Source organism: Niveispirillum sp. FG148 (assembly GCF_057809655.1).
Genome location: NZ_JBMDKJ010000035.1, coordinates 1 through 57,671, shown reverse-complemented (window position 1 = coordinate 57,671; position 57,671 = coordinate 1). Strand labels below are relative to the sequence as shown.

The 57,671-nt window shown below is 65.3% G+C and carries 46 protein-coding genes and 2 tRNA genes (1 of these 48 running past the window's edge); 36 read left to right on the top strand and 12 right to left on the bottom strand.

Going from position 1 to position 57,671, the window contains the following annotated elements:
• Positions 1-292 carry the start of an alpha-2-macroglobulin family protein gene (locus tag ACODTW_RS24710; protein WP_488948799.1) on the bottom strand. It extends 4,607 nt beyond the left edge of the window, so only the first 292 of its 4,899 coding nucleotides appear in the window; its start codon is at positions 290-292; its stop codon lies off the left edge, out of view.
• Between the two features lie 119 nt (positions 293-411).
• Here ACODTW_RS24710 and ACODTW_RS24705 point away from each other — a divergent pair, with 119 nt between their 5' ends.
• Positions 412-1,845 (top strand): hypothetical protein, encoded by a 1,434-nt coding sequence (locus ACODTW_RS24705; RefSeq protein ID WP_488948798.1) that lies wholly within the window; start codon positions 412-414, stop codon positions 1,843-1,845.
• Between the two features lie 60 nt (positions 1,846-1,905).
• Here the strand turns inward: ACODTW_RS24705 and ACODTW_RS24700 are convergent, their stop codons facing one another.
• On the bottom strand, positions 1,906-2,841 hold the full coding sequence (locus ACODTW_RS24700; protein WP_488948797.1) for a peptidylprolyl isomerase: 936 nt from the start codon (positions 2,839-2,841) through the stop codon (positions 1,906-1,908).
• Positions 2,842-3,177: 336 nt separating this feature from the next.
• Between ACODTW_RS24700 and secA the strand changes: the two genes are divergently transcribed.
• From secA to ACODTW_RS24680, 4 genes are all read left to right on the top strand, one after another.
• Positions 3,178-5,931 (top strand): preprotein translocase subunit SecA, encoded by a 2,754-nt coding sequence (gene secA, locus ACODTW_RS24695; RefSeq protein WP_488948796.1) that lies wholly within the window; start codon positions 3,178-3,180, stop codon positions 5,929-5,931.
• A 157-nt stretch (positions 5,932-6,088) separates the two neighbouring features.
• Complete coding sequence (locus ACODTW_RS24690) at positions 6,089-6,724, top strand: MarC family protein (protein WP_488948795.1); 636 nt, start codon at positions 6,089-6,091, stop codon at positions 6,722-6,724.
• A gap of 105 nt (positions 6,725-6,829) precedes the next feature.
• On the top strand, positions 6,830-7,087 hold the full coding sequence (locus tag ACODTW_RS24685) for a hypothetical protein (RefSeq protein WP_488948794.1): 258 nt from the start codon (positions 6,830-6,832) through the stop codon (positions 7,085-7,087).
• A gap of 48 nt (positions 7,088-7,135) precedes the next feature.
• A complete protein-coding gene (locus tag ACODTW_RS24680; protein WP_488948793.1) occupies positions 7,136-8,548 on the top strand; it encodes a DegQ family serine endoprotease in 1,413 nt (470 codons plus the stop codon).
• A 22-nt stretch (positions 8,549-8,570) separates the two neighbouring features.
• On the opposite strand, the gene ACODTW_RS24675 is transcribed toward ACODTW_RS24680, so the two are convergent.
• Together ACODTW_RS24675 and ACODTW_RS24670 are read right to left on the bottom strand one after the other, a co-directional pair.
• On the bottom strand, positions 8,571-9,788 hold the full coding sequence (locus tag ACODTW_RS24675; protein WP_488948792.1) for an acyl-CoA dehydrogenase family protein: 1,218 nt from the start codon (positions 9,786-9,788) through the stop codon (positions 8,571-8,573).
• Between the two features lie 141 nt (positions 9,789-9,929).
• A complete protein-coding gene (locus tag ACODTW_RS24670; RefSeq protein ID WP_488948791.1) occupies positions 9,930-12,035 on the bottom strand; it encodes a 3-hydroxyacyl-CoA dehydrogenase NAD-binding domain-containing protein in 2,106 nt (701 codons plus the stop codon).
• Positions 12,036-12,293: 258 nt separating this feature from the next.
• Between ACODTW_RS24670 and ACODTW_RS24665 the strand changes: the two genes are divergently transcribed.
• A complete protein-coding gene (locus tag ACODTW_RS24665) occupies positions 12,294-12,971 on the top strand; it encodes a TetR/AcrR family transcriptional regulator (RefSeq protein ID WP_488948790.1) in 678 nt (225 codons plus the stop codon).
• On the opposite strand, the gene ACODTW_RS24660 is transcribed toward ACODTW_RS24665, so the two are convergent.
• The 4 genes from ACODTW_RS24660 to ACODTW_RS24645 form a co-directional block, all read right to left on the bottom strand.
• On the bottom strand, positions 12,925-13,617 hold the full coding sequence (locus ACODTW_RS24660) for a substrate-binding periplasmic protein (RefSeq protein WP_488948789.1): 693 nt from the start codon (positions 13,615-13,617) through the stop codon (positions 12,925-12,927). The genes ACODTW_RS24665 and ACODTW_RS24660 overlap by 47 nt on opposite strands.
• A gap of 195 nt (positions 13,618-13,812) precedes the next feature.
• Entirely contained in the window at positions 13,813-14,574 is a 762-nt protein-coding gene (locus ACODTW_RS24655) for a competence/damage-inducible protein A (RefSeq protein ID WP_488948788.1), read from the bottom strand.
• Between the two features lie 49 nt (positions 14,575-14,623).
• Complete coding sequence (gene proB, locus ACODTW_RS24650; protein ID WP_488948787.1) at positions 14,624-15,766, bottom strand: glutamate 5-kinase; 1,143 nt, start codon at positions 15,764-15,766, stop codon at positions 14,624-14,626.
• A gap of 79 nt (positions 15,767-15,845) precedes the next feature.
• Positions 15,846-16,751, bottom strand: coding sequence for a hydrogen peroxide-inducible genes activator (locus tag ACODTW_RS24645; protein WP_488948786.1), 906 nt, complete (start codon positions 16,749-16,751; stop codon positions 15,846-15,848).
• A 258-nt stretch (positions 16,752-17,009) separates the two neighbouring features.
• On the opposite strand from ACODTW_RS24645, the gene katG reads away from it, so the two are divergent.
• Together katG and ACODTW_RS24635 are read left to right on the top strand one after the other, a co-directional pair.
• Entirely contained in the window at positions 17,010-19,223 is a 2,214-nt protein-coding gene (gene katG / locus ACODTW_RS24640) for a catalase/peroxidase HPI (protein ID WP_488948785.1), read from the top strand.
• Positions 19,224-19,417: 194 nt separating this feature from the next.
• A complete protein-coding gene (locus ACODTW_RS24635; protein WP_488948784.1) occupies positions 19,418-20,599 on the top strand; it encodes a hypothetical protein in 1,182 nt (393 codons plus the stop codon).
• Positions 20,600-20,833: 234 nt separating this feature from the next.
• On the opposite strand, the gene ACODTW_RS24630 is transcribed toward ACODTW_RS24635, so the two are convergent.
• A tRNA-Ser gene (locus tag ACODTW_RS24630) sits at positions 20,834-20,923 on the bottom strand.
• Positions 20,924-21,267: 344 nt separating this feature from the next.
• On the opposite strand from ACODTW_RS24630, the gene rplU reads away from it, so the two are divergent.
• The 14 genes from rplU (at position 21,268) to ACODTW_RS24560 (ending at position 37,860) form a co-directional block, all read left to right on the top strand.
• Entirely contained in the window at positions 21,268-21,579 is a 312-nt protein-coding gene (gene rplU / locus ACODTW_RS24625; protein WP_416573164.1) for a 50S ribosomal protein L21, read from the top strand.
• A 35-nt stretch (positions 21,580-21,614) separates the two neighbouring features.
• Positions 21,615-21,899 (top strand): 50S ribosomal protein L27, encoded by a 285-nt coding sequence (gene rpmA, locus ACODTW_RS24620; protein WP_488948783.1) that lies wholly within the window; start codon positions 21,615-21,617, stop codon positions 21,897-21,899.
• A gap of 206 nt (positions 21,900-22,105) precedes the next feature.
• Positions 22,106-23,161 (top strand): GTPase ObgE, encoded by a 1,056-nt coding sequence (obgE, locus tag ACODTW_RS24615; protein WP_488948782.1) that lies wholly within the window; start codon positions 22,106-22,108, stop codon positions 23,159-23,161.
• A gap of 89 nt (positions 23,162-23,250) precedes the next feature.
• Positions 23,251-23,607, top strand: a complete 357-nt coding sequence (locus ACODTW_RS24610) for a hypothetical protein (protein WP_488948781.1) — start codon at positions 23,251-23,253, stop codon at positions 23,605-23,607.
• Positions 23,608-23,618: 11 nt separating this feature from the next.
• Positions 23,619-27,302: a CHAT domain-containing tetratricopeptide repeat protein gene (locus ACODTW_RS24605; RefSeq protein WP_488948780.1), complete on the top strand. Its 3,684-nt coding sequence runs from the start codon at positions 23,619-23,621 to the stop codon at positions 27,300-27,302.
• Positions 27,303-27,450: 148 nt separating this feature from the next.
• The gene (miaB, locus tag ACODTW_RS24600; protein ID WP_488948779.1) at positions 27,451-28,875 is read left to right on the top strand and encodes a tRNA (N6-isopentenyl adenosine(37)-C2)-methylthiotransferase MiaB; all 1,425 of its coding nucleotides are present in this window, start codon (positions 27,451-27,453) and stop codon (positions 28,873-28,875) included.
• Positions 28,872-29,858: a PhoH family protein gene (locus ACODTW_RS24595; RefSeq protein ID WP_488948778.1), complete on the top strand. Its 987-nt coding sequence runs from the start codon at positions 28,872-28,874 to the stop codon at positions 29,856-29,858. Before miaB ends, ACODTW_RS24595 begins: the two co-directional genes overlap by 4 nt.
• A 3-nt stretch (positions 29,859-29,861) precedes the next feature.
• Positions 29,862-30,551 (top strand): rRNA maturation RNase YbeY, encoded by a 690-nt coding sequence (ybeY, locus tag ACODTW_RS24590; protein ID WP_488948777.1) that lies wholly within the window; start codon positions 29,862-29,864, stop codon positions 30,549-30,551.
• Positions 30,552-30,564: 13 nt separating this feature from the next.
• Positions 30,565-31,497, top strand: coding sequence for a hemolysin family protein (locus tag ACODTW_RS24585; protein WP_488948776.1), 933 nt, complete (start codon positions 30,565-30,567; stop codon positions 31,495-31,497).
• A 75-nt stretch (positions 31,498-31,572) separates the two neighbouring features.
• Positions 31,573-33,180, top strand: a complete 1,608-nt coding sequence (gene lnt / locus ACODTW_RS24580) for an apolipoprotein N-acyltransferase (protein ID WP_488948775.1) — start codon at positions 31,573-31,575, stop codon at positions 33,178-33,180.
• A gap of 157 nt (positions 33,181-33,337) precedes the next feature.
• On the top strand, positions 33,338-33,787 hold the full coding sequence (locus ACODTW_RS24575) for a helix-turn-helix domain-containing protein (protein WP_488948774.1): 450 nt from the start codon (positions 33,338-33,340) through the stop codon (positions 33,785-33,787).
• A gap of 247 nt (positions 33,788-34,034) precedes the next feature.
• Entirely contained in the window at positions 34,035-35,204 is a 1,170-nt protein-coding gene (gene metK / locus ACODTW_RS24570) for a methionine adenosyltransferase (protein ID WP_488948773.1), read from the top strand.
• A gap of 104 nt (positions 35,205-35,308) precedes the next feature.
• On the top strand, positions 35,309-36,013 hold the full coding sequence (gene trmB, locus ACODTW_RS24565) for a tRNA (guanine(46)-N(7))-methyltransferase TrmB (RefSeq protein ID WP_488948772.1): 705 nt from the start codon (positions 35,309-35,311) through the stop codon (positions 36,011-36,013).
• 158 nt (positions 36,014-36,171) lie between these two features.
• The gene (locus ACODTW_RS24560) at positions 36,172-37,860 is read left to right on the top strand and encodes a methyl-accepting chemotaxis protein (RefSeq protein WP_488948771.1); all 1,689 of its coding nucleotides are present in this window, start codon (positions 36,172-36,174) and stop codon (positions 37,858-37,860) included.
• 58 nt (positions 37,861-37,918) lie between these two features.
• On the opposite strand, the gene ubiG is transcribed toward ACODTW_RS24560, so the two are convergent.
• Positions 37,919-38,692 carry a bifunctional 2-polyprenyl-6-hydroxyphenol methylase/3-demethylubiquinol 3-O-methyltransferase UbiG gene (ubiG, locus tag ACODTW_RS24555; RefSeq protein ID WP_488948770.1) on the bottom strand — a complete coding sequence of 258 codons (774 nt, stop codon included), beginning with the start codon at positions 38,690-38,692 and terminating at the stop codon, positions 37,919-37,921.
• A 214-nt stretch (positions 38,693-38,906) separates the two neighbouring features.
• Here ubiG and ACODTW_RS24550 point away from each other — a divergent pair, with 214 nt between their 5' ends.
• The 3 genes from ACODTW_RS24550 (at position 38,907) to ACODTW_RS24540 (ending at position 42,368) form a co-directional block, all read left to right on the top strand.
• Positions 38,907-40,142 carry an aspartate kinase gene (locus tag ACODTW_RS24550; protein ID WP_488948769.1) on the top strand — a complete coding sequence of 412 codons (1,236 nt, stop codon included), beginning with the start codon at positions 38,907-38,909 and terminating at the stop codon, positions 40,140-40,142.
• Between the two features lie 138 nt (positions 40,143-40,280).
• Positions 40,281-41,300, top strand: a complete 1,020-nt coding sequence (locus tag ACODTW_RS24545) for an NAD(P)H-dependent flavin oxidoreductase (protein ID WP_488948768.1) — start codon at positions 40,281-40,283, stop codon at positions 41,298-41,300.
• Between the two features lie 111 nt (positions 41,301-41,411).
• Positions 41,412-42,368: a hypothetical protein gene (locus ACODTW_RS24540; RefSeq protein ID WP_488948767.1), complete on the top strand. Its 957-nt coding sequence runs from the start codon at positions 41,412-41,414 to the stop codon at positions 42,366-42,368.
• A 10-nt stretch (positions 42,369-42,378) separates the two neighbouring features.
• Here ACODTW_RS24540 and ACODTW_RS24535 read toward each other — a convergent pair whose 3' ends face one another.
• A complete protein-coding gene (locus ACODTW_RS24535; RefSeq protein ID WP_488948766.1) occupies positions 42,379-42,852 on the bottom strand; it encodes a TlpA family protein disulfide reductase in 474 nt (157 codons plus the stop codon).
• Positions 42,853-43,074: 222 nt separating this feature from the next.
• On the opposite strand from ACODTW_RS24535, the gene argH reads away from it, so the two are divergent.
• The 4 genes from argH to ACODTW_RS24515 are packed head-to-tail and all read left to right on the top strand — an operon-like array spanning position 43,075 to position 48,711.
• A complete protein-coding gene (gene argH / locus ACODTW_RS24530; protein WP_488948765.1) occupies positions 43,075-44,493 on the top strand; it encodes an argininosuccinate lyase in 1,419 nt (472 codons plus the stop codon).
• Positions 44,494-44,519: 26 nt separating this feature from the next.
• Positions 44,520-44,681, top strand: coding sequence for a hypothetical protein (locus tag ACODTW_RS24525; RefSeq protein ID WP_488948764.1), 162 nt, complete (start codon positions 44,520-44,522; stop codon positions 44,679-44,681).
• Positions 44,681-45,964 carry a diaminopimelate decarboxylase gene (gene lysA / locus ACODTW_RS24520; RefSeq protein ID WP_488948763.1) on the top strand — a complete coding sequence of 428 codons (1,284 nt, stop codon included), beginning with the start codon at positions 44,681-44,683 and terminating at the stop codon, positions 45,962-45,964. The genes ACODTW_RS24525 and lysA overlap by 1 nt, the downstream gene beginning before the upstream one ends.
• A 53-nt stretch (positions 45,965-46,017) precedes the next feature.
• Positions 46,018-48,711, top strand: coding sequence for a TIGR02302 family protein (locus ACODTW_RS24515; protein WP_488948762.1), 2,694 nt, complete (start codon positions 46,018-46,020; stop codon positions 48,709-48,711).
• Between the two features lie 57 nt (positions 48,712-48,768).
• Here the strand turns inward: ACODTW_RS24515 and ACODTW_RS24510 are convergent, their stop codons facing one another.
• Positions 48,769-50,001, bottom strand: coding sequence for a peptidoglycan-binding protein (locus ACODTW_RS24510; protein ID WP_488948761.1), 1,233 nt, complete (start codon positions 49,999-50,001; stop codon positions 48,769-48,771).
• 189 nt (positions 50,002-50,190) lie between these two features.
• Between ACODTW_RS24510 and ACODTW_RS24505 the strand changes: the two genes are divergently transcribed.
• The 7 genes from ACODTW_RS24505 to ACODTW_RS24475 all read left to right on the top strand — a co-directional run bounded on the left by ACODTW_RS24505 (position 50,191) and on the right by ACODTW_RS24475 (position 57,393).
• A tRNA-Gln gene (locus ACODTW_RS24505) sits at positions 50,191-50,265 on the top strand.
• A 287-nt stretch (positions 50,266-50,552) separates the two neighbouring features.
• On the top strand, positions 50,553-51,839 hold the full coding sequence (locus ACODTW_RS24500) for an EAL domain-containing protein (RefSeq protein WP_488948760.1): 1,287 nt from the start codon (positions 50,553-50,555) through the stop codon (positions 51,837-51,839).
• Positions 51,840-51,994: 155 nt separating this feature from the next.
• The gene (locus ACODTW_RS24495; RefSeq protein WP_488948759.1) at positions 51,995-52,990 is read left to right on the top strand and encodes a hypothetical protein; all 996 of its coding nucleotides are present in this window, start codon (positions 51,995-51,997) and stop codon (positions 52,988-52,990) included.
• Between the two features lie 417 nt (positions 52,991-53,407).
• Positions 53,408-54,415, top strand: a complete 1,008-nt coding sequence (locus ACODTW_RS24490) for a sulfate ABC transporter substrate-binding protein (protein ID WP_488948758.1) — start codon at positions 53,408-53,410, stop codon at positions 54,413-54,415.
• Positions 54,416-54,610: 195 nt separating this feature from the next.
• Complete coding sequence (gene cysT, locus ACODTW_RS24485; protein WP_488948757.1) at positions 54,611-55,465, top strand: sulfate ABC transporter permease subunit CysT; 855 nt, start codon at positions 54,611-54,613, stop codon at positions 55,463-55,465.
• A gap of 1 nt (position 55,466) precedes the next feature.
• Positions 55,467-56,336: a sulfate ABC transporter permease subunit CysW gene (cysW, locus tag ACODTW_RS24480; RefSeq protein WP_488948756.1), complete on the top strand. Its 870-nt coding sequence runs from the start codon at positions 55,467-55,469 to the stop codon at positions 56,334-56,336.
• A 13-nt stretch (positions 56,337-56,349) separates the two neighbouring features.
• Positions 56,350-57,393, top strand: coding sequence for a sulfate/molybdate ABC transporter ATP-binding protein (locus ACODTW_RS24475; protein WP_488948755.1), 1,044 nt, complete (start codon positions 56,350-56,352; stop codon positions 57,391-57,393).
• The last annotated feature ends 278 nt before the right edge of the window (positions 57,394-57,671 follow it).

Sequence of the window (57,671 nt, the reverse complement as noted above, 5' to 3'; positions counted from 1 at the left end):
GCGCCAGTTCGTTGGTCTTGCCCTTCTGCCGCGGCAGGGGCCGGGAAAAGGCGAAACAGGCCTGCGGTTTGTCGCGTTCGGCCGCGACCTCCACCCCCGTCAGATCGAAGGGCCGCGACTCCGGCCCCGCCGCCGGCTTCGATGGATCGGCTGGCGTCGGCGGACGCGGGCCTTCCTGGGCAAGGGCAGCGGGCGCCAGAAGCATGCTCGTGGCGAGCAGCAGGGTGGTAATGCGCGGCATCTTGATCGGGATACGGGTGACGGGACGGGACAGGGGATGGTGATCCGGCACCAGAAATATGGCACCAGAACGGCCAGAGGACGCTGTTTTCCGGCCGTTTGCAACAGGGTCGTTGGCGGACAGGCTGGAAAGGCTCCCCGTGACAGGGCCCCCGCCCCCGTGATAGCGCCATGATAGACCATTCCGCCGTGAAGGCCGCCATGACCGAACCCGACGACAACGCCCCCGCCCCCCGTCGCCTGCCGGGCCTGGACTGGCCCCGGCTGGCCCTCTGGTTCGGCGGTTTCGCCCTGTTGGGACCGGCGCTGTGGAACGGCTATCCCATCGTGTTCTTCGACACGGGCGGATATATCAAGCGCGTGCTGGACTGGGATCTGGAACCCGGCCGCTCCTTCTTCTATGGCCTGTTCCTGTTCATCAGTTCGGCCGGCTGGTTCAGTTTCTGGGGGCCCGTGCTGGCGCAGTGTGCCGCCACGCTCTGGCTAATCCATGTGACGCTGCGCAGCCATGGTATCGGCATCCGCGACTGGCCGGCGGCGCAGGTGACAGGGATCGTCGCCCTGCTGCTGTCGGCGCTGACCGGCGTGTCCTGGTACAGCGCGCAATTGATGCCCGACATCCTGCTGCCGCTGCTGGTGTTGGCCTTCTGGCTGCTGTCCTTCCGCTGGGATCGGCTGTCGGCTGGGGAAAGGCTGGGCGTGGCGGCCATTGCCCTGCTGGCGCTGCTGTCGCACATGTCCAGCATGGCGCTGGCCATGGGGCTGGTGGTGGTGATTGCTGGGGCCCGGCTGCTGGACCGCTGGCGCGGCTGGGGCCTGTCGCCGCGGCTGGGACCCGCGGCCGGCCTGCTGGCCGCCAGTCTGGTGCTGATGCCCACCCTGCACATGGCCCTTATCGGCAAGCCGGGTTTCACGCCGGGCGGACCCGTCTTCATCTTCGGCCGGCTGGTGCAGGATGGCCTGGCGCAGCACTATCTGGCCGACCATTGCCCGGACCCGTCCATCAGGCTGTGCGATTACCGCGACCGTCTGCCCAATACGGCCGATGATTTCATCTGGCACAAGGACAGCCCGTTCACCGCCATCGGCGGCTGGGACGGGGCCAATGCGGAACTGTCACGTCTGGTGACGGGCATCATCACCGCCTATCCCGGCGCCTTCCTGTCCACGGCTTTAGTAGCCACGGCCGACCAGTTCACCATGGTGAAGACCGGCGACGGGCTGGATGAATGGCAGGAGGTGACGCGCTGGATCTTCCGCAGCTTCATGCCGGAAGCCCAGAACCTGGCCTTCATCAGCGCCCGACAGCAGCGCGAGCAGATTCGGCAGCCGCTGTTCGACACCCTGAATGCCGTGCATGTGCCTGTGGCGATGGCATCCTGCCTGGGGCTGCTGGCCGCCCTGGGCTGGGGCCTGCGGACCGGGCGGCGTGATCTGGCGGCACTCGCCCTGTTCACCCTGATCGCCCTGGCCGGCAATGCCTTCATCAACGGCGCCCTGTCCAACCCCCATGACCGTTACCAGAGCCGCCTGGTCTGGCTGGCGACCCTGGTCGTGCTGATGGCGCTGGCGGCGTGGCATCAGCAGCGCGCAACGCGGCGGTAAAGCAAAAAGGCCGCCGGGTTCCCCCGACGGCCTTTTCACAAGTCAACGCCAGCGCGCCGCTTACTTCTTCTGCGGCGCCGGGGCGGCCGACGGGGCCGGCATGGGGGAGCCGTCGATGTTGAACATCTCCACCTTGGCGGTCTTCTCCAGACCCTTCACCAGTTCCTCGGCGATCTCCTGCGCCACCGCCGGGCGGAGCTGCGGGGCAGCCTGGTCGAAGGTCGGCGGGGTCTGCTTGCGCTTGTCGGCGACCTTGATGACGTGGAAACCGAAATCGGTCTGCACCGGGGTCTGGCTGACCTCGCCCGGCTTCATGGCAAAGGCGGCGTCGGCGAAGGGCTTCACCATCTGGTCTTTCACGAAGTAGCCCAGGTCGCCACCCGTCTCCTTGGTGCCATCGGTGCCCTTCTCGGCCGCCAGCTTGGCGAAATCAGCACCACCCTTCAGCTGCTTGATGATGGAATCGGCCTCTTCCTTGGTCTTCACCAGGATGTGGCTGGCCTTCACCTCGTCCTGCGGCGGATGCTCCTTCGTCCACTTGTCGAAGGCGGCCTTCAGCTTGTCCTGGGTCAGCTTCTTGTCGATCTCACCCTTCAGCCAGGCCTGCTGCACGAAATTCTCTTCGGCCTGCTTCAGGCGCTTCTTCACCTCGGCGCTGTCCTGCAGCTTGGCCTTGTAACCGGCTTCGGTGACCAGCTGCGACTGCACCAGCTGTTCGACCAGCTGCGGATAGATCATCTGCAGGGGCATCTGCTGCACCTGCGGGTCCAGCTGCTGGAGCAGGCCCAGCACGTCGGAGCGCTTGAATTCCTTGCCGTTCACGCGGGCGACGACCGGATCGTCACCCAGGCTCGTGCCGCCGGCGGCGGGCTTGGCGGCCGGCTTGGCCGCGTCGGCCTTGGCGGCATCCTGCGCCAGGACGGGGTTCAGGGCAACGGCGGCGACCGACCCGAGGGCGGCGACAACCAGGGCGGCACGCATGGTCTTGAAAGACATCTGTAAGGGTTCCCTCGAAACAATCCGGTCGGCCGGCGGAACGTTTCGCCCCGGCCGCCCCGGCATAAAGCATGACAGCCCATCAGCAGGCAAGGCCCACGGGGTATGGGGCAGTTCCAATCGAAACAGTCAGAAAAAGGCCGTTTCATGGCCGCCAGACCGGTTTCTTGTGCCGATGCCGCATTGACCGGCGGGGCCTGCGGTCTTATCTGTGACGGGCACCGGGGCGGCTCGACCGCTCCGGGGCGGAGCCATCCCGGCGGCCAGCCCGGCCGTTACCGGGATTTCGTCGTGTCCGGTGTCCTTCGCGCCTGTTCCTTGAGGTGGAGTGCTTTCATGTTCGGTGCCATCGCCCGCAAGCTGTTCGGCAGCGCCAATGAGCGGGTGGTCAAGGGCCTGCGCAAGCAGGTGGAGGTCATCAACGCGCTGGAGCCGAAGCTGGCCGGCCTTTCCGATGCCGAGTTGCAGATGCGCACCGACTGGCTGCGCGACCGGCTGGAGAAGGGCGAGACGTTGAACGACATCCTGCCCGATGCGTTCGGCACGGTGCGCGAGGCATCAAAGCGTGTCATGGGCATGCGCCATTTCGATGTGCAGCTGATCGGCGGCATGGTGCTGCATAACGGCAAGATCGCCGAAATGCGCACGGGCGAAGGCAAGACGCTGGTCGCCACCCTGGCCGTGTACCTGAACGCGCTTCAGGGCAAGGGCGTGCATGTCGTCACCGTGAACGACTATCTGGCCCGCCGCGACGCCACCCACATGGGCCGGCTGTACGGCTTCCTGGGGCTGACCACGGGCGTCATCGTGCATGGGCTGGACGATGATGAACGCCGCGCCGCCTATGCCTGCGACATCACCTATGGCACGAACAACGAATTCGGGTTCGATTACCTGCGCGACAACATGAAGTACCGCCTGACCGACATGGTGCAGCGGCCCTTCAACTATGCCATCGTCGACGAGGTGGACAGCATCCTGGTCGACGAGGCGCGCACGCCGCTGATCATCTCCGGCCCCTCCACCGACGGTTCCGAGCTTTACATCGCCATCAACAAGGTTATGCCGCTGCTGGACGCCAGCGATTACGAGAAGGACGAAAAGGCCAAGGCCGTGTCCATGACCGAATCGGGCACGGAGAAGGTGGCCCAGATCCTGAAGCAGATGGATCTGCTGAAGACCGGCGACCTGTACGACATCCACAATATCTCCCTGGTCCACCATGTGAACCAGGCGCTGAAGGCGCACCAGCTGTTCACGGCCAACGTGGATTACATCGTCAAGGACGACAAGGTCGTCATCATTGACGAGTTCACGGGCCGCATGATGGAAGGCCGCCGCTATTCCGAGGGCCTGCATCAGGCCCTGGAAGCCAAGGAAGGTGTTTCCATCCAGCGTGAGAACCAGACGCTGGCCAGCATCACCTTCCAGAATTATTTCCGCCTCTATCCCAAGCTGTCCGGCATGACCGGTACGGCCATGACCGAGGCCGCCGAATTCTCGGAAATCTATGGCCTGGAGGTGGTGGACATTCCCACCAACCTGCCGGTCGCCCGCCAGGACAATGACGACGAGGTCTATCGCACGGCCGCGGAAAAGTACGATGCCATCATCAAGCTGGTGGAAGAGTGCCGGACGCGCCAGCAGCCGGTTCTGGTCGGTACCGTTTCGATCGAGAAATCGGAGACGCTGTCGACCCTGATGAAAAAGAAGGGCATCCCGCACCATGTGCTGAACGCCCGCTATCACGAACAGGAAGCCTATATCGTTTCGCAGGCGGGTCGTCCCGGTGCCGTAACGATTGCCACCAACATGGCCGGTCGCGGCACCGACATCCAGCTGGGTGGCAATCTGGAAATGCGCATCGAGCATGAGCTGGCCGACCTGCCCGAGGGCGAGGAGCGCAACCGCCGCATTGCCGAGATCAAGGCGGAGGTCGCAGCCGCCAAGGAGATCGTGCTGAAGGGCGGCGGTCTGTACGTGGTCGGCACGGAGCGCCATGAAAGCCGGCGAATCGATAATCAGCTGCGCGGCCGTTCGGGCCGCCAGGGCGATCCGGGTGCCTCCAAGTTCTTCCTGTCGCTGGATGACGACCTGATGCGCATCTTCGGCAGCCAGCGCCTGGATGGCATGCTGCAGAAGCTGGGGCTGGAACAGGGCGAAGCCATCATCCATCCCTGGATCAACAAGGCCCTGGAAAAGGCCCAGCAGCGTGTCGAAGCCCACAATTTCGACATCCGCAAGAACCTGCTGAAGTACGACAATGTCATGAATGACCAGCGCAAGGTCATTTATGAACAGCGCAAGGAGATCATGGAGGCCGAGGACGTCCAGGAGATGGTCGCCTCCATGCGGCACGAGGTGGTGACGGACATGGTGCGCCGCGCCATTCCCGAACATGCCTATGCCGAGCAGTGGGATCTGAACCTGCTGCACGAGGAATGCCTGCGCCTGCTGGGTGCTGACCTGCCCGTGCGCGAATGGGGCAAGGAAGAAGGCATCGCCGACGAGGAGATCACCGAGCGCCTGCTGAAATTCGCCGAGCAGAAGATGGCGGAGAAGGAAGCGGCCTATGGCGTCGAACTGATCCGCAATATCGAGAAGAGCCTGCTGCTGCAGATTCTGGATCAGGTCTGGAAGGACCATCTTCTGTCGCTGGACCATCTGCGCCAGGGCATCAATCTGCGCGCCTATGCCCAGCGCGACCCGCTGAACGAGTACAAGAAGGAAGCGTTCGAGCTGTTCTCCGGCCTTCTGGACAATCTGCGGGAGCAGGTGACCCAGATGCTGATGCTGATCCAGGTCCGCGTCAGCGAACCGGAAGTCCCGCCGCCCCCGCCCTTCCTGGGCGAGGAAACGCGCTTCGATCCGGCCATGGCCGGCGGCCTGCCTCCGGCTGACGCGGCCCTGCCCGAAGGCATGGTCCGCCGCGCCGCCGCCAGCATCCCCGCGTTCGGCACCGCCGGGCTGCCGGTAGCGGAGGAGATGGACCTGCGCGATGGCGAGACCTGGGCCAACACCCCGCGCAACGCCCCCTGCCCCTGCGGCAGCGGCAAGAAGTTCAAGCACTGCCACGGTGCCGCCGGCTGATCGGTTTCAGATATCGGCAAGACATGAAGGGCGGCCCATCTCGGCCGCCCTTTCTGTTCTGTTTGCGTCCTTCCATTCCGCCCTGCCATGCGGCTATGGTTTGCAGACCAATCCATAATGCCCGCCGCCCAAGGCCGGGCGCCAATCGGACATGACAATGGAAGCCTGGTCTGAATATTCGCGGTTCCTCATCGCGCTGTTCGCCATCCTCACCCCCTTTGCCGCCATCCCCATCTTCCTGGGCATGACGGAGGGTCGTGCCCCACGGGAACGCAACTCCATCGCCATGTCGGCCGTGATGACGGTGGCCACCGTGCTGATCAGTTCGGTGTTCCTAGGCGATGCCGTGCTGAAGGTGCTGGGCACCAGTCTGGCCAGCTTCCGTGTCGGTGGCGGCATCGTGCTGCTGCTGATCGCCCTGTCGCTGCTGAACGCCACCGTGTCGGCCGTGAAACAGACGCAGCAGGAAGCGGACGAAGCGGGGCAGCGTACGGCCATCGGTGTCGTGCCCCTGGGTCTGCCGCTGCTGGCCGGGCCCGGTTCCATCTCCGCCGTCATCATCGAGGCACAGCGTGGGGCCGGCTGGGAGCATTACGCCATCCTGGTCGGCTGTATCCTGGCCGTCTGCGCCTTTCTGCTGCTGACCCTGCGGCTGGCCGTGCCCATCGGGGCCAAGCTGGGCCAGACGGGCCTGAACATCATGAACCGCCTGACCGGCCTGCTGCTGGCCGCCGTGGCGGTGGAGATCATTGCCGCCGGTTTGCGGGCCCTGTTCCCGGGCTGGATGACCTGACGCCAGGGCCGGGCCCTGCCATGCGTGACATCCGTGCCTGTTGCGCTGTGGCCCGTTCGGCCTAGAGTGGCGGGAACGATTGATGACATCCTGGGAAGGCCCGCCATGACTCCCATCCGCACGACCGCCGCGATCCTGGCCCTTATGGCCCTGGCCGGCTGCGCCGCCACGCCGGCCCAGCGCGAATCGCGCAGCGGCCTGGATCCGCGCAAGGCCTGTATTGCGCAGTGCAACCGCGACGCCAATATCTGTACCGACCAGCATTCGGCCAGCAGCGGCAACACCTCCCAGATCGGGCGGTCCGATTACGGGATGGGCGCCACCTGCAAGGCCGAGCTGCAAAGCTGCCTCGCCCGCTGCTGATCGGCGGGGTGGTCGGCCCCCGCGTCGATCCATGGTTCGGGATAGAAGATGACGATCAAGGTTCTGCGTCCCCTGACGGTCCTGTCACTGGCCGCCCTGCTTGCCGCCCCCCTGCCAGCCGCCCTGGCCCAGGCCGTGCCGGCGTCGCGGGCGGAGATTTCGCTGTCCTTCGCACCGCTGGTGAAGCAGGCGGGGCCGGCCGTGGTGAATATCTACACCAAGCGGCGGGTGCAGCAGCGCATCTCCCCCCTTCTCCAGGACCCCCTGTTCCAGCGCTTCTTCGGCGAGGCGCTGTCCGGCATCCCGCGCGAACGGGTGGAAAGCAGCCTGGGGTCGGGCGTGATCCTGGGCGCGGACGGGCTGATCGTCACCAACGCCCATGTCATCAAGGACAGTGACGAGATCACGGTCGTCCTGTCCGACCGCCGCGAATTCGCGGCCAAGCTGGTGACCATCGACGAACAGGTCGATCTGGCCGTGCTGCGCATCGATCCGGGCAAGGAAAAGCTGCCCGTGCTGGACATGCATGACAGCGACAATCTGGAAGTCGGCGATCTGGTCCTGGCCATCGGCAACCCGTTCGGCGTGGGCCAGACGGTGACCAGTGGCATCGTGTCGGCCGTGGCACGCACGGCCGTGGGCATTTCCGACTATAATTTCTTCATCCAGACCGATGCCGCCATCAATCCCGGCAATTCCGGTGGCGCACTGATCGGCATGGACGGGCGGCTGGTCGGCATCAACACCGCCATCTACAGCCGGTCGGGCGGGTCCATCGGCATCGGATTTGCCATCCCGGCCAACATGGTGCGCACCGTGGTGGACGCCGTGCGCCATGGCGGCAAGCTGGTCCGGCCCTGGATCGGGGCCGGTGGTCAGCCCGTCACCAGCGACATCGCCGCCAGCCTGGGCCTGACGCGCCCGGCGGGCGTGCTGATCAACCAGGTGCGCAAGGGCGGGCCGGCCGAACAGGCGGGCCTGCGCGTGGGCGACGTGGTGACGTCCGTCAATGGCAAGGCGGTGGATGATCCCGATTCGATGCGCTACCGCGTCGCCACGCTGGCCGTGGGCGGCAATACCAATGTCACCGTCCTGCGCCAGGGCAAGGAGCAGACCCTGTCCCTGCGCCTGATCGGCCCACCGGAAGATCCGCCGCGTCAGGAAACGGTGCTGGCCGGCCGCACGCCGCTGTCAGGCGCCAAGGTCGCCAATCTGAACCCCGCCCTGGTGGAGGAACTGCGCTTCGACGGGGCCAGCGACGGCGTGGTGGTACTGGATGTGGGCCGCGGGTCCCCGGCGGCCTCACTGGGACTGCGACCGGGCGACGTGGTGCTGCGGGTGAATGACCGCGATATCCGCCGCGTCGGCGACCTGGATGCGGCCCTGGGCGGTCAGGTCCGCCGCTGGACCATTGCCGTCCAGCGTGGCGACCAGACCCTGACGACGACGGTGGGCGGGTAACCCCCGCCCACCAGTCATCTTATCACCCCCGGTACTTGCCCAGTTCCATGCGGCCCAACTGGTACCGGTGTACCTCGTCCGGACCGTCGGCCAGACGCAGGGTGCGGGCGTTGGCATAGGCCCAGGCCAGCGGGAAGTCGTCGCAGACGCCGCCGCCGCCATGGGCCTGGATGGCCATGTCGATGACCTTGCAGGCCACGTTGGGCGCCACGACCTTGATCATGGCGATCTCCGCCTTGGCGACCTTGTTGCCGACCGTGTCCATCATGTGCGCGGCCTTGAAGGTCAGCAGGCGGGCCTGATCGATCTCGATCCTGGCATCGGCCACACGTTCCAGCCAGACCGACTGGGCCGCGATGGGCTTGCCGAAGGCCACGCGGGTCATCAGCCGCTTGCACATCAGTTCCAGCGCGCGTTCGGCCGCCCCGATCAGGCGCATGCAATGGTGGATACGGCCCGGCCCCAGGCGGCCCTGCGCGATCTCGAAACCGCAGCCCTCGCCCTTCAGGATATTGGTGACGGGCACGCGCACATTCTCGAACCGCACCTCCGAATGGCCGTGCGGCGCATCGTCATAGCCGAAGACGGGCAGCGGCCGTACCACGGTGACACCCGGCGTTTCCACCGGCACCAGGATCATCGATTGCTGACGATGGCGGTCTGTCCCGTCCGGGTCGGTCTTGCCCATGACGATCATGATCTTGCAGCGCGTATCGCTGGCGCCGCTGGTCCACCATTTGCGGCCATTGATCACATACTCATCGCCGTCCCGGATGATGGAGGTGGCAATGTTGGTGGCGTCGGAGGAGGCGACATCCGGTTCCGTCATGGCGAAGGCGGACCGGATTTCGCCAGCCAGCAGCGGCTTCAGCCAGCGCTCCTTGTGTTCTTCCGTGCCATATCGAACCAGCACTTCCATGTTGCCGGTATCGGGGGCGGAGCAGTTGAACACTTCCGGCGCCCAATGGCTGCGGCCCATGATCTCGCACAGCGGCGCATATTCCAGGTTGGTCAGCCCGGCACCCAGTTCCGATTCCGGCAGGAACAGGTTCCACAGGCCCGCATCCTTGGCCTTCTGCTTCAGATCCTCCAGCAGCGGCAGCGGCTTCCAGCGCGTATCGCCGGAGGCCACCTGCGCCGACAGGGCCTTTTCGTTGGGGTAGATATAGGCGTCCATGAAGGCGGTCACGCGTTCATGCAGATCGCGGGCGCGCGGGGTCATTTCAAAAATGGCGGTCATGACGGGGGTGTCCTTGGGAGCGGGGGTATGGGAACCGGCTGATGTCAACCGTCATCCCCGCGAAGGCGGGGATCCATAACCCGATCTGTCGATTGGATTCCCGCCTGCGCGGGAATGACGGATAGGGGAGTGCTGGCGACCTCACCCAAACCCCTTCTTCCCCGCTGCCACCAGCTTTTCCAGCAGCGGAGCCGGCTCCCAATAGGCGCCGTCGGCATCACCCGCCGCCACGGCGTCAGCGTGATAGCGGCGGATATCGGCCAGAACATTGTCCAGCCCCGACAGTTCGGCGAACTTCATGGGGCCGCCGCGCCAGGCCGGGAAGCCGTATCCGTAGATATAGACGATGTCGATATCCCCGGCCCGGAGCGCCATCCCTTCTTCCAGAATGCGCGCCCCTTCATTCACCAGCGTGTAGATCAGGCGCTTGCCGATCTCGTCATTGCTGATGGTGCGTGGCGTGATGCCCTTTTCCGCACGATAGGCCTCCACCATCGCCGTCACTTCCGGATCGGGCAGCGGCGTGCGGTTGCCGGGTTCATAGCGATACCAGCCGCGGCCGTTCTTCTGTCCCTTGCGCGACGGATCGATGCGGTCGGACAGCGGCGTGCCATAGATCAGGCCGGCGGCCACGCGGCGGGCGCGGATGAAGCCCATCACGTCCAGCCCGGCCAGGTCACCCATGGCAAACGGACCCATGGCCAGGCCGAATTCCAGGGCGGCCTTGTCCACCTGCTCCACCGACGCGCCCTCGATCACCAGGCGCTGGGCCTCCGTCGCATAGTACTGCACCATGCGATTGCCGACGAAACCGTCGCAATTGCCGACCAGCACGGTCACCTTGCCGATCTGCTTGCCGATGCCCATGGCGGTGGCGATGACGTCAGGCGCCGTGTGCTTGCCGCGCACCACCTCCAGCAGCTTCATCACATTGGCCGGGCTGAAGAAATGCATGCCGATGACATCGGCCGGGCGGCTGGTGTTGGCGGCGATAGCGTCCAGATCCAGGGTGGAGGTGTTGGACGCCAGGATGGCGCCCGGCTTGGCCACCTCATCCAGGCGGCGGAAGACCTTGGCCTTCACGTCCGCATCCTCGAACACCGCCTCCACGATCAGGTCGACATCGGCCAGATCGGCATAATCGGTGGTGGGGCGGATCAGCGACAGGCGCTTGTCCATTTCCGCCTGGGCCAGCTTGCCCTTGGCCACCGTACCGGCATAGTTCTTGGCAATGACGCCGATGCCGCGGTCCAGTGCCGCCTGGTCCAGGTCCAGCAGGCGCACGGGGATGCCGGCATTGGCAAAGCACATGGCAATGCCGCCACCCATGGTGCCGCTGCCCAGCACGGCCACCTGCGCGATCTTGCGCGGGGCCGTGTCGGCCGGCAGGTCGGGGATCTTGGACGTGGCGCGTTCAGCAAAGAAGACATGGATCAGGGCCTTGGCCTGATCATACGCCATGCATTGCATGAACAGCTCGCGCTCGCGCTTCAGCCCTTCATCGAAGGGCAGGGTGAAGGCAGCCTCCACCGCGTCGACGCAGCGCTGCGGGGCGAACTGGCCGCGCGCCGATCTGGCCAGCGCCGCCCGCGCCTCCTCAAACACGGGCGTATCCCGGTCGGCGGCAAGGCTCTCCTCCCGGTCACGGGTACGCTTGTGCGGACCTTCGGGCAGGCGGGCGGCGAAATCCAGCGCCACGGCCAGCGGATCGGTCCCTTCACCGATATGGTCGATGATGCCCAGCGCCAGTGCCTTGGAGGCGGACAGGAAGGCGCCCGTGGTGATCATCTCGATGGCAGTCCTGGCGCCGACCAGCCGCGCCAGACGCTGTGTGCCACCACCGCCGGGCAGGATGCCCAGCTTCACTTCCGGCAGACCGATCTGGGCCTTGGGCACCGACACGCGGTAATGGCAGGACAGGGCCACTTCCAGCCCGCCGCCCAGCGCCGTGCCATGGATGGCGGCGATCACCGGCTTGGGCCCCGACTCGATCAGGGCGTTCAGGTCGTTCAGATCCGGCTCCCCCATGCCGCCGGTGATGAATTCAACGATATCGGCCCCGGCGATGAAGGTGCGCCCGGCCCCGACAATGACCAGCGCCGTCACGGCCGGATCGGCGAAGCCCTCTGTCAACCGGTCGATCAAGCCCTGGCGCACGGCCCGGGACAGGGCGTTCACCGGCGGCTTGTCAACGGTGACGATGCCGACCGCCCCCTGGCGGTCATAGCGGACGGGCAGCTCTGACATCTGGCATTCCCCCTGTTGCCGCGCCATTGGACACGGGCTTTGGCGATTGTCGTTGGGGCATGCTAGGTTCAAACGCTTGTTTAAGTCAACCCATGAGCGATGGACCGGCTTACGTAACGTCAGCCATGCGTTTTTGGGTCAAAACAGGGCTGTTGGCGTGGGCCGTCGGCACGGCTAATGTAGAAACAGCCGTTTGATACGGACCAACAACAATCCGGCCGTGGACAGGCCGGGGTTATCGCAACGGGGTGGAACAGGATGAAGGCCAACGTGGAACTGGCCGGGGCCGGGGAAACCGGTGCCAACGCGCGGCAGGACACCAAGGAGGTGATCCTGGACGCGGCTGAGAAGCTGTTCGCGGAGAAAAGCTACGCCGCCGTTTCGTTGCGGGAGCTGACTCAGGCGGCCGGCGTCAATCTGGCAGCGGTGAATTACCATTTCGGGTCGAAGGACGCGTTGCTGATCGCCGCCTTCCGGCGCGGGGCCATCGCGCTGAACCGGGAACGGGCCCGCCTGCTGCGCGAGGCGGAGGAACAGGCCGGCGGTGGCACTCCGTCGGTGCGGGAGATTGTGCGCGCCCTGGTGCTGCCGGCCATCCGCTATTCCTTCACCTCCACCCGCCTGGCGCTCTACAACCAGTTCGTGGCCTTTGCCCGTGGTGAAGGCCCGCCGGAAGCGCGCGAGATGCTGGACAAGGAAGTGGGGCACCTGCAGCGCTTTGCCCTGTCGCTGGCCCGTGCCCTGCCCCACCTGCCGCAGCAGGAAGTTTACTGGCGGCTGCACTTCATCATGGGCGTGCAGCATTCGCTTTATACTGACATGAAGCGGCTGGAAACGCTGTCGGGGGGCCTGTGCCAGCTGGACGACCTGGAAGCAGTCGCCAACCGCGTCATCGACTTCGTGGCTGCCGGTCTGGAAGCGCCCTATCGGGGATAGGCTCTCCGGCCGACCTGTCTGCGATATAGGGCTTTTCCAGCTTGCTCCGCCCCGCCTCCACCCTGTGCAGGGCCCGCTTCAGCCGGGCGACGGTGTCTTCAGGCAGAGGGCGGGTGCGGCTGGCATACATGATGATCGGCTCTGTCTTCACGGCCAGGAAGGTGCCGAACTGGCTGCGGTTCAGGCCGGCCTGACGGATATGCCATTCGATTGCCATGCGGCTGCCCAGGACCGCATCCAGGCGACCACCCAGCATCATTACCAGCCCCTGCGCCACGTCGCGCAGATCGACGCGCGGGCCGGGCGGCAGCCCGTCCATCAGACCCGGTATGCCGCCACCGCGCACGGACCCGATAACCCGATCCTCGAACTCCGCCTCGCTGTTCGGGACAAAGCCGATACGCGTCAGATAGCCCAGTTCCACCTTGGCCAAAGTTCCCAGGGAAACGGCGAACGGCTCCAGCGCCGGCTGGCGCAGGAAAGCCAGCAGGTCGAGCTGTCCTTCACGCAGGGCCATGGTCAGCCGGGCCGGCGGCCCCGGCTGCACCTCGATCGGCACACCGGACAGTTTGGACAAGTGCTCCAGCATGTCGACGGCAATGCCGCGCTGCGGACCCGCACGCAGCACCCAGGGGGGCGAATCCATGATACCGCAGATCAGGGGGCGGGGTTGGCCGGGAACATGGCGGATCGGCGCCAATCCGGCAGCCAACAGCATCCCCATGACGCCACGACGATATATTGCGCGCATTCAATCTGATCCAGCACCCGAACTGGCACCAAGATAATCACGCTTCTCCGGATCAGGCCATCCAGCATCGCCTATACAGGCGGTGTGGTTTCATTCCCCGTATCCATCGAACACGCTGGGCGTCCCGCCCAAGTACCGCAGCAGGACGACCACGGCCTCCACTGCCGCGTCCAGGGCCGCCGTGTCGGTGCCGCGCAGCACCAGGGCCGTGGCGATCTGGCCCTGGCGGAAGGTGGGGTAGGAGCCGATATCGATGCTGGCATGTTCGGCTGCCAGGGTCCGCAGGGCATCGGCGAAACTGCCTTCGGGAATGTTGGATGCCACCGTCTTGGTCCGCACCACGGGACCGCCGACCAGCCGGTCGCCGATGCCGGTCAGCATGGCCTGCATGATGACCGGCACGCCGGCCATGACGAAGACATTGCCGATCTGGAAGCCCGGCGCCGTCGACACGGGATTGTCGATCAGGATGGCCCCATCCGGCGTGTTGGCCATGCGCAGCCGCGCCTCGTTCAGCAGGCCGGTGCCGGCATAGTGCTTTTCCAGCCGGCGCACGGCCTCTGGATTGCGGATCAGGGGCACGCCAAAGGCCTTGGCGATGCATTCGGCCGTGATGTCATCATGGGTGGGGCCGATGCCGCCCGTGGTGAAGACATAGGTGTAACGGGCGCGGAGCGCGTTGACGGCCGCCACGATCTCCGCCTCCTCGTCCGGGACGACCCGCGTCTCGCGGAAACGGATGCCCAGCCCGCCCAGATGCTTGGCGATGAAGGCCAGGTTGGCATCCTGGGTGCGGCCCGACAGGATCTCGTTGCCGATGATCAGCAGGGCAGCCGTGGGGGTGTCGGTCATGAAGCGGACTCCGGTTCAGGCGGGAAGCGCCCGCACTATAGCCAAGCCATCAACCCAGGACGAGGTCGTCGCGATGCACCATCTCGTCGCGGCCGCGATAACCCAGCACATCCTCGATCTCGGCACTGCGCCGGCCGGCAATGGCACGGGCATCCTCGGCCCCATAGGCCGACAGGCCGCGCCCGACGGTGCGGCCATCCGGTCCCTGGATCAGCACCAGATCGCCGCGCTCAAATTCCCCGTCGACGCCCCGCACCCCCGCGGGCAGCAGCGATCCCCCCTTTTCCAGGGCCTTCACCGCACCCGCATCCAGCACCAGCGTGCCACGCGGCTTCAGCGACCCGGCGATCCAGCGCTTGCGCGCCGTGCGCGGTTCGGCATTGGGCACGAACCAAGTGGCCAGCGCCCCGCCTTCCGACACGGGCTTGACCAGGGCTGCCAGTGGGTTGGCGCGCTTGCCCATGGCAATGGCCATGCGGCAGCCGGCGGCCAGCGCGATGCGCCCGGCCACGATCTTGGTCACCATGCCGCCGCTGCTGTAGCCCGGCGGCGGTTCGCCGGCCATGCCCACGATCTCCGGCGTGATCTCATGCACCAGCGGGATATGTTTGGCGTCCGGGTCCTTGCGCGGGTCGGCGGTATAGAGACCATCAATGTCGGACAGCAGGACCAGCGTATCGGCGCTGATCATCTGGGCCACGCGGGCGGCCAGCCGGTCATTGTCGCCAAAGCGGATTTCGGCCGTCGCCACCGTATCATTCTCGTTGATGACGGGGACGGCGCCCAGCTTCAGCAAGGTTTCGATGGTGGCACGGCCGTTCAGATGGCGGCGGCGATCCTCTGTGTCGTCCAGGGTCAGCAGCACCTGGGCCACGGTGATGCCGTGGCGGGCCAGCGTCTCCTGATAGGCATGCGCCAGGCGGATCTGGCCCGTGGCCGCCGCTGCCTGCTTCTCCTCCAGCTTCAGCGACCGTCCGACCAGCCCCAGATGCTCGCGCCCACAGGCAACAGCGCCGGAGGTGACGATCACCACCTCCACCCCTTGCGCCCGCAGGGCGGCCACATCGTCGGCCACCGAATCCAGCCATTCGCGGCGGATCTGATGCGTGGCCGCATCGACCATCAGTGCCGACCCGATCTTGACGATCAGGCGCCGCGCCGATCCCAGATGCTGCGAACCCGCCTTACCCATGGCAACCATCCTGGCAAATGACCTGCTGCCTTATGCTTTTTGGAAAGCCGCATGGTCAATGCACGAAGGAATATTGCCGCTATGCGGGGATTGGTGCCGCCTCTGCCAGTTGACGCACCGTCGCGGCGATGTCCGTCAGTTGCTTGGTCAGCGGGCTGGTCCGGCGCCAGATCATGCCGATGGTGCGCGACGGTTCCGGCGCCCCAAAGCGGGCACAGGCGACGGCCGCCGACCGCGTTTCCACGGGCACGGCCATTTCCGGGATCAGGGTGACGCCGATGCCGGCCGCCACCATCTGCACCAATGTGGACAGCGAACTGCCATCCATGATCTCCCGCGGGGCCGTCGCCTGAAGATTGCAGAAGGACAGGGCCTGGTCGCGGAAGCAATGCCCCTCCTCCAGCAGCAGCAGCCGCATTTCCCGCAGCGCGTCCGGCTCCGGCACGGGCTTGTCCACATCACTCAAAGGGCGGACAAGCAGGAACCGCTCATCGAACAGCGGCACCTCCGTCAGGGACGGTTCTGATACAGGCAGGGCCACGATGGCCGTATCAAGGCGCCCCTCCGCCAATTCCTCCAACAGCCGCCGCGTCTGCGTCTCCCGCACATGGATGTCCAGGCCCGGATGCAGGCGGGTCAGCGCCCCGATGATGCGGGGCAGCAGATATGGGGCCACCGTCGGGATCACCCCGATGCGCAGCCGCCCCGCCAGCCGGTCACGCGCCGCCCGGGCCAGATCACCCAGTTCATCCACAGACCGCAGGATCGCCTGCGCGCGCGCCACCAGTTCCTCTCCCAGACCGGTCAGCAAAAGCTGCTTTGGACCGCGTTCGAGCAGCGGCGCGCCCAGCACCCCCTCCAGCTCCTTGATCTGCATGGACAGGGCGGGCTGGGATATGGCGCAGGCATCCGCCGCCCTTCCGAAATGACCCAGCCGGGCCAGGGCTTCAAAATAGCGGAGCTGCTTCAGCGTCACGTTGATCATAATTATAACTTATCTTATCGATCAGAAAATCCAACTTAAACTTATTATGCTGGTTCGGTACAAGGGAGTGTCAGCGGCGGTGACCGGAAACTGAACTCCACACGGCCGCGATGAAAAGATCCGGGGCCGATGCCCCCTGCTTCGCCTGCGCACCAGATGAGATGACCGGGAAACCGCGGCACCCGCCCCAGCGGCGGCTGCGCGTCCCCGCCCCTGCACGCTTTCCCCCAAGCCAGCCCAATCGAGATGGAGAAGACAATGGACGGACATCACGCGGACAGTGCCGGCAAATGCCCCTTCGGCCACGGCGCCCGCCCCAACGCCACGTTCGCGGGCCGGTCCAATCGGGACTGGTGGCCCAACCAGTTGAACCTGAAGATCCTGCATCAGAACACGGCCCTGTCCGACCCGTTCGGCGGCGGCTTTGATTATGCCGCCGCGTTCAAGGGCTTGGACTATGCCGCCCTGAAGGCCGATCTGACCGCGCTGATGACCGACAGCCAGGATTGGTGGCCCGCCGATTATGGCCATTATGGGCCGCTGTTCATCCGCATGGCCTGGCACAGCGCCGGCACCTATCGTACGGCTGACGGCCGCGGTGGCGCCTCCACCGGTACGCAGCGTTTCGCGCCGCTGAATTCCTGGCCCGACAATGGCAACCTGGACAAGGCGCGCCGCCTGCTCTGGCCCATCAAGCAGAAATATGGCAAGGCCATTTCCTGGGCCGATCTGATGATCCTGGCCGGCAATGTCGCCCTTGAATCCATGGGCTTCAAGACCTTTGGCTTTGGCGGCGGCCGCGCCGATGTCTGGGAACCCGAAGAGGATATCTATTGGGGCAACGAGGATACCTGGCTGGGCGACAAGCGCTACAGCGGGGATCGGGAGTTGGACAACCCGCTGGCCGCCGTGCAGATGGGCCTGATCTACGTTAATCCGGAAGGACCCAACGGCAAGCCGGACCCGCTGGCCTCGGCCCGCGACATCCGCGAAACCTTCGCCCGCATGGCCATGGATGATGAGGAGACGGTGGCCCTGGTGGCCGGCGGCCACACCTTCGGCAAGGCCCATGGCGCCGGCGACGCCGCCCATGTCGGGCCAGAGCCCGAGGCCGCGCCCATCGAGGCGATGGGCCTGGGCTGGCTGTCCAGCTTCGGCAGTGGCAAAGGCGGCGACACCATCACCAGCGGCATCGAAGGGGCGTGGACCCCGACACCGACGCAGTGGGACAATTCCTATTTCGACACACTGCTGGGCTATGACGAATGGGAACTGACCAAGAGCCCGGCCGGCGCCCACCAGTGGAAGCCCAAGGACCCGGCCGCGGCCATTACCGTGCCCGACGCCCATGACGCGGCAAAGCGCCATGCGCCGATGATGACCACGGCCGACATGGCCCTGCGCACCGATCCGGCCTATCTGGCGATTTCCCGCCGCTTCCATGCCAACCCGGACCAGTTCGCCGATGCCTTTGCGCGGGCCTGGTTCAAGCTGACCCACCGCGACATGGGGCCCAAGGCCCGCTATCTGGGCCCGGAAGTGCCGGCCGAAGACCTGGTCTGGCAGGACCCGCTGCCGGCGGTCGATCATGCCCTGATCGATGCCACCGACATCGCGGCCCTGAAGAGTTCGATCCTGGCCTCTGGCCTGACGGTCTCGGAACTGGTGGCCACAGCTTGGGCGTCCGCTTCCACCTTCCGCGGGTCGGACAAGCGCGGCGGGGCCAATGGCGCCCGAATCCGTCTGGCCCCGCAGAAGGACTGGGCCGTCAACCAGCCGGCGCAACTGGCCCGCGTTCTGGACGTGCTGACCGGCATCCAGTCCAGCTTCAATGCCGGTGCGACGGGCGGCAAGAAAGTGTCACTGGCCGACCTGATCGTGCTGGGCGGTGTCACGGCGGTGGAAAAGGCGGCGGTCGATGCCGGCCACCCTGTCACCGTGCCCTTCACGCCGGGCCGCACCGATGCCACGGCTGAACAGACGGACGCGGCCTCCTTCGCGGTTCTGGAACCGGCGGCAGACGGGTTCCGCAATTACCAGAAGGCGCAGTACAGCGTCTCGGCGGAGGAGTTGCTGGTCGACAAGGCGCAGCTGCTGACCCTGACCGCACCGGAAATGACGGTGCTGATCGGCGGCCTGCGGGTGTTGGGGGCCAACACGGATGGCGCACCGCACGGTGTCTTCACCCGCCGGCCCGGCCAGTTGACCAACGATTTCTTCGTCAACCTGCTGGATGCGTCCACCGGCTGGAACCCCATCGCCGGCAGCGCCGGCCTTTACGAAGGCCGCGACCGCACCAATGGGGCGGTGAAATGGACCGGCACGCGCGTCGATCTGGTCTTCGGCTCCAACTCCCAGCTGCGCGCCCTGGCGGAGGTCTATGGCAGCAGCGATTCGCAGGCGAAATTCGTGGGTGACTTCGTCGCCGCCTGGACCAAGGTGATGGATCTGGACCGGTTCGATCTGGTGTGATCAGTTGTAACACGCCAAGCCAACACCGATAGATTTGATCTTGACTGACGGCGACTCCCCTTGGGGCGGGTCGCCGTTATCTTTTTGACGCCGCGGCATGAGACTTTGCCACCACAACACAACCCATGCCTGTAATATTCACGAAAATCAGGTATCCTGTCGCCCTCATCACACAGCTGCCGACCGGTGACACAATGCGGTACGTTCCTGCCTACGGCCTCTCGCTGCTCCTGGCCGCGACGCTGGCCACCCTGCCGACACTGGCGCAGGAACAGGAGGGCTGGCGCGCCACCTTTACACTCGGCGTCGGCGCCGTCGCCTCGGTACCGGGCGACGTCACTTGGGGCGACCGCCTGCATGTCATTGTCGATGGTGCATCCTGCGACGCCGCATCTGTATTCTTCACTGCCTTGAGCTATGCCGCAGTTGAAAGGCTCGACGCAGTGACGGGCAAGGATGTCGACATGTCCGTGAACGGTCAGAATGTAACCGGTCATATCAGCAGCATTCATCCCTCAGTAATGGGTCATCTCGCCATCATTGATCTGGAAAAGGGGCCGCTGGTCACGATCAAGGCGAAATATGCAAAGATGCCCGAGATCGATATCAAGCTGTCCGATCAGAACGCCGCCGTGGTGGGGGCCTTCGAGGTTCTTCACAATTCCTGGAGCACTAAGGACATGGGCCCAGCTCTGGACAAGGCCCAGCAGCTTTGTCAGCAACGGGCAGCCCAGAAAGCCAGCAAGGGGGTGGATTGTGACAAGATCATCGCCCTGGAAGGCTGGGCTCTCGCCTTGAAGGGCGACAAGCAGGATAATTATCTCGGTGCACTGAAACGATGCCTGGACGGCGACACAGTCAACCAAGCCCAGGCGGATGCCCTCAACCTGAAGATCCTGGACAATCTCGACAAGGTGTCGGAGGCGTTGACGACACCACGAGCAACGACAGCCGCCTTCCTGAAGCGCAGCCTGCTGGTCGCAGCGGAGTCCGGATATCCGTCGTCACAGCACAATTACGCGACCATCCATAACATGGACAGACGGTTGCCGGCTGCCGATCTGTTTGCAGAGGATCAGGAGACCTTCATCCTCTGGACTCGCAAGGCGGCTGCGCAGAAGGAGCCGCGGGCAATGTTCAACCTTGCGGTCCGTCTGCTGCCCACGCCTAACAGTCCGCTGCCGCCCGATCCCCGCACCGCCTATATCTTGCTTCAGCAGATTCAGGCGGAGGTCGGTCCGTTGAAGGCCCGGTTGGTCTTCGGGAACACTCTGAACAAGCTGCTAACTGACGCCAAGACGGCCCTGGGCCCCGACAAAGCGGGAGAAGCCGAAGCCGGACGCGCCAGCTTTGATTTCGCATCTCTGGCGCCATGAGGGAAATGTCAGCGTTGTTGGGGAGAGATGGTGGCCCCGGGGGCACGCGCCCCCGTAAATCCACCGGGGTCCCCGAACGCCGAAACAGCGCACACGGTTCAAGATTCGCCGCTGAACGGCAGACGCTGCCCTACAGCACGGTTGACAGCGAAAAGGTGACGCCAGTACAGCCGCGCCGTAGCCGATCGGTTGATCGTACCGCATATTCGGCTTGAAATTTTCAGAGGAAATAAATGGCGGAGAGGGTGGGATTCGAACCCACGGTACCCTTGCGGGTACTTCGGTTTTCGAGACCGACGCGTTCGACCACTCCGCCACCTCTCCGCATGACCTCGCCGCGCTTGGGTCCGGGGGTCAGTCCGGGGCGTCCTGGCGAAGTGGCGGGGAACCTACACAAAGCCTTGGGGAAGTGCAACACCCCTTTTTAATGTCGACCCTACATTATATAAGGGTGCCCATGCGGCGGGTGGACCCCACCCTTGCAGGCTCCGGGGGGTGAAAGCCCAAGGAAAAGAGTCGGTTCCCGGTTGACAGCCCGTCTCGGACAGGTATATTCCGCCGCCTCTGGGAACGGAGCCGGTTCGGCTGCCGTATTCCTTTTTGCGGCAGAATGGAAGGGGCCGCCCCATTGGCGGGGGTTCCCGGATCTTTAAGAAGTGGTGGTTAGAATGTTCGCAGTCATCCGCACCGGCGGTAAGCAGTACAAGGTCGCGGCCGGCGACGTCATTCGGGTTGAGAAGCTGGCCGGTGAGGCTGGTGCCTCCCTGAAGCTGGACGAAGTCCTGCTGGTCAGCAACGAGGGCACCACCACCGTCGGTTCGCCCCTGGTGGCCAATGCGGTCGTCACGGCTGACGTCGTCGCCCAGGACCGCAACGACAAGATCATCATCTTCAAGAAGAAGCGCCGCCAGAACTATCGCCGGAAGAACGGCCATCGTCAGGAAGTGACGGTGCTGCGCATCACCGGTATCCAGGCCTGAGCGCCTTTTTGAAGCTTCAGTGAGGAGTTAAGTCCATGGCACATAAAAAGGCAGGCGGCTCGTCCCGCAACGGTCGCGATACCGCTGGTCGCCGTCTGGGCGTCAAGCGCTTTGGCGGTCAGATCGTTCTGGCCGGTAACATCCTGGTCCGTCAGCGCGGCACCAAGTTCCATGCTGGCGAGAATGTCGGCATCGGCAAGGATCACACGCTGTTCGCCCTGGTTGACGGCAGCGTTGAATTCAAGACCGGTCTGAAGGGCCGCACGTTCGTGGCCGTCAACGAGATCGTCGTTGAAGAGGCCGCTGTGGCTGCCGAGTAAGGTCTGTCCGCCGGCCCCGGCCGGTGTGAGAGTTCTGTCGGGTCGGGGGAGCGGGCAACCGTTCCCCCGATTTTGTTTGAAGTTTTGCACTTCCCTCAGGCGCCGGGCGGGCGCATCCGCGCCCTTGGCTTACGCGCCCATGGGGGCGCGGGCCGGCGGTCGCCGGCCTGGGGGCCTCCCGTTTCTGTTGTTAAGTCGGTGCCGCCATGAAGTTCCTGGACCAGTGCAAGATTTTCCTGAAGAGCGGGGATGGCGGTCCCGGTGCGGTGGCGTTCCGGCGGGAGAAGTTCATCCCCAACGGCGGCCCCGATGGCGGCAATGGCGGGCGCGGCGGTGACGTGGTGATCGAGGCTGTGGACGGCCTGAACACCCTGATCGATTATCGCTATCAGCAGCATTTCAAGGCCAAGCGCGGCGGCCATGGCATGGGCTCCTCCCGTTCCGGCGCGCGCGGCGAGGATGCGGTGCTGCGCGTGCCCGTCGGCACCCAGGTGCTGGACGAGGATCAGGAGACGGTGATCGCCGACATGACCGAGGTCGGTCAGCGCATCGTGCTGCTGAAGGGCGGCGACGGCGGATTCGGCAACGAGCATTTCAAGACCAGCACCAACCGTGCCCCGCGCAATTTCGGCCCCGGCTGGCCGGGAGAGGAGCGCTGGGTCTGGCTGCGGCTGAAGCTGATCGCCGATGCCGGCCTGCTGGGCCTGCCCAATGCCGGTAAAAGCACCTTCCTGGCCGCCGTCAGCCGCGCCCGGCCCAAGATCGCCGATTATCCCTTCACGACGCTGGTCCCCAACCTGGGCGTAGTGAAGGCCGGCGAGGAAGAATTCGTCATCGCTGACATTCCCGGCCTGATCGAAGGTGCCCATGAAGGCCACGGCCTGGGCACCCGCTTCCTGGGCCATGTGGAACGCACGCGCGTGCTGCTGCATCTGGTCGATGGCACGCAGGAAGATGTGCAGCTGGCCTACCGCACCATCCGGCGCGAGTTGCGCATGTATGGCGGCGGCCTGGCCGACAAGAAGGAGATCGTCGTCCTGAACAAGGTCGACGCCCTGACGGACGAAGAGATCGAGTTCAAGCGCACCAAGCTGCGCCGGTCGGCCAAAAAGCCCGTGCTGGTGATGTCCGGCGCCGCCGGCCAGGGTGTGCAGGAAGTGCTGTACGCCCTGCTGACCATCATCAAGGAAGGCCGCGCCGAAGAAGGCATGGCGGCGGAAGAAGCCGCCTATCGGGCCCGGTACAAGCCGATTGAGGAGTGAGGCAACAGCACCTGCATTTCGTTGTACCGACCCTTGCTGACAGCCTGAACGCGTAATAGCCTGATCCACGAAACCCACAGGAGGTTTTCGTGGATATGATTGTTGCCGATGCCGCCCGGGCCACTGCCGCCACCTTCCCTGATGCCGTGGGCATGGAACTGGAGGTGCTGCTGGCCACCGATGGGGCGCCACCACCCCCGGCCCGGCAGTTCGACGCGGATACCGCCATCGCCCTGGCCGGGCTGATCCTGGCGGCGGCGCAATTTGCCTGGACCATTTACAATGACATGCGCAAGGCCGGCGGCGCCCCCACGGCCGAGGATGTGGAACGTCGGGTGATCGACCGGCTGCAGCGGGAAGGACGCCTGCCGCCCGAACCGCCGGCCAGGGCGGCAGTCGGCAGCGCGGTGCGTCAGGTCACCTCCCGCCTCGACATCCGCGTCTGAGGGGGGAAGCCATGACGAATAACCGGCTGATCCTCACCGACCAGGGCGACGGCACAATCCAAATCGCGTTGCAGCGACCGACCCATTTCGTGCCGGAGCCGGCGGGGGGGCCCATTCCCTTCACCCTGCCGCTGACCGATGAAGACCTGGAGGATTTGCGTTGGTATCTGGAGGATTACCTGCGCATTCCCGTGGCGGTGTACCAGACGCGCGGCTCTGAAATTGCCGACAAGCTGCGGCCCTGGGGCGAAGCCCTGTTCCGGGCCACCTTCGGGGCATCGCCCCAGGCCATGCGCGTCTATGGGGAAGCGATGGCGGCGGCGGACAAGCCCGACCTGCTGATCATTTCCGCCAACCCGGCCTTCCTGGGCCTGCCGTGGGAGTTGCTGCGCGATCCCGAGGCGGCGGCCCCCCTGGCCCTGGCCCTGCCATCGGTGGACCGTTCCTTTGCCCCACCGGCCCCCAGCTTCGCGACCCCGGCAGGGGCAAAGCTGCGGGTGCTGCTGGTCATTTCCCGCCCCGCCGGGTTGGGGGATGTCGGCTTCCGCTCCGTGGCCCGCCCGTTGATGGAGAAGCTGACGGCAGTGGCGGGCGAGGTGGAGGTGGAGTTGCTGCGCCCGCCCACGCTGGCGGCCATGACCCGGCGGCTGAAACAGGCGGCCGATGAGGGCGCCCCCTTCCACATGCTGCATTTCGACGGGCATGGCACTTTCGGCACAACGGCCCCGGTTGGATATGCGCCCGATCAGTTCCGCGATGGCGGCCCCCAGGGCTATCTGCTGTTCGAGAGGGAAAATGGTGGGGAACATCTGGTGTCGGCGGCCGATATGGCCCTGGCGGTGGAACAGGGAAAGGTGCCCTTGGTGCTGCTGAACGCCTGCCGGTCGGCCACCATCACCGGCGGCGCGGGGCCAGAGGCGGCCTTGGCCACCCGCCTGATCCAGGCGGGCGTGGCCTCTGTGGTGGCGATGAGCCATTCCGTCTATGTCCGGGCCGCGGCGGAGTTCATTGCCGCCTTTTATGAGGCGCTGTTCGCCGGCAAGACTGTTTCCGCCGCTGTCGCTGCCGGTCGCCGGCAATTGCACCAGGCCAACCTGCGCCCCAGCCTGAAACAGGACATGCCCCTGCAGGACTGGCTGGTGCCTGTGCATTACGCGCGCACACCTATCCAGTTCCCGCACCTGCAGGGCAAGGCGCTGAAGGGCACGGTCGCCGACCGTCTGCGGGCCATCCGCGCCGCCATGGCGTCAGGGGAGGAGGTTGGCAACCTTCCCGATGTCCTGGCCCCGCGCGACGGCCAATTTGTGGGCCGGGATGGGGCGTTCCTGACCCTGGAAACCGCCCTGCAGCGGGAGCGGGTGGCCCTGATCCATGGACCGGGCGGCGGGGGCAAGACCGAACTGGCCAAGGCCTTTGCCCGCTGGTGGCGGGACACAGGCGGGCTGGACCCGCAGGGCGGGGTCTTCTTTCACGCCTTTGAACCGGGTCTGGCCAGTTTCGGCCTGGATGGCGTGGTGAATGCCATCGGCCTGCAATTGCTGGGAACGGATTTCAGCCGGATCGCACAGCCGGAACAGCGGACGGCGAGGCTGCTGCAAGCGCTGCGACAGGTGCGCTGCCTGCTGGTCTGGGACAATGTCGAAACCCTGCATTCCATGCCCGACCCGCAGGGGGTGACCAAGCCGCTGGCAGACGAGGAACGGGCCGCCATCACCGCCTTCATTGCGGCCCTGCGTCAGGGCGGCCAAAGCACCCTGATCCTGACCAGCCGCACGCCGGAGGAATGGCTGGGCCCGCTGCACCGGCTGGAACTGCCGGGCCTGACGGGGCAGGAGGCGACGGAATATGCCGATATCCTGTTGGCCCCGCATCCCGCCGCCGCATCCCGCCGCCGGCACCCCGCCCTTGCCGACCTGATGGAATATCTCAACGGCTATCCGTTGGGCATGCGCCTGATCCTGCCGCATCTGGCCCATCATGACGCCGCTACGCTGCTGGCCGGGCTGCGCGGTCAGGTGCCGCTGCCGGCCACCATCACCGACGGTCCTGCCCGTCATGCCAGTCTGGAGGCCTGCGCCGCCTATTCCCTGGGCCAATTGCCGACCGACACACGCAACTGCCTGTCGCTGCTGGCCTTGATGGAGGGGGTGGCGGATCTGGTTTTGCTGCACGCGGCCTGCAAAGAGGCGACGATGCCCGCCCCCTGGCAGGGGGTGGATAGCGAAAGCTGGCGGGAAATGCTGGACGCGGCCACCGCGGTCGGCCTGCTCAGCCCCATCAACGGGCTGATTTACCACATCCATCCCGCCCTGCCCGCCCTGCTGCTGGCCGACTGGCGGGCGCGGGCCGGGGCAGATTTCACCGGGCAACAGGCAGCGGCACAGGCGGCGATGCTGACGGCGCACGCGGAAGTGGCCGCTGCCCTATATGAGATGATCAGGGGAGAGGGGGCGGAGATTGCCTTCCACCTGCTGTCCCTGCTGCGCCGCAGCCTGGGCCATTATCTGGCCCTTTCCCTGGACCGGGGGGATTGGCAGGCGGCACAAGCCATGCTGCAACCCTTGTCGCTCTATCTCACCAACCAGGGTTGGGGACAGGAACTGCAAGGCTGGCTGGACCGCGCACGGCTGGCAACGGAGGGGGCATCCGGTCTGCCCCCGGTCTGGGGCAGCACACCCTGTGCTCTGTGGTTGTTTGTCACCGGTCAGACAGCCAACTCAAAGCTTAGCCAAGGCGATCTTGATCCCGCCCAGCGGATTTATGACGGTCATCGAGATCTGCTGGTGGCAGCGGGCCACCCCGCCCGTCGACAGCTTGGGGTATGCCTGCATCAGCTTGGTAGGGTGGCACAGGATTCCGGGGACTTGGCGGCGGCGGCGCACTGGTATCGTCAATCGTTGGCCATCGACCAGGAACTGGGCGACCGGCCGGGCATGGCGGTCAGCTACCATCAGCTTGGCATAGTGGCACAGGATTCTGGTGATTTAGCGGCGGCGGCGGACTGGTATCGCCAATCGCTGGCCATCAAGCAGGAACTGGGCGACCGGCCGGGCATGGCGGCCAGCTACCATCAGCTTGGCAATGAGGCGCAGCGTTCCGGTGATTTAGCGGATGCGGCGGACTGGTATCGCCAATCGCTGGCCATCCGGCAGGAACTGGGTGACCGGTCAGGCATGGCGGTCAGCTATCATCAGCTTGGCATGCTGGCGCAGCGTTCTGGTGATTGGACCGCCGCGGCGGACTGGTGTCGCCAATCGCTGGCCATCAAGCTGGAACTGGGCGACCGGCGGGGCATGGCGGCCAGCTACCATGAGCTTGGCATTGTGGCGCAGCTTTCCGGTGATTGGGCGGCGGCGGCGGACTGGTATCGCCAATCGCTGACCATTAACGAAGCGTTGGGCAACCGCCCGGACTTGGCCATGACCTATGCCCAGATGGGGCATTTGCATCTGGTGCGGAACGAACCGGGGCCGGCCCTGACATGGACGTTGCGGTCGATCGCCCTGTTCCCGGATTTTCCCAGCCCGCAGACGGGGGCCGCCCCCCGGCATTTGGCCCGTCTGACCCGGATACTGGGGTTGGAGGTAGTGACGGATACCTGGCGGGAACTGACGGGGGCGGACCTGCCGGGAATTATCGCGGATGCCCTGCCGGCCCTGATGGACCAGATGCGGCAGGAGATGGAGGCGGGCTGAGCGTTGTCGCCGATTGCGGCCCGGCACCGCCCCACCCCATGCACCCCCATCGCCCCCGCCCATCCGTGCTGCAACGTTGACTCTGGCCCGCACATCCCTATCTTTGCCCGGTTAAGCGGCTGGCTCTTGCCACCCCGCGCCCTTTGTCATGCGGAAAGGCCCCGGTACCGGGGTGACGGCGTTGAAGAAGAAGCTGTTCATCAAGACCTATGGCTGCCAGATGAATGTCTATGACAGCGACCGCATGGCCGATGTCCTGGGGCCGCTGGGTTATGAGCCGACGGATACGCCCGACGGCGCCGACATGGTGATCCTGAACACCTGCCATATCCGCGAAAAGGCATCGGAAAAGGTCTATTCCGAACTGGGCCGCATCCGCCTGTTGCAGAATGACAAGGCGGCGGAGGGCGGGCGCATGGTCGTGGCCGTGGCCGGCTGTGTGGCCCAGGCCGAAGGGGCCGAGATCATGATGCGCGCCCCGCATGTCGACATGGTGTTCGGGCCCCAGACCTATCACCAGTTGCCGGAGATGGTGACGCGCGCCGTGCGCGGGGCCGGCGGCGTGGTCAATACCGACTTCCCGGTGGAGAGCAAGTTCGACCTGCTGCCCGAGGAAAGCGCCAAGCCGCAGGGCCCAGCCGCCTTCCTGTCGGTGCAGGAAGGCTGCGACAAGTTCTGCACCTTCTGCGTCGTGCCCTATACGCGCGGGTCGGAATATAGCCGCCCCGTGGCGCAGGTGCTGGCCGAGGCCAAGCGGCTGGTCGGCCATGGCGTGAAGGAAATCACGCTCTTGGGCCAAAATGTCAACGCCTTTCATGGCGACGGGCCGGACGGCAAGGTCTGGGGCCTTGGCCGCCTGATCCGGGCGCTGGCGGAGGTCGAGGGCCTGGAACGCATCCGCTATACCACCAGCCACCCGCGCGACATGGATGACGACCTGATCGCCACCCATGGCGAGGTGCCGCAACTGATGCCCTTCCTGCATCTGCCGGTGCAATCGGGCAGCGACCGCATCCTGGCCGCCATGAACCGCAAGCATACGGGCGATGATTATCGGCGCCTGATTGACCGGCTGCGCACAGCACAGCCCGATCTGGCCCTGTCGTCGGACTTCATCACCGGCTTCCCCGGTGAGACGGACCAGGATTTCGCCGACACGCTGCGCCTGATCTCCGATATCGGCTTCGCCCAGGCCTACAGCTTCAAATATTCAGCCCGCCCCGGCACCCCCGCTGCGTCCCTGGAAGGGCGGCAGGTGGAGGAGAAGGTGAAGGATGACCGGTTACAGGCGGTGCAGCAATTGCTGAACGCCCAGCAGGTGGCCTTCAACCAGACCCTGGTCGGCCGCACCCTGACCGTGCTGTTCGACCGGGTCGGCAAGTTCGAGGGGCAGTTGCTGGGCCGCAGCCCCTATATGCAGTCCGTCCATGCGGAGGCGCCGGCCCGCCTGATGGGGCAGATGGTGGAGGTCGCCATCGAGGGGGCCTTTGCCAACAGCCTGTCGGGCCGCATCGTCACCCATGAGACCACCACCCAGACCGCCGCGGCACCGGCGGTGGAGGCACACGCTTGACCAATCTGGAACTGTCGTTCGACGATAATCGCCTTCTGCCCCTTCTGTTCGGCGAACATGGTCAGTTCCTGACCCGCCTGGAACACCAGATGGGGGTGCGGCTGGTGTCGCGCGGCAATGTCCTGTCCATCACGGGCGGGGACCAGTCGGCCCAGGCCGCACGCGCCGCCGTGCTGGCCCTGTGGGACCGGGTGAAGGCGGGCATGGCCGTCGGCACGGGGGAGGTGGACGCCGCCGCCCGCATGGCCATCAGTACCGATGTACAGGCCAGCGGCAATGCCCTGGCGCAATTGTCGGACCCGCGCGCGGGCCTGAAGACCAAGCGCCGCACCATCACCCCACGCAGCGCCACCCAGGCCCGCTATCTGGAAGCGCTGGCGGAAAATGAACTGGTCTTCGGCCTGGGCCCCGCCGGCACGGGCAAGACCTATCTGGCCGTGGCCCAGGCCGTCAGCCTGCTGATGCAGGGGTCGATCGAACGCATCATCCTGTCGCGCCCCGCCGTGGAGGCGGGGGAACGGCTGGGCTTCCTGCCGGGCGACATGAAGGAAAAGGTCGATCCTTACCTGCGTCCCCTCTACGATGCGCTGCATGACATGTTGCCGGGTGATCAGGTGACCAAGCGGCTGGAGACGGGCGTCATCGAAGTGGCGCCGCTGGCCTTCATGCGCGGCCGCACCTTGGCGCATGCGTTCGTCATCCTGGACGAGGCGCAGAACACCACGCCCATGCAGATGAAGATGTTCCTGACCCGACTGGGCGAGGGCAGCCGCATGGTGGTGACGGGCGACGTCACCCAGATCGACCTGCCATCCGGACAGAAATCCGGCCTGCGGGAGGCGCTGACCATCCTGCGCGGGGTGGATGGCGTGTCCTTCGTGGAATTCACCGACAAGGACGTGGTCCGCCATCCGCTGGTCGGGCGCATCGTCCGCGCCTATGACGCGGCGGCCCGTGCCAACAGCGCCGGACAGGATATCTGACCCATGCCCCATCAGGTCGACATCACCATCAGCATCGAGGATGACCGCTGGGACGGCGCTGTGCCGGACGTGGAGTCCCTGTGCGAACGCGCAGCCCGCGCCGCCCTGATCGCGGCCGACGCGCAGGACCCGGATTGGCTGCCCGGCGGCCCGGTGGAAATGTCACTGGTCCTGGCCGACGATGCCACAGTCCAGGAACTGAACCGCGACTATCGGGCCAAGGATAAGCCCACCAACGTCCTGTCCTTCGCGCTGTACGCCGATGGTGAAAGCGATGGCGACGAAGGTGAGGAAGATGGCGCGGATGAAGAGTTCGACGTCGAGGAAATCGCTATTCACGACGATGATGACGACAATGTGGAATTCCTGTCGCCAGAGCCCGCCGTTCCTGTATTATTGGGCGATGTGATTCTTGCGTTCGAGACGGTGGAACGCGAGGCAAGCGAACAAGGCAAGCCTTTCACGGACCACCTCACCCACCTTGTGACCCATGGTGTCCTGCACCTTCTGGGTTACGACCATATCGAGGATTCCGAGGCCGAACAGATGGAACGGCTGGAAACCCAGATCCTGTCAGGGCTCGGCATCGCCGACCCTTATGCCGGGCGCCCGGAAGGACATCGTGCGCCTGATGATCATGGCGGCTCTGCCGCTGATGATCCCGGGGATGAAGCCCCGGACCCTTCCCCATAACCCCTGAAAGATGATGGCCGACCTCAGCGACAGTCGATCGCCCCGCGAAGACGGGGCCGAAGAACACGGAACCCTCACCCAGCAGCTGCGCGGCTGGTTGCGGTCGATCCTCGGGGTGCGCGGCGGCGATACGCTGCGCGACACCATCGAGGAACTGATCGAGGAAACAGGGTCCACCGAACCCTCCATGGCGGAGGGGGAGCGGGCATTGCTCGCCAATATCCTGAAACTGCGCCACCGCACCGTGGTCGATGCCATGGTGCCGCGGGCCGACATTGTCGGCGTGCCGCTGGACATATCCCTGACCGACCTGATCATGCGCTTCTCCAACGAAGCGCACAGCCGCATGCCCGTCTACCGGGAAGAGCTGGATGACGTGATCGGCATGGTCCATATCAAGGACGTGCTGACCTGCGTCGCCGGCAGCCGCCCTTACGACCTGGAAAGCATCACGCGGGAGGTCATGATCGTGGCGCCCAGCATGCCCGTGCTGGACCTGCTGCTGAAGATGCGGCAGCAGCGCCAGCATCTGGCCCTGGTGGTGGATGAATTCGGTGGTATCGACGGGCTGGTCAGCATCGAGGATCTGGTCGAAGAGATCGTCGGCGAGATCGAAGACGAGCATGACGACGCCAAGGAAAGCGCGCTGGCCCCACGGGCCGATGGGTCGCTGGACGTCGATGCCCGCATCCCGGTGGAGGATTTCGAGGCTCAGTTGGGCCGCTATTTCGCCCCGGAGGAGCTGGAGGATGTCGATACGCTGGGCGGGCTGGTCTTCTCCATGGCCGGCCGCGTGCCGTCCCCTGGCGAGGTGCTGAAACATCCCAGCGGGCTGGAGTTCGAAATCCTGGACGCCGATCCGCGACGCATCAAGATGCTGCGCGTCCGCAATCTTGCCATGAACAGCAGCGAGGGTGCCGACGCGCCGCGACGGGCTGTGGGCTGACAGGCCCTTGCCCTGACGGCAACCGATGCGGAGGATGGCCGCCATCCACCGACAACCGCCAGGGCGTTCCCGACCATGAACAACCCGCCGTCCTTTCCCCGCCTGTCCAGCCTGGACAGGCGGTTTGTCCAGGCCCGCGGCTGGAAGCGCCTGGGTATCGCCGCCCTGGTCGGCGCCATCGCCACCCTGGCCCTGCCGCCGGCCCATGCCCTGCCCCTGCTCTGGCTGACCTTTCCGGCCCTGATCTGGCTGCTGCGCGGATCAGACCGGAAGCGGAATGATTTTGCCATCGGTTTCGCCTTCGCAATCGGCCATCACGTAACCGGGCTTTACTGGATCAGTGCGGCCCTGTTCACCGATATCGGCCGGTTCTGGTTCATGCTGCCCTTCGCCTTGCTGGGCCTGCCGGCGCTTCTGGGTCTGTTCCTGGGCGCCGGCACCCTGGCCCATGGCTGGCTGCGCCGACGCTTCGGCCTGACGGGCTGGGCGGAGGCGGCCTCTCTGGCCCTGGTCTGGACAGCGGTGGAATATGCGCGCGGCCATGTATTGACAGGTTTTCCCTGGAACCTGATCGGCTATGCCTGGGTACCGGTGCTGCCGGTACTGCAGATGGCGTCGGTCACCGGCATTTATGGCCTGTCGCTGCTGACAGTGCTGGCCGCCGCCATGCCGGCAGCCATTTCTGATCCGAAACAATCCTTTCGACCGGCGATCGCCGGCTTGGCAGGTTTGGCGCTGGTGGCTGCCTGGGGTGGCTGGCGCATGGCCGGCGAAGGGTTGGAGGACGTGGCGGATGTGCGTCTGCGTCTGGTCCAGCCCAACATCCCGCAGACCCTGAAATGGAAGGAGGAGGCCAAGGTGGAGAACCTGCGCCGCCTCATGGACCTGTCCATGGCTCCCGGCTGGTCAGAGGTCACGCATGTCATCTGGCCGGAGACAGCCGTCCCCTACCTGCTGTCGTCCGATGACAGCGACCCTGACCAGATGCCGCTGCTGCAGGCGCTGACGCAGGTGGCCCCGCCTGGCGGGGCCCTGATCACCGGGGCCAACCGCCTGTCGCGGGATGCCGACGGCAAGCCGCTATATCACAATTCCCTGTTCGCACTGACCCAGGGCGGCCATGTCGCGGCCAGCTTCGACAAGTTCCATCTGGTGCCGTTCGGGGAGTATCTGCCCTTGCGCCGCCTGTTGCCCGCGGGAATGAAGGCCGTGGCCGCCGGCGCCGATTTCACGCCCGGCCCGGCCCCGCGCGCCGTGCCCCTGCCGGGCGCGCCGGCCGCAAGCCCGCTGATCTGTTACGAGGTCATCTTCCCCGGTGCCGTGATGCCGAACGGCGCCCCGGCGGAGCGGCCTTCATGGCTGCTGAACCTGACGAACGACGCCTGGTACGGGCAGACGGCCGGACCGCATCAACACTTCGCCATCACCATCGTGCGCGCAGTGGAGGAAGGGGTACCGCTGGTGCGCGTGGCGAATACCGGCATCTCGGGCGTTGTGGATGCATATGGGCGGGTCAGGGGCACCCTACCACTTGGCGGTAGCGGAAACATCGATATTGCCCTACCAACGGGGGCACGTTTCGTGCCATTGTATGCCGACTTTGGCGACAAGGTCGTCGGCATGATCTGGGCTGCGCTGTTTTTGATCACGCTGGTGCTGGGCCGCCGCCGCGACACCGTCTGAAGATGATGGGCGCCGCCACGAGCATCTGTTAGCAGTTATTATCCTTTTGATCACGCACGGGCACCGCTTCCACTACTGAAGAATAGGGAACGGGGCCTTGACTGCATGCAAAGGTATGAAGCAGGATCGGGTCAACGCCAATCTGGAGGTTGTCCGCATGCAAACCGAAACTCGTGGCCGTCGTGGTGGCGGCCGTCCCAAGCTTGGGAAGCCGAATCCCATCGACGTCCATGTCGGGACGCGTGTCCGCCTGCGCCGTACCCTGCTGGGCATGAGCCAGGAGAAGCTGGGCGAGGCGATCGGCCTGACCTTCCAGCAGGTCCAGAAATATGAGCGCGGGGCCAACCGCATCGGCGCGTCGCGTCTTTTCGACCTGTCCCGCGTGCTGGATGTACCCGTCTCCTTCTTCTTCGATGACATGCCGAACCCCGAAGGCATGCCGAACCCCGCGCCGACCCCGGTGCCGGAGGCAGGGGAGCCCGACCCGATGGCCAAGCGTGAGACGCTGGAGCTGGTGCGCGCCTATTACCGCATCACCGACCCCAGCGTGCGCAAGCGCATCTTCGAGCTGACCAAGGCTGTCGCCGGCGCCTCCGACGCCGCCTGACAGCTGCGGCGGCGGGCCGGATCGGCAACACCTGGCTGGCCGCACCTGCGGTCAGCTGGTTCTGGCCCATGACGACTGGCGGGAGCACTGAAATGACGCTGCTTCCGGTCGCCTGACAGAGGGGTCGCCCAGGCGGGGTGCTTGACCTTACCGGAAAAGACTGCAAAAAAGGCGCAGTTCTGGCATTGGTCAGGACTGCGCGTTTTTTTTGCGCGTTTCCCCGACCCGCTAGCCGAGGCGATCGCAAGTGGCAAAGTCGAACTACGTTTTTACCAGCGAGTCCGTGTCCGAAGGCCATCCAGACAAGGTCTGTGACCGGATTTCCGATGCCGTCGTGGATTTGTATCTGGCGCAGGATCCCTACGCACGCGTCGCTTGCGAAACGTTGGCCACCACCAACCGGATTGTCATCGCTGGCGAAGTGCGCGGCCCCGGCGACCTGTTGAAGCAGGTCGAAGACGTGGCGCGCGCCGCCGTCCGTGACATCGGGTACGAGCAGAAGGGCTTCCATTGGGGGACGGCCGATGTGTCCGTGTACCTGCATGCCCAGTCCGCCGACATTGCTGTGGGCGTCGACGCCGCCGGCAACAAGGACGAGGGTGCCGGCGACCAGGGCATCATGTTCGGCTATGCCTGCACCGAGACGCCGGCCCTGATGCCGGCCCCGATCTATTACAGCCACAAGCTGCTGAAGAACCTGGCTGAGGTTCGCCATTCCGGTGCCACGCCCTGGCTGGGCCCGGATGCCAAGAGCCAGTTCTCCCTGCAGTACCGCGACGGCAAGCCCGTCGGGGCCACGTCGGTCGTGCTGTCGACCCAGCACAGCGAAAGCGTGAGCCAGGAAGAAATCCGCGAAACCGTTCGCCGCCACGTCCTGAACGTGCTGCCGGAAGGCTGGATGTGCCCGGAAGAGGCGTTCTATGTGAACCCGACGGGCCGTTTCGTCATCGGCGGTCCCGATGGCGATGCCGGCCTGACCGGCCGCAAGATCATCGTCGACACCTATGGCGGTGCCGCCCCCCATGGCGGCGGGGCGTTCTCCGGCAAGGATCCGACGAAGGTTGACCGGTCGGCCGCCTATGCCGCGCGCTATCTGGCCAAGAATGTCGTGGCCGCCGGTCTGGCCGACAAGTGCACCATTCAGCTGAGCTACGCCATCGGCGTGTCGCACCCGCTGTCGGTTTATATCGACACGGCCGGCACCGGCCGCGTGGACGAGGACAAGCTGTCCGATGTGCTGCGCCAGCTGATGAACCTGAGCCCCCGCGGCATCCGCGAGCATCTGAAGCTGAACCGCCCCATCTATGCACGCACGGCTGCCTACGGGCATTTCGGCCGCGAGCCGGATGCCGATGGTGGCTTCAGCTGGGAAAAGACCGATCTGGTCGCCGACCTGAAGTCGGCTTTCGGCGCCTGATCCCGGCGGGACGCCGTCACCAGCGTCCCACCCCGCCTGTTGCAGCGGCCCGCCCATCGGCGGGCCGTTTGCATTACCTGTACCCTCCGTTCCTGAGCATGCCCATGTCCGAGGACACCGCCCCGCCCCGCAAGGTCCTTTATGGCCGCCGTCACGGCCGCCCGCTGCGCAAGCACCGGCAGGAGGTGATGGAGACGCTGCTGCCGGTCATGAAGCTGACGGCCCCCGCCGCCGGTGCCTGCATCGACCCGGCCAGCCTGTTCGCAACACCCAGGCAGGACTTGTGGTTCGAGGTCGGGTTCGGCGGCGGCGAGCATCTGGCCTGGCAGGCAGCCCGCCATCCCGATATCGGCTTCATCGGCTGCGAGCCCTTCATCAACGGTGTCTCCTCCCTGCTGAAGCATGTGGAGGAAGGGGGGCAGACCAATATCCGTGTCGTACCCGATGATGCCCGCCCCATTCTGGATGCCCTGCCCGATGCATCGGTTGGACGGGCTTTCGTCCTGTTCCCCGACCCCTGGCCCAAGGCACGGCATGCTTTCCGCCGCTTCATCGGACCGGATAACCTGCGGCGCCTGAGCCGTGTGCTGAAGGACGGGGCTGAACTGCGTATCGCTTCGGATGATCCGCAGTTGCAGCGCTGGATGCTGGAACATGTCTGGCGCCATCCTGATTTCGAATGGATGGCAAGAACAGCCGAAGACTGGCGCCAACGTCCGGAAGATTGGCCCCAGACACGCTATGAGGCCAAGGCCCTGGAAGCGGGCCGGCGCCCTATGTTCCTGCGCTTCACCCGGCGTACACGCTGAATAATGTGCGTGACCAAACCTTTGCCCGGAGCCACCTGCCACTTCTGCAGAACCTAACCCTTCGAACCTGACAAATATGCGCGACTGAGGATTATGCTTCGGTTTTAGCGTCAAGACACAGTCGGCACAGGTATCGACTGTCGGGTTAGGAGGATCGCATGGTTTCGCTGCGTGACTTGAAGATCGGGGTGAAGGTCAATCTCGCCATGGGCATGCTGGCCGCCATCGCCATCGCAATGGCCGTGATGGGCCTGTCCGCCATGTCCGTCTATCAGTCCGAAGTGGAGAACATGGGCGTGTCCGCCAAACGCGCCGTGCTGTCCGAACAGATCAACGGGCTGATCAATGGTGTCGTCATGGACAGTCGCGGCATCTACATGGCCCGCGACGCGGCGGAGGTCGACAAATTCGCCAAGTCCATGACCGAAAGCCTGAATACTCTGGATCAGCGCCTGACGGCCTATGAGGCGGTGATTGACGCGTCCGTCGCGGCGGAAATGCGCGATGCCATCACCCGTGGCCGGGAATTCATCCGCTTTCGCACCGACATGATCAATGTGGGGCGTGCCGAGGGGGCCGCCGCCGCGCGCGTTGTTGGCGACAATGATGCCAACCGGGCCAACCGCAAGGCCTTCAACGACGTGATGATCAAGCTGTCACAGAAGCAGGTGGCCACCGTGAATACGGCCATCGCCGATCTGGACGATTTCGGCAACAGCATGCGCCTGACGCTGCTGCTGGTCGCCGCCATCGGTGTCATCGCCTCCGTTGGCTTTGCCATGTGGCTGGTGTCGCGCCGTGTCACGCTGCCGCTGGGCACGGTGACCGGCATCGTGCGGCAGATGGCCGCCGGCGATCTGCACGCCACCGTTCCCGAAACCGACCGCAAGGACGAGATCGGGCAGATCGCCCAGGCCCTGGAACAGTTCAAGCGCGGACTGCTGGAGGCAAAGCGGCTGGAAGCCGAGCAGAAGGCCGAACAGGCTGCCAAGGAGGAACGCCGCCAGCGCCTGGAGCGGCTGACCTCCGACTTCGCCTCCAAGCTGGGGCAGGTTTCGGCCGCACTGGCCCGATCGGCCACGGATATGCGCGCCAGCGCTTCCGGCCTGAACGGTGCCGCCCAGGCCGCCGCCGCCCAGGCCGCCCAGGTCGCCAACGCGTCGGACGAAAGTGCCGCCGGTGTGCAGAGCGTGGCCGCTGCCACCGAAGAGATCAATGCCTCCATCGCCGAGATCGCCCGTCAGGTGGTGGAGGCCAGCAATGTCGCCCGCAGCGCCGTGGAGGATGCCGGCGAAACCACCCGCACCATGGATGGTTTGCAGGGCGCCGCTACCCGCATCGAAGAGGTGGTGGGCCTGATCCAGGGCATTGCCGCCCAGACCAACCTGCTGGCCCTGAACGCCACGATTGAGGCGGCGCGCGCCGGTGAGGCCGGCAAGGGCTTTGCCGTCGTAGCGTCGGAGGTGAAGGCGCTGGCCACACAGACCGGCAGGGCGACAGAGGATATCACCTCCCAGGTCGCCAATATCCAGCGTGAGACAACCGCAGCCGTCACCGCCATCGCCCGCATCGCCAATACGATCGACAAGATCGGGGCCATCACGACCGCTCTCGCCGCCGCCATCGAGGAACAGCAGGCCAGCACGAACGAGATTTCGCGCACGGTGCAAGAAGTGGCCAATGGTACCCAGGCCGTCTGCGATGCAGTGCAGGGCGTCAGCCAGGCCGCCGCCAACACCGGCGGTGCGGCCAGCGCCGTGGAAGGCACGGCGTCGGACGTGACCCGTCAGTCCGTCGTGCTGAACACCGAGGTCGACCAGTTCGTGAAGACGATCATGGCCGCCTGACCGGGGCCACCGCAGGATCAGCATGAATGGGGGGGGCCGGGCAACCAGCCCCCCCTTTTCATTCCCGCACGCCCCACAGCATGTAATTCACGTCCAGGTCCGTGGATGCCAGGCTGAACTTGTCGCTGACGGGGTTGTAGGTGACGCCCGTCAGTTCCCGCACCGCCACGCCCGCGCGGCGTAAGGCGCCCGTCAGTTCCGACGGCTTCAGAAAGCGCTTCCAGTCATGGGTGCCGCGCGGCAGCCAGCGCAGCACATATTCGGCCGCGACAATGCCGAACAGCCAGCTCTTGGTCGTGCGGTTCAGCGTCGCCATGAAGACCAGACCACCCGGCCGGGCCAGCGCCGACACGGCGCGCAGGAACAGGTCGACATCGGCGACATGCTCCACGATCTCCATGGCCAGCACCACGTCGAACTGTTCGCCGGCGCGGGCCAGATCTTCGGCCGTGGCGGTGCGGTAATCGATCGCGACCCCCGTTTCCGCCGCATGGGTAGCCGCCGTCTTCACATTCTTTTCCGCGGCATCAATGCCGGTGACGCTGGCGCCCAGCCGGGCCAGCGGTTCCGACAGCAGGCCGCCGCCGCAGCCGACATCAATGATGCGCAGGCCTTCCAATGGACGGGGTGCCAGCGGGTCGCGGCCATGGGCCTTGCAGATCGTGTCGCGCAACCAGGCCAGCCGCACGGGGTTGAACTTGTGCAGCGGCCGGAACTTGCCCGTGGGGTCCCACCATTCGGCGGCGATGCGGCTGAACCGCTCGATCTCGGCCGGGTCGATGGTGGTTCGGGTCTGGCCCGGGGTCGGGGCCGTTTCGGTCGCGGCGTTCATGGCTACTCTCTCCCGGGTTGGGGCGGCATCTGGCATAGCAAAGCTGGGGCGGCCTGTCGCGGGGTCAATGTGGCACGGGTGCCCGGCCGCCATGCCTTCATGGGTGCAGTGCGACGGGCGCGCCTTGCGAAGGCCGGAAACGCGGGTTATGGATAGCCCGCTCCGGCACCGGAGCCTTTGCGAATATTACCCTGACCCTTGATGGAATGGCGTTATGGCGCGGCTTGTCCTGAAATTCGGTGGCACCTCGGTCGGCGATATCGAGCGGATCAAGAATGTCGCCAAAAAGGTGAAACAGGAGGTCGATGCCGGGCATGAGGTGGCCGTCGTCGTCTCCGCCATGTCGGGCGTGACCAATCAGCTGGTCGATTACTGCAAGCAGATCGCCAAGGTGCATGACCAGGCCGAATATGACGCCGTCGTCGCCTCGGGCGAACAGGTGACGTCCGGCCTTCTGGCCATCGCGCTGCAGGAAATCGGCATCCCCGCCCGCTCCTGGCAGGGCTGGCAGATCCCGCTGATCGCCGACGAGACGCATGGCAAGTCCCGGATCGAGCGGATCGAGACTGACACCCTGTCGCAGAACATGTCCCAGGGCGTGGTCGGCGTCGTCGCCGGTTTCCAGGGCGTGACGGAAAAGGGCCGCATCGCCACGCTGGGCCGCGGCGGTTCCGACACGTCGGCCGTGGCGCTGGCCGCCGCCTTGAAGGCCGACCGCTGCGACATCTATACCGATGTCGACGGCGTCTATACGACCGATCCCCGCATCGTGAAGGCGGCGCGCAAGCTGCACCGCGTCACGTATGAAGAGATGCTGGAAATGGCGTCGCTGGGCGCCAAGGTCCTGCAGACGCGGTCGGTCGAAATGGCCATGAAGCACCATGTGCGGGTGCAGGTATTGTCAACCTTTGAACAGGCGGCGGGCTCCGAACTGCCCGGCACCCTGGTCGTGGACGAGGATGAAATCGTGGAACAGGAACTGGTCAGCGGCATCGCCTATAGCCGGGACGAGGCGAAGATCACCCTGATTGGCGTGGAAGACCAGCCGGGCGTTGCCGCCCGCATCTTCGGGCCCCTGACGGACGCCGCCATCAATGTCGACATGATCGTGCAGAACGTGTCCGAGGATGGCCGCACCACCGACATGACCTTCACCGTGGGCAAGGCCGATCTGGACCGCGCCGTGCAGGTGCTGGAAAAGTCCAAGGACACGCTGAACTATCGCCGCCTGGTCTCTGACGCCAATGTCGTGAAGGTGTCGGTGATCGGCGTCGGCATGCGGTCCCACGCCGGTGTCGCCCAGCGCATGTTCAAGGCCCTGGCCGATCGCGGCATCAATATCCAGGTCATCTCCACCAGCGAGATCAAGGTCTCCGTGCTGATCGCCGAGGAATATACCGAACTGGCGCTGCGCTCCCTGCACACGGCCTATGGTCTGGACAAGGCCTGATCGCCTATCCTTGCCGACCTTTTAAGCCCGGCCGGACCCTCCGGCCGGGCTTTGCTTTTGCTGGCCCCTTGACCACCGGTCACGGCGGACGGTAGTTGGAAGCCCAAGCATGAACCGAACAGACAGGAACCAACCCGCATGACCGCCCGCCAACGCCTGGATCAGCTCTGGTCCCGTGGTCGTGACTTCCTGGGCACCGAGCTTGCCATCATGGGCGGGGCCATGACCTGGGTGTCGGATGCCAATCTGGTGGCCGCTATTTCCAACGCTGGCGGTTTCGGTGTCATCGCATCCGGTTCCATGTCGCCCGACCTGCTGCGGGCGGAAATCAGGGCGGCGCAGGCCCTGACCACCAGGCCCTTCGGCGTCAACCTGATCACCCTGCATCCGCAGCTGGATCAACTGATCCAGGTCTGTCTGGAGGAGAAGGTGGGCCATATCGTGCTGGCCGGCGGCCTGCCCCCCGGCACGGCCATCAAGGCGGCCAAGGATGGCGGGGCCAAGGTCATGTGCTTCGCCCCGGCCCTGGTCATCGCCAAGCGCCTGATCCGCGCCGGGGCCGACGCCATCGTGATCGAGGGCAGCGAGGCCGGCGGTCATATCGGCCCCGTCTCCACCTCCGTCCTGGCGCAGGAGATACTGCCAGAGGTCCGCGACGTGCCCGTGTTCGTGGCCGGCGGCATCGGCCGGGGTGAGGCCATCGTGTCCTACCTGGAGATGGGGGCCGCCGGCGTTCAGCTCGGCACCCGCTTCGTCTGCGCCAGCGAATGCCGCGCGCATCCGAATTTCAAGGCCGCCTTCATCCGCGGCAGCGCCCGCGACGCGGTAGCGTCCGTGGCACTCGACAGCCGCTTCCCCGTCATCCCCGTCCGCGCCCTGCAGAATGAAGGCACCAAGCGCTTCATGGACAAGCAACGCGAAGTCATCGCGCGCTTCGATGCCGGCGAACTGGACCAGAAGGAAGCCCAGTTGGAAATCGAACATTACTGGGCCGGCGCCCTGCGTCGCGCCGTCATCGACGGCGACGTCGAAAACGGCTCCCTGATGGCCGGTCAGTCCGTGGGCATGGTCACCAAGGAACAGCCCGTGGCCGAGATTTTGGCGGACTTGGTGGCGCAGGCTGAAACGGCGCTGGGGACGCGGGGGCTGGCGGCGTAAGCGCCAAATGCGTGATGGTTACAGACCGGCCACGCCGTAACACTTAATCGCTATATTGTTACAGGCCCTGATGCTAGTTCCGCTCCTATGGCTTTGATGGGAGCGGTCAGGATGGGCGTGGTGTGGCGGCGGGCGGCAAAATTGCTGGCGGGCATCTTGGTTGCCGGGGGATGCGCGACAGCGGCACCCGCCGCAGACCTTCAGGTTCGCAATCTGGGCTGGGAATTCGTGTCCTTCATGGAACGGACGGAGAAGCTGCCACTGGACCAGCGTGTCGCGGCGTTCAAGCGGCAGGTCGGCGCGCAGTTCCCTGCCTTCTATGAGCCGAAGGGGGACGATCCGGAAAAGGCACAGGCACGCTTCGACAAAGCCATTGCCAATGCCATCGAACGGTTTCCGACAATCCGGGAAGCCTATATCGGGCAGTTGACCATGTTCGACAGCAGGTTGTCGGGATATCTTTCCAGCTTCCACCGGACCTTTCCCGACTTCGCCCCCACCAGCGAGATCTACCTACTGCATTCACTGGGCCAGATGGATGGCGGCACCCGGAACTATGACGGGCAGCGGTACCTGATCTTCGGTGCCGACGTCATGGCCCGGGTCCATCAGAACTTCCGCAGTGAAGCACCCTTCTTTCATCACGAACTGTTCCACGTACTGCACGAACCTGCCCTGGGTCCCTGCGACGAGCTGTGGTGCGCCTTGTGGACAGAGGGTCTGGCCGTTCACGTTGCCGCGACATTGAACCCCGGTTCTTCTGACGACGAGCTGCTGTTGAGCTTTCCCGACAACAGTGCTGCCCAGACGCGAAAGAGGCTGACGGAAGCCTGGTCCGACCTGCGGGCAAAGCTGGATAGCACCGACGAAGGCATCTATGGGGAGCTGTTCAGCAGCAGTCGTCACAGCGGCGACCTGCCGCTGCGGCGTGGCTATTATCTGGGCTATCTGGTTGCACAGGAGGTGGCGCGGACGCACGACCTGCAGACCTTGGCCCGCCTGCCGGCCGCCGATGTCAAGCCGCTGGTCCGCCAGGCCGTGGAGGCACTGGCAACCCAGACACACTGAGCGGATCACATCACCGCATCGCCCAGCCGATCAGCGCCTTGGCCTCGGCCCCGTCCCAATGGGCGGCACCCGCCAGGCGGCCGATCTCCCGCCCGTCCGCATCGACCAGGATGGAGAGCGGCAGACCTTCCTTCAGGGGGAAGGCCTTCATGCTGGTCATCTTCTGGTCCAGATATATCGGCAGGGACTTGATGCCGGCCTTTTCAAAGAAGGGCCCGACCTCGTTCAGCCCGCCGCGGTCGACAGAGATGGCGAGGACCTGGAACTTGTCCCCGCCCATGTCGGCCTGCAACCGGTCCAGCGCCGGCATTTCGCGGATGCAGGGAGCACACCAGGTGGCCCAGAGATTGATCAGCAGGGCCTTGCCCTTGAAGGCGGCCAGATCGACGGGCTGACCATCCTTATCCGTGATGGTCAGGGGCGGCAGGGCCGGACGGTCGGGGTTGGCCACGAAGGGCCGCGCCTCCCCCTGGAAAACGGGCATGGCGGTGGCCGTCGGCGCGGCGGGCGCGGAACTTTCCGTCTTCTGGCCGCAGCCCCCCGTTACGAGAATTGCTGTACCTACGGCCACGATTGTTGCGATACGTCGGAAAATCGCCATTCTGCCCTCTTCAGGAACCGGTCAGCCGCGCGTGAAAGTTCGGCTGGCGACAGAGTTCGTGTCCGACGGCCCCGCCGTCAACCCTGCAAAGCGACGTAAACGACGATGACCGACAGCCAGAAGCCCGCCGCCGCCACCGCAAACGACGCCAACGCGCTGTGGGGCGGGCGATTCGCCAGCGGTCCCGCCGCCATCATGCAGCAGATCAACGCCTCCATCGGCTTTGATCAGAAGCTGTGGGCGCAGGATATTGCCGGGTCGAAGGCGCATGCCACCATGCTGGCGGCCCAGGGCATCATCACGGTGGCCGACCGCGACGCCATCCTGGCCGGGCTGGACCAGGTGGCCAGCGAAATCCGCGAGGGGCGCTTCACCTTCACGGTGGAGAATGAGGATATCCACATGAATGTGGAATCCCGCCTGAAGGAGATCATCGGGGAGCCGGCCGGCCGCCTGCACACGGCCCGTTCGCGCAACGACCAGGTGGCGACCGATTTCAAGCTGTGGGTGCGCGATGCGTTCGACCGGCTGGATGGCGACCTGAAGGCCTTGCAGGCGGCCCTGATCGACCGGGCGGAGCAGTTTCCGGACCTGATCATGCCGGGCTTCACCCATTTGCAGACGGCCCAGCCCGTGACCTTCGGCCACCATCTGCTGGCCTATGTGGAAATGCTGGGCCGTGACCGCGCCCGCGTGCGCGACGCCCGCGCCCGGCTGAACGAATGCCCGCTGGGCTCTGCCGCCCTGGCCGGCACCCCCTATCCCATCGACCGCGCGGCGACGTCGGCGGCACTGGGCTTCGACCGGCCCACGGCCAATTCGCTGGACGCCGTGTCCGATCGTGATTTCGCGCTGGATTATCTGGCCACGGCCAGCATCTGCGGCACCCACCTGTCGCGTCTGGCCGAAGAGATCGTGATCTGGTGTACCAGCCAGTTCCGGTTCATCCGCCTGACCGATGCCTTCACCACCGGCAGTTCCATCATGCCGCAGAAGCGCAATCCGGATGCCGCCGAACTGGTGCGCGCCAAGGTCGGCCGCGTCATCGGCGCCCTGAACGGGCTGCTGATCGTGATGAAGGGTCTGCCCCTGGCCTATTCCAAGGATATGCAGGAGGACAAGGAGCCGGTGTTCATGGCCGATGAGACGCTGGCCCTGTGTCTGGCCGCCACCACCGGCATGATCCGCGACATGACGCCAGACCCGGCCAGCATGCGCCGCGCGGTGGAGGCGGGCTTCCCCACGGCCACCGATCTGGCCGACTGGCTGGTCCGCAGCCTGGGCGTGCCGTTCCGCGATGCCCACCACATCACGGGCCGTATCGTGAAGCTGGCGGAAAATGCCGGGACCGGTCTGGCCGAGGTGCCGCTGGTGAGGATGCAGGAAGTGCATCCCGGCATCACCGACGCCGTCTATGCCGTGCTGACCCTGGAAGCATCGGTGAACAGCCGTACCAGCTTCGGCGGCACGGCGCCGTCCCGCGTGCGTGAAGCGGTGGAAGCCGCCAAGGCGCGGTTCCTGTGATGACCGCCCCGCAGAGGAGAGCCGCCATGCGCAAAGCCGCCCTGTTCGTCGCCCTGCTGGCCCTGGCCGGCTGCGGGATGAAACCGCACTTCCCCAAGGCGCCCCCGGGCAGCCCGCCGCCGAAGACCTATCCCAACCCGGATACCGATCCGAAGCCCGCCTCCCCTTCGACTGAGAAGCCCCAATAATGACCTGCTTCCCCGTTCCCGGCTTCCATTATACCGACGGCGAACTGCATGCCGAAGGGGTGGCCCTGTCCGCCATCGCCGCCGCCGTGGGCACGCCGACCTATGTCTATACGACAGAGGGGCTGACGGCCGCCTGGCGCGCCTATGCCGATGCCTTTGCCGGCCAGGATGTCACCATCTGCTACGCGCTGAAGGCCAATTCCAATCTGGCAATCATCCGCACCCTGGCCCAACTGGGCGCCGGCGGCGACGTGGTGTCGGTGGGGGAGATGCGGCGCGCGCTGGCCGCCGGCATCCCGGCCGACAAGATCGTCTTTTCCGGCGTGGGCAAGACGCGTGATGAACTGGCGGCCGCGCTGAAGGCCGGCATCCACCAGATCAATGTGGAAAGCCTGCCGGAACTGGAAGTCCTGTCTTCCGTCGCGGTGGAACTGGGGGTGGTGGCCCCCATCGCCATCCGCATCAACCCGGATGTGGATGCCGAAACCCACGGCAAGATCGCCACGGGCCGCAAGGAGGACAAGTTCGGCATCGATTTCGCCCATGCCGGCCCCGCCTATGCCCGCGCCCTGGAACTGCCCGGCATCAACCCCGTGGGCATCGCCGTCCATATCGGCTCGCAATTGCTGAAGACCACGCCATTTCGCAAGGCATTCGGCAAGCTGGCGGGGCTGGTGCGCGACCTGAAGGCCGGCGGCGTGCCGCTGACGCGCATCGACCTGGGCGGTGGCCTGGGCGTGCCCTACAAGCCCGAAGATGCCGCCCCCGATTATCCCGCCTATGCCAAGGCCATCGCGGAAACGGTGGGGGACCTGGGCTGCCATGTCACGCTGGAACCGGGCCGGTCGCTGGTGGCCGCATCCGGCCTGCTGCTCGCGCGCACCATCTTCGTGAAGGAAGGGCTGCACCGCCGCTTCCTGATCCTGGATGCCGCCATGAACGATCTGGTCCGCCCGGCCATGTATGAGGCATGGCATACGATCATCCCCGTGACGGAGCCTGCGGCCGATGCCATGCTGGCCGATGCCGACATCGTGGGACCCGTGTGCGAGACGGGCGACACCTTCGCCCGCCTGCGGCCCATGCCGCCCGTGGCACCCGGCGACCTGCTGGCCTTCCTGACGGCCGGGGCCTATGGCGCCGCCATGTCTTCGACATATAATTCCCGTCCCCTGGTGGCCGAGGTGCTGGTGTCTGGCAGCCGGTTCGAGGTGGTGCGTCGCCGCCCGAGCTTCGAGGATAGCCTGACATTGGAATCCATGCCCGATTGGCTCTCCCCGTAACAGGTGAAAGCGGGGTAGGCTTGCGCGGCCCTTCACCAGGATTGACCATCCCGATGTCCCGTACCACCCCGCGCCGCCCCTCTGCCCCCCGCCCCGCCGCCCGTGCGGTGGCGCGGCCGCTGGCGGTGCGTCTGCGGGGTCTGATGGACCGGTATCGGCCGGGCGCGACCCGTGCCCTGCCGGCAACCCGGACGGACGTGCCGGGCGACAGCGGCAGCCGCCCCCTGCTGGCGGCCCGCGCCCTGCTGTGGTGGGAGGGATTGTGGCGCGCCTTCTGGCAGCCACTGTCCCTGCTGGGCACGTTCCTGGCCGCCGCCTGGGCGGGCCTGTTCATTCATCTCTCCATCTGGCTGCACACACCGCTGCTGCTGGCTGCGCTGGGGGCCATCGGCTGGCTGGGCTGGCGCGGCTGGAAGGGGTTCACGCCGCCGACCGACGATCAGGCGCGCCGCCGCCTGGAACGCGACAGCCATCTGCAACATCGCCCGCTGGCGCAGTTGCAGGATGGGATCGCCGGCGGGGCTGGTGATCCGCTGGCCCATGCGCTGTGGCGGCTGGCGCAGGAACGCGCCCGACGTCAGGCGGCGCAGTTGCGCCTGTCCGGACCCGACAGCGACCTGCCCGCCCGTGACCCCTGGGCCCTGCGCGTGGCGGCGGCACTGCTGATGGTGGTGGGGGCGACGGTCGGCTGGGGCGACCTGGGCGGGCGCACGGCAGGCGCGCTTTTCCCGCCGCTGGGCATGGGCGGGCTGCTGACCCCATCGCGGCTGGAAGCCTGGGCCGCGCCGCCCGATTATACCGGACAGCCGCCCGTGTTCCTGACGCGCCCGAAGCCCGCGGCAGAGTCGGCGGACAAGACGGATGACACCATTTTCCTGCCGGCCGGCACCAAGCTGGTGGTGCGGCTTGACGGTGGGTTCGGCACGCCGCACCTGCGCGCCAATGGCGGGGATACGGAATTCCAGCCCGTGGTCGGCGGCGGCTATCAACTGGAACTGGCCCTGACCGAAGGGGATGGCGTTTCAGTGCGTCAGGCGGGGCGCGAGGTGGCGTCCTGGCCCGTGAAGCTGGTGCCCGACCAGCCGCCGGGCATCGCCTTCCGTACCCCGCCGGAAGCGACGGAACGCCACGCCGTGCGCATCGATTACACGGGCGCCGACGATTACGGCATCCATGCCGTGACGGCCACGGTGACGCTTTCCATCGACACCCCGGCCGCCATCGACCGCAGCCCCATCGACCTGACTCTGCCCGTGCCCGCCAGGAACAAGCGGGAAGTGTCGGCCATCAGCTTCCATGACCTGAGCGGCCATCCCTGGGCCGGCTTCCCCGTGACCATCCGCCTGCGCGCGCAGGATGGGGCCGGGCAGACCTCGCTGTCGGCGGAAAAGGCCATGGTTCTGCCCGAACGACCCTTCACCCATCCGGTGGCCAAGGCCATCATCAACCAGCGCAAGCAATTGATCCTGATGGGGGACGCCGTGCGGCCGCTGGTGGCGCGCGCGCTGAACGACCTGTCGGTGAAGCTGGACAGCTATGGCGGCGACCCGGTGGCCTTTCTGGCCCTGCGCAGCGCCATCGGCCGGCTGATGCTGAACAGTGCCTCCGACACCGTGGCAACGACCGTTGCCATGCTGTGGGACGTGGCGCTGCGGATCGAAGATGGCAACCTGTCGCTGGCGGAACGGGAACTGCGCGATGCGCAGAAGGCGCTGATGGAGGCGCTGGACCGTAACGCCCCGGCGGAGGAAGTGGACCGCGCCATGCAGCGCCTGGAACAGGCCATGCGCGAATTCATGGATGCGCTGGAACAGCAGGCCGCCCAGCAGCCGCAGGGCCCGCAATCGCAGCAGCAGCCCGGTCCGGCCGACCCGAACAGCCAGACCATGACCCGGGAGGAGGTGGAGGATCTGGTCCGCCAGATGCGGGATCTGGCCCAGTCCGGCAACCAGGAAGCCGCCCGCCAGATGCTGTCGCAGCTTCAGCAGATGATGGAGAATTTGCAGAACGGCCAGCCGCAGCCCACCGATGAAAAGGCCAACCAGCAGGGCCAGGCCCTGGCGGAACTGACACAGAAGCTGCGGGAGCTGCAGAAGCAGCAGCAGCAATTGATGGATGACACGTTCCAGCAACAGCAGGAACAGGCCGGCAATGCCGAGGAGCTGCCGCCTAACCAGTTGCCGGGCCTGTCCGCCCCCCACCGGCAGGGCCGCCGCCCCGGAGATGGCCAGGCCCAGCCCGGCAAGGGCGCCAACAAGGACACGGCCCCCCTGGCCGCAACGCAGGAGGAACTGCGTGGCGAACTGGGCGACATCATGCGCCGGCTGGGCGAAATCGGCGGGGAGATCCCCCGCCCCCTGGGGCGGGCCGAGCGCGCGATGAAGCAGGCCACCGAAGCCCTGCAGGACGGTGCTCCCGATCAGGCCGTGGCCGCACAGGGGGAGGCGCTGGAGCAGATCCAGCAGACCATGAAGTCGATGCAGGAACAGATGGCCCGCGCCAACCCCGGACAGGCCGGCGGCCAGCGGACCCAGTCGGGCCGGCAGCAGGGCCGCGACCCGCTGGGCCGCCCCCTGCAAGGCAACGGCACCCTGAACGGCGAAGAAGTGAAGATCCCGGCCGGGGCCGACATGCAGCGCGCGCGGGAAATCCTGGAGGAACTGCGCCGCCGGGCGGGCGAGCAGAACCGGCCCAAGGCGGAGCGCGACTATATCGACCGGCTGCTGGACCGGTTCAAACAATATTAAGCCGGGGGGGGGCCCGGCGCCCACCCCACCTTCCCCGCCCCGGTATCGGTCCCGCTCTCAGCCCTGGCGAAGGCGCTTCAGCAGCGCCTGGCTGGCCTTGCCGTCGACGGGCAGACCCACCGACTTCTGATAAGCCCGGATGGCCGCCACGGTGCGTTTGCCCAGGAACCCGTCAGGCTTGCCGCGATGCAGGCCCAGCTTGATCAGCCGTGCCTGGATTTCCCGAACGCCGGCCTGATCCACCGGTACAGGTGCCGCGCTGGCCACTGGCCGGGCACCGGCGGCGGCACCGCTGACCATCGGTGCGGCGGCACCGGCCTGACGGACAGCCCCGCCCTCCTCCGCCTCGTCATCCGCATCATCGGCGGGCAACTGTCCCGAGGCCTGGGCCTTGGACCGGCGGGCGACGGCGCTGCCCGGCGGACCGCCCAGCATGCCGGCCGGCGGACCTTCGGCCACCTCGACATTGCGGCCGCCGGCATCCAGGCGACGCAGGGCCTGCCCGGCGGCGGCATCGCCACTGTCCCGCGCCCGCCGGTACCAGGCCCGCGCGGCATCCAGGTCAGGGGCGCCGTCGACACCCTGTTCGTAAAGCGTGCCCAGCATGAACAGGGCGCGGGCAATGCCGGCATCGGCCGCCAGTTCGAACCAGCGTGCGGCCAGGCCGGTATTGCGCTCCACCCCGTCGCCTTCGGTGTAGAGCAGGCCCAGGTCGAAAGCGGCTTCAGCATGGCCCAGTTGCGCGGCCTTGGTGTACCAGACAGCTGCCTGCTCCATATCCTCCGGAATGCCCAGGTCGCCGCGAAACAGTTCGGCCAGGGTCCAGCACGCATCCGCGTCGCCCTTGGCTGCCGCCTGACCGTACCAGTAGACGGCGCGCCGGATATCCTGTGGGTTGGTCGGCGTTTCGGACGTCAGCGCCTCGGCCAGGCCCATCTGGGCCTCGATATCGCCCTGTCGCGCCTTGGCTTCCAGCTCACGTTGTTCCGGCGGTGCCGCAGCCGGCAGCGCCGGGGCCACACTGGTTCCCAGCGCCAGGGCCGCCGCACCGGCTGCGGCACCCGCCACGACGGGCGCCTTCGAGCGGGACTTCGACAGGGTCGGTTTCGCCGGTGCCCGGGGCGCCGTGACGGCGGTCGATGGCTTTTTCACCGTGGGCTTGGTAACGGTCGGCTTCTTGACCGGCTCCGCCCAGGCGGCATGCGGCGGGTTGGCCACAGCCAGCAGCAACGCCGACAGCAGAAGAGAGGCGATTCGGGGACGGGGCAATGGACGCTTGGATGACGACATGCTGGCTTTCCGGACCCTGTCCGGCTTTCTCCACCACAAGGGGTTGGGGGGTGTCGCGCAGACTAACACGAAAGAGTGTGAGTGCCAGCGCAGCCGGAAGGTCCAGCCGCGATTTCCGTTCATTGATGCTGTTGCGTGCGGGATTGATTTTGACTATGGTGCGCGCCGCCCGATGATCCGGGCCGGTGTTGGGGCGTCGCCAAGCGGTAAGGCAGCGGTTTTTGGTACCGCCATTCCCAGGTTCGAATCCTGGCGCCCCAGCCATCCCCCCTGAAATATCTAAAGAAAATGCCAATGCGGACGGCCAGCGCCGGCAGCGTCGTATCATTGGCGTTATATGCGCCCGGTCATCTTGCGGCCAAATGCACTTGGCTGGAAAATGACCATAGGAGAGATAGATAAAATTTTGTATACTTCTCCGATGGTGCAAGCGTTGCCCTTATGCCTTTCGGATGTAGCCGTTGGCAGAAAGGCACAGACGACCCATCATTTTATGGTAAACAGGCAGCGGCCGGGGGAAACGGCCTGAAGAAGGGCGCAAGGGCAATTTCATGAATCGCCAGCCAAATGCACCGAAACGCGATTGGGTCCGGGTCAAGCCCGGCGAGCGTTCGTCTGCCAACGCGATGAATGAAAAGCCGGAATATGACGACCAGAAACTTCTGACCCTGCTGCAGAGCGCCAAGCGCGAGGTACAGGGCCTGCGTCTGATCCACCTGCACATGTCGCTGCTGAAGGACAAGAGCCAGCTTGATCTGATCTCCATCAAGCGCGCGATGCAGGAGACGGCGGACCAGTCGGCCTATCTGCAGCTTTTTTCCCTGTCCAACGACGACGTCATCGTCCTCTACAAGGGTATCAAGTTCTCCCTGATCTCGGATGTATGTTCCAAGATCGAAAAGCTGATGCTGTCGCGCACATCCATGACGAAGCGCAATCCCTACGGGGAAGACAGCCTCTATTCGATCATGGAATTGTCGCTGAACTTCGTGAACGTCATCCGCTTCATCGAAGGGCTGGGGCGCGAAGCCAATGCCGATGCCGCCAAGGCAGAGACGAAGCCACCGATCACGCTGGAGGAACTGGGCAAGATCGAACGCGCCGTGCAGATGTTCGACCTGTCGCCCTTCATGCTGAACCAGCCGGTCGTCAACATCCAGAACGCCGACCAGAACGAGTTCGAATATTTCGAGCTGTATATCGCCATCAAGGCCCTGGAAGAGCGGTTGTCGCCCAACTACGACATCACCGCCAACAAGTGGCTTTTCAGCTATTTCACCGCCAATCTCGACAATTCCGTGCTGAAGGCACTGAATTACGGTGTCGACTTCCTGCGCGGCCGCCGAATCGGCATGAACCTGAACCTGTCGACCATCATGTCGGCGTCGTTCGTGAAGTTCGATGAGCGGCTGACGGCCGATCTGCGTGGCAATGTCGTGCTGGAGATCAACAAGGCCGATCTGGTGGAGAATATCGACACCTACAAAGAGGTGGTGGATTTCGCCTCCTCCAAGGGTTACCAGATCTGCATCGACGGACTGAACGATTTCTGGGTCACACACATGGACCTGGAATATATGGCGTGCGACTACGCCAAGATCTTCTGGACCGACGAGATGGAGATGATGTCGGACCACGAGTACGAGGTCTTCGCTGAGAAGATCCGTGCACAGAGCAATTGCCGGTTCATCCTGGCCCGCTGTGGTTCCGTCGCCGGCCTGATGTTCGCGGAAAAGGCCGGTATCAGCCTGGTCCAGGGCCGTATCGTCGACAATATCCTGCGCAAAGGCGTGTTGCTGCGCGATGCGATCAAGAGCGCCAAGATGATGGGTGACTGAGTTTCAACGGAAACGCCGGCAGCGCCCATCTTTCGTTGCAGCCATACAGCCGCGTGCAGCGTCAATATCTTCTTAAGATGATATCCTGTATGTCGCCATGGGGCGTGTTTCCGCTATAATCCCACCCCGGAAAACCAAGGGACAGGCCAGCCAGTATGGCGTCGGATATTGCGAACAACATTTCCGAGACGGAAGGCCAGGGTCCGGACAATCGGGAAGGCAGCCCGAGCACCCATTTCCTGTTCACCAGCAAGGTCTTCTCTCTGCCAGGCGGTTATTTCGCGCTGTCGAAGGACAACAACGACCCGGTCTTCAATGTCAATCTGGGCGATGTCTGGGGCAAGATCCCTTTCCGGACCCTGCGCGAAAGCTTCCAGATCGATGACAAGAGCGACGATGCGCGCCTGTTGAGTACCGTCGAGAAGGGGCTGAAATACGTCAAGGAGATCCGGCCCGGCGACAGCATCCCCCGTGAATTGCTGGATGGCTCGGCCTCCTGGCGCGTTGATGAGAAGCACCTGACCATCGCCCGCGGCCGGTTGACCCTGCAGCTTGTCTCCTGGATCACGGGGCGGGAGGAGATGATCACCGACCGCTACAAGCTGGAACAGATCGTCGAGGATCCGCAGACCAAGCAGAAAGCTCAGGAGGCGTTTGCCAAGCTGGCCAAACAGTTCGGCCTGCCTGAGGATCGCAAGCAGGAGATGGTGGACAAGGTCGACTATCTGGCCCGTGAACTATCCTATATCGAGGCGCTGCGCGATCGCTATGGGCAGGTCCAGAAGATCATGTCGAAGGTCAATCAGGCCAAGCGCACCTTCAAAGGCGATGGACAGATCGTTGCGGATGTCGCCCGCATGCAGGCGCTGGCCAAGACCCCGATCGCCAATTTCGATGATATTTTCGATCAGGTTGACGCCCAGACTTCCGAGGTCATGGCCATGCTGCGCACCTTCGATGCGCAGGTTGCCTTCATTCGCCGCATGCGTGATGAGCTTCACACGTCGCTCATGCTCTGGGATGACATAATCGACACCTGGGACGGCCATGACATCGACAAGGAGCCGGAAACCGAGGGGCGGCTGAAAAAGACCTACCAGTTCCTGGCCAAGAACTTCCTGGTCACCAAGGTCTGGCAGCGCGGCGGCTAATTCACAGTGCTTTCCCGTGATTATGCCGTCGATAGACAGCAATAGAGCCCCGACATGGTCCTGGCCGAGACCCTATCTGACCCATGTCAGGTTCGCGGCCGTACTGGATTTCCCTCTCCATTCGGCCGGATCGCAGCGCGTTTCATTTTCATAAGGCCTTAGAACGCAAGGGATTGCGATAGCCTTGAACGGCATTTCGACCACTCTCCATCGCAGTACTTATTTAACACATCGGGGCCGTAATAATTTCCTTATTGACAGTGAATTCATTGTAGCTGAAAGTCCATGTCGCCGGTAGGAATTGACCGACGGCCGCGGCAATTTGATCGCGCAGCTTGCGCCGCGTCACCAAACGCTAAAGCGCCACGAACCCGTTTCGTGGCTGCCACTGCCCAAAATTGGAAGGAAGTGACCACCATGAAATGGTTCAAACGCGTCGCCTTCACCACCGCCGCCCTGGCCACCCTGGCCGTGACGCCCGTCTGGGGCTCCGGCCAGATTCTGAACGTGTCCTACGACCCGACCCGTGAACTCTATAAGGAGTATAACGAGGCCTTCGCCAGGCACTGGAAGGAACAGACCGGCGAAGTGGTGGAGATCAAGGCATCGCATGGCGGATCGGGCAAGCAGGCGCGTTCGGTGATCGACGGTCTGAATGCCGATGTGGTGACATTGGCCCTGGCGTCCGATATTGACGCCATCGCGGAACATTCGGGCCTGCTGTCCAAGGATTGGCAGGCCAAGCTGCCCTATAATTCCACACCCTACACCAGCACGATCGTGTTCCTCGTCCGCAAGGGAAACCCCAAGGGGGTGAAGGACTGGGATGACCTGATCAAGCCCGGCATCCAGGTCATCACCCCCAATCCGAAGACGTCGGGCGGGGCACGTTGGAACTATCTGGCTGCCTGGGGCTACGCGGCCGAGAAGACAGGCGGAAGCGAGGAGGCGGGCAAGGAGTTCGTCACCAAGCTCTATAAGAATGTGCCGGTGCTGGATACCGGTGCCCGCGGATCCACCACCACCTTCGTGCAGCGCGGCATCGGCGATGTCCTGCTGGCCTGGGAGAATGAGGCGTTCCTGGCCATCGACGAGCTGGGTGCCGACAAGCTGGAAATCGTGGTCCCGTCCGTCTCCATCCTGGCCGAGCCGCCGGTGGCCGTGCTGGACAAGAATGTCGACCGCAAGGGCACCCGCAAGATTGCCGAGGCCTATCTGACCTATCTCTACACGCCGGAAGGTCAGGAACTGGTGGCCAAGAATTACTACCGGCCGCGCCTGCCGCAGCTGGCCCAGAAATATGCCGACCGCTTTCCCAAGCTGGCCCTGTTCGACATCACGAGGTTTGGCGGCTGGGCCGTGGCGCAGAAGACGCACTTTGCCGATGGCGGCGTGTTCGACCAGATCTACAAGCCCGGCCAGTAAATTCAGGCCAACCCCGCTTGCGCGCCTTTGTAACCGGCGGGCAACTGCATTACCCTACCTCTCCACTCCCGTCGGCCGATCCCCCGGCCGACGGGGCGTCCTTGTCGGAGGGGTTGACTTGGGCAGGAACGACGTCTTGCGTTTGCTGAAACACCTTCCATCCTCCCGCGCGTCCGCCGCCAGGGGGGCTTTGCCATGAGCGCCCGGTCCATCCTTCCCTTCCTGGGTCGGCGTCCGCGCAGCATCATTCCCGGATTCGGGCTGACGATGGGCATCACCCTGACCCATCTGACCCTAGTCGTGCTGATCCCGCTGGCCGCCCTGCTGCTGCGCCCCTGGGATATCGGCATTTCCGGCTTCATCACCCAGGTGACCGAGCCGCGCGTGCTGGCAGCCCTGCGCCTGTCCTTCGGGGCAGCCTTCGTGGCGGCCGCCATCAATGTGCTGTTTGGCCTGGCCGTGGCCTGGATGCTGGTGCGCTACGATTTTCCGGGCAAGCGGGTGGTCGACGCCATTGTCGATCTTCCCTTCGCCCTGCCGACCGCCGTGGCCGGCATCGCGCTCACCTCCCTCTACGCACCCAATGGCTGGGTGGGGCAGTTCCTGGTGCCGCTGGGCATCAAGGTCGCCTATACGCAGCTGGGCATCGTCGTTGCCTTGACCTTCATCGGCCTGCCCTTTGTCGTGCGCACCGTCCAGCCCGTGCTGGAGGAACTGGATACGGAGCTGGAGGAGGCGGCGGCGTGTCTGGGCGCCACGCGCTTTGAAACCTTCAGCCGCGTCATCCTGCCCGTCATCACGCCGGCCCTGCTGACGGGCTTCGCCCTGGCGCTGGCCCGCGCGGTGGGCGAATATGGATCGGTCATCTTCATCGCCGGCAATATGCCCATGGTGTCGGAAATCGCGCCGCTGCTGATCGTGATCAAGCTGGAACAGTTCAATTACGCCGGGGCGGCATCGGTCGGCATCGCCATGCTGATCCTGTCCTTCGTGCTGCTGCTGGTCATCAACCTGTTGCAGCGCTGGTCACGCCGCTGGGCGGGGGTTTGACATGGCCGGACATTCCTCTTCCCCCCGATCGCGCGTGACGCTGGCCGAACCGCTCTGGGTCAAGGCGCTGATCATGGTCGCCGCCCTGGGTTTCCTGGGCTTTTTCATCCTGCTGCCACTGGCCGCCGTGTTCACGGAAGGGCTGCGGCGCGGCGTCGGCACCTATCTGGAAGCCCTGGTCGAACCGGACGCGCTGGCCGCCATCCGGCTGACCATGACCGTGGCCGTCATCGCCGTGCCGGTGAATATCGTGTTCGGCATCGCCGCCGCCTGGGCCATCTCCAAGCATAAATTCCCGGGCAAATCGCTGCTGCTGACCCTGATCGACCTGCCCTTCTCCGTCAGCCCGGTCATTTCGGGTCTGGTCTATGTGCTGCTGTTCGGCGCGCATGGCGTGATCGGCCCCTTCCTGCGCGACCATGGCATCCAGATCGTCTTTGCCGTACCGGGCCTGGTGCTGGCCACCATGTTCATCACCTTCCCGTTCGTGGCCCGCGAACTGATCCCGCTGATGCAGGCCCAGGGTGTGGAGGAGGAGGAGGCGGCCATCACGCTGGGCGCCAGCGGCTGGCAAACCTTCCGCCGTGTCACCCTGCCCAACATCCGCTGGGGCCTGCTCTATGGCGTATTGTTGTGCAATGCCCGCGCCATGGGCGAATTCGGCGCCGTCAGCGTGGTGTCCGGCCATATCAGGGGCGAGACCAACACCATGCCCCTGCATGTCGAGATTCTGTACAACGAATATAATTTCGTCGCCGCCTTCGCCGTCGCCTCGCTTCTGGCCATCCTGGCCCTGGTGACGCTGATCGCGAAGTCCGTGCTGGAATGGCGTCACGGCGCCGAACTGGCCGCTGCCGCGCGCCGGCATTGACGGGAACAGACCCATGAGCATCACCATTGAGAAACTGACCAAGCGCTTCGGCGGCTTCGCGGCCGTGGATGGCATCGACCTGGACATCCAGTCCGGTGAGCTGATGGCCCTGCTGGGGCCGTCGGGGTCGGGCAAGACCACGCTGCTGCGCATGATCGGCGGTCTGGACTATGCCGACGAGGGCAAACTGCTGATCGAAGGCGAGGATGCGACCGTGTCGGAGCCGCATGCCCGCCGCGTCGGCTTCGTCTTTCAGCACTACGCCCTGTTCCGGCACATGAGCGTGTTCGAAAATGTGGCCTTCGGGCTGCGCGTCGCGCGGCGCAAGCCGCGCATGACGGAAGAGGCCATCCGCACCCGCGTTCACGACCTGCTGGAGCTGGTGCAGTTGCGGCCGCTGGCCGGCCGCTATCCCAACCAGCTGTCGGGCGGCCAGCGCCAGCGTGTGGCCCTGGCCCGCGCCCTGGCCACCGAACCGCGCGTGCTGCTGCTGGATGAACCGTTCGGGGCGCTTGACGCCAAGGTGCGCAAGGAGCTGCGCCGCTGGCTGCGTGATATCCACAAGGGCATGGGTGTCACCACCGTCTTCGTCACCCACGACCAGGAGGAGGCGCTGGAGCTGGCTGACCGTGTCGCCATCCTGAACAAGGGCCGGATCGAACAGGTGGGCACCCCGGCGGAGGTCTATGACCACCCCGCCTCGGCCTTCGTCTGCGATTTCCTGGGGGGCGGCACGCGGCTGGACTGCACCGTGTCCGACGGGGCGGCCCTGATCGGCGGAGTGCGTGTGCCGGTGTCGAACGCACTGCCGCCCGCCGGCCCCGCGACGGCCTATATCCGCGCGCATGAAATCGACCTAGCCGACGGCCATGGTCCCGGCACCCTTTCTGCCACCATCCGGCTGGTCCAGCCTGTGGGGCCGCAGCTTCGCCTGGACCTGCTGCTGGACGGGCGGACGGTGGAGGCCATCCTGGACCGGCACGCCACCACCACGCCGCTGACGCCGGGCCAGACGGTGGCGCTGCGTCTGCGCCGGGCAAATGTCTATCGGGCCTGACCCGGTCGCCATACCCATTCCCGATGAGGCCGGCCGCATCGGGAGTGGGTATGGCGGCGAGACTGCCGCCGTACCGCACATGCGGCGTAGCCGAGCCGGCGGCGCTGGCGATTGAAGTCCGGTGATCGGTTCCGATCACCGGGACAGGGTATCACAGTCTGAAACGCGAAAAGCCGGCCCCGAAGGCCGGCTTTTTCGTATCTACGCGGTTTGGCTTTCCGACGGGATGGTGGGCGCGGGTGGAATCGAACCACCGACCTCTCGCTTATCAGGCGAGT

Bases quoted from the DNA above. Each gene is read 5' to 3' on its own strand.
- ACODTW_RS24705 (WP_488948798.1), top strand. From the start codon at position 412: ATGATAGACCATTCCGCCGTGAAGGCCGCCATGACCGAACCCGACGAC.
- ACODTW_RS24700 (WP_488948797.1), bottom strand. From the start codon at position 2,841: ATGTCTTTCAAGACCATGCGTGCCGCCCTGGTTGTCGCCGCCCTCGGG.
- secA (WP_488948796.1), top strand. From the start codon at position 3,178: ATGTTCGGTGCCATCGCCCGCAAGCTGTTCGGCAGCGCCAATGAGCGG.
- ACODTW_RS24690 (WP_488948795.1), top strand. From the start codon at position 6,089: ATGGAAGCCTGGTCTGAATATTCGCGGTTCCTCATCGCGCTGTTCGCC.
- ACODTW_RS24685 (WP_488948794.1), top strand. From the start codon at position 6,830: ATGACTCCCATCCGCACGACCGCCGCGATCCTGGCCCTTATGGCCCTG.
- ACODTW_RS24680 (WP_488948793.1), top strand. From the start codon at position 7,136: ATGACGATCAAGGTTCTGCGTCCCCTGACGGTCCTGTCACTGGCCGCC.
- ACODTW_RS24675 (WP_488948792.1), bottom strand. From the start codon at position 9,788: ATGACCGCCATTTTTGAAATGACCCCGCGCGCCCGCGATCTGCATGAA.
- ACODTW_RS24670 (WP_488948791.1), bottom strand. From the start codon at position 12,035: ATGTCAGAGCTGCCCGTCCGCTATGACCGCCAGGGGGCGGTCGGCATC.
- ACODTW_RS24665 (WP_488948790.1), top strand. From the start codon at position 12,294: ATGAAGGCCAACGTGGAACTGGCCGGGGCCGGGGAAACCGGTGCCAAC.
- ACODTW_RS24660 (WP_488948789.1), bottom strand. From the start codon at position 13,617: ATGGATTCGCCCCCCTGGGTGCTGCGTGCGGGTCCGCAGCGCGGCATT.
- ACODTW_RS24655 (WP_488948788.1), bottom strand. From the start codon at position 14,574: ATGACCGACACCCCCACGGCTGCCCTGCTGATCATCGGCAACGAGATC.
- proB (WP_488948787.1), bottom strand. From the start codon at position 15,766: ATGGGTAAGGCGGGTTCGCAGCATCTGGGATCGGCGCGGCGCCTGATC.
- ACODTW_RS24645 (WP_488948786.1), bottom strand. From the start codon at position 16,751: ATGATCAACGTGACGCTGAAGCAGCTCCGCTATTTTGAAGCCCTGGCC.
- katG (WP_488948785.1), top strand. From the start codon at position 17,010: ATGGACGGACATCACGCGGACAGTGCCGGCAAATGCCCCTTCGGCCAC.
- ACODTW_RS24635 (WP_488948784.1), top strand. From the start codon at position 19,418: ATGCGGTACGTTCCTGCCTACGGCCTCTCGCTGCTCCTGGCCGCGACG.
- rplU (WP_416573164.1), top strand. From the start codon at position 21,268: ATGTTCGCAGTCATCCGCACCGGCGGTAAGCAGTACAAGGTCGCGGCC.
- rpmA (WP_488948783.1), top strand. From the start codon at position 21,615: ATGGCACATAAAAAGGCAGGCGGCTCGTCCCGCAACGGTCGCGATACC.
- obgE (WP_488948782.1), top strand. From the start codon at position 22,106: ATGAAGTTCCTGGACCAGTGCAAGATTTTCCTGAAGAGCGGGGATGGC.
- ACODTW_RS24605 (WP_488948780.1), top strand. From the start codon at position 23,619: ATGACGAATAACCGGCTGATCCTCACCGACCAGGGCGACGGCACAATC.
- miaB (WP_488948779.1), top strand. From the start codon at position 27,451: ATGCGGAAAGGCCCCGGTACCGGGGTGACGGCGTTGAAGAAGAAGCTG.
- ybeY (WP_488948777.1), top strand. From the start codon at position 29,862: ATGCCCCATCAGGTCGACATCACCATCAGCATCGAGGATGACCGCTGG.
- ACODTW_RS24585 (WP_488948776.1), top strand. From the start codon at position 30,565: ATGGCCGACCTCAGCGACAGTCGATCGCCCCGCGAAGACGGGGCCGAA.
- lnt (WP_488948775.1), top strand. From the start codon at position 31,573: ATGAACAACCCGCCGTCCTTTCCCCGCCTGTCCAGCCTGGACAGGCGG.
- ACODTW_RS24575 (WP_488948774.1), top strand. From the start codon at position 33,338: ATGCAAACCGAAACTCGTGGCCGTCGTGGTGGCGGCCGTCCCAAGCTT.
- trmB (WP_488948772.1), top strand. From the start codon at position 35,309: ATGTCCGAGGACACCGCCCCGCCCCGCAAGGTCCTTTATGGCCGCCGT.
- ACODTW_RS24560 (WP_488948771.1), top strand. From the start codon at position 36,172: ATGGTTTCGCTGCGTGACTTGAAGATCGGGGTGAAGGTCAATCTCGCC.
- ubiG (WP_488948770.1), bottom strand. From the start codon at position 38,692: ATGAACGCCGCGACCGAAACGGCCCCGACCCCGGGCCAGACCCGAACC.
- ACODTW_RS24550 (WP_488948769.1), top strand. From the start codon at position 38,907: ATGGCGCGGCTTGTCCTGAAATTCGGTGGCACCTCGGTCGGCGATATC.
- ACODTW_RS24545 (WP_488948768.1), top strand. From the start codon at position 40,281: ATGACCGCCCGCCAACGCCTGGATCAGCTCTGGTCCCGTGGTCGTGAC.
- ACODTW_RS24540 (WP_488948767.1), top strand. From the start codon at position 41,412: ATGGGCGTGGTGTGGCGGCGGGCGGCAAAATTGCTGGCGGGCATCTTG.
- ACODTW_RS24535 (WP_488948766.1), bottom strand. From the start codon at position 42,852: ATGCCCGTTTTCCAGGGGGAGGCGCGGCCCTTCGTGGCCAACCCCGAC.
- argH (WP_488948765.1), top strand. From the start codon at position 43,075: ATGACCGACAGCCAGAAGCCCGCCGCCGCCACCGCAAACGACGCCAAC.
- ACODTW_RS24525 (WP_488948764.1), top strand. From the start codon at position 44,520: ATGCGCAAAGCCGCCCTGTTCGTCGCCCTGCTGGCCCTGGCCGGCTGC.
- lysA (WP_488948763.1), top strand. From the start codon at position 44,681: ATGACCTGCTTCCCCGTTCCCGGCTTCCATTATACCGACGGCGAACTG.
- ACODTW_RS24515 (WP_488948762.1), top strand. From the start codon at position 46,018: ATGTCCCGTACCACCCCGCGCCGCCCCTCTGCCCCCCGCCCCGCCGCC.
- ACODTW_RS24510 (WP_488948761.1), bottom strand. From the start codon at position 50,001: ATGTCGTCATCCAAGCGTCCATTGCCCCGTCCCCGAATCGCCTCTCTT.
- ACODTW_RS24500 (WP_488948760.1), top strand. From the start codon at position 50,553: ATGAATCGCCAGCCAAATGCACCGAAACGCGATTGGGTCCGGGTCAAG.
- ACODTW_RS24495 (WP_488948759.1), top strand. From the start codon at position 51,995: ATGGCGTCGGATATTGCGAACAACATTTCCGAGACGGAAGGCCAGGGT.
- ACODTW_RS24490 (WP_488948758.1), top strand. From the start codon at position 53,408: ATGAAATGGTTCAAACGCGTCGCCTTCACCACCGCCGCCCTGGCCACC.
- cysT (WP_488948757.1), top strand. From the start codon at position 54,611: ATGAGCGCCCGGTCCATCCTTCCCTTCCTGGGTCGGCGTCCGCGCAGC.
- cysW (WP_488948756.1), top strand. From the start codon at position 55,467: ATGGCCGGACATTCCTCTTCCCCCCGATCGCGCGTGACGCTGGCCGAA.
- ACODTW_RS24475 (WP_488948755.1), top strand. From the start codon at position 56,350: ATGAGCATCACCATTGAGAAACTGACCAAGCGCTTCGGCGGCTTCGCG.